Below are 57,671 nucleotides of genomic sequence, written 5' to 3'. Positions count from 1 at the left end.
TTACATCATGCTCATATAACGCATATAGTGCCGGACCAGAATAGCGATCACTGCCATTGCCACAACAGCTACAATCGCACCCATGGTCACATTTTTCGGCTTTTTCAGTTTGAAATTGGTGATAAACAGAATGCCGACCACCAGCATGACTACATGAAGCGCAAGCATAAATTCACAACCTAAAAATGGTTTTAATACAACCACAAGCGGAAGTGCGATTGCCATGGATGTGATCGGGAGCCCCTGATAACATTCTCTTTTCTCTGCTGTTTCTTCCTGACGCTGTTCTTCCATCACATTGAACCATGCAAGGCGGATCAGACCTGCAAGCACATAGAACATCAGGATTGCCACACCGATCACTCCACGCATTCCAAAGCAGTAACAAAGAACAGCCGGTGAAGCTCCGAAGCAGACGATATCACTTAAAGAATCAATCTGGATCCCAAAACGCTTTTCCACCTCTGTCCGGTTCTTTTTCGTCCGTGCGATCTTTCCATCGAACATATCACAAAGCCCGGAGATTGCAAGACACATGACACCCAGGTGCAGATGCCCGTTCACTGCAAACATCATTCCTCCGACCGATACCATCAAGCTGACATATGTAAGTACTACCGTATAATCATAAACCCCTAACATTCTATCTCCCTCTTTCTTCCAATTGTAAAGTTTGCTACGATCGTAAGCAGGGCGCTCAGCCCCAGTTCTGTATAATATCCAAGCCCACGGCTCAGGATCATTCCCGGCAAAAGAAGCCGTTTTCCGAATACCGGAATAAAAATCATGGTAAATAATTTTTCACTGATTCCCATACCTCCCGGCAGAGGAAGCATATCTACCGATACCGCAATGACCGCCTGCAGTGTAATGACTGCGACTGCTTTTGCACCACCAAGTCCAAATGCCTTATATACAAACCATGTAGCCGTAAACAGCGCAAACCGCTGGAACATGGTGATTGCAAATACATTCACGATTACCTGCTTGTGCTCCTTCAGAAAAACTGCTGTATCCCGGTACTGGTCCATTGATGCATTCAGCTTTTCAATACGCGCTTCCTTATGGCGTAGAAAGTGCAGCTTTTCAAGCAGTGCCATTCCTCTTACCAGGATTTCTCTTGCAAGCCGCGGATGAAACACCAGCACCAGCATCGCCGTCACGCAGAAAACGTTCAGAGCTGTCCCCAGATAAAAGATATGCCGGATACTCCAGAGATACTTATGGATAAATCCCTGTCCGAACAGTACCAGCCACAATCCGACAACCACCAGTACCAGTTTATAAGTGATCGTAACGATCATCAGCACCAGCGTTGAAACCGGTATTGGTATCTTTTCTTTTTTCATATAATAAATCTGTGCCGGCTGTCCTCCAGATGCCGAAGGTGTGATACAGCTGAAGAAGAATCCAACCGATGAAAACAAAAAACATGTCCATTTTTTCAGCCGGATTTTCAGTGTCCGCATCATATAATAGATAATGATCGATTCTCCCCAGATAAAAACCACAACACAGATCACTCCCGGAATCAGCCATAATACATTGACCTGCCCCAGGATCTTCACAATCTCACCAATATCTTCCCCATGAAATACGCCATACATTGTACCGGCAAATACCACCAGCAAAAATATGACATTGAAGATCGTCTTCTTTTTATTTTCCATCTCTCTTCATTCCTGTCCAGTTTCCAAGTTTATTTGCTATTTTTTCTGTCAGACGCCGATAGATCTGCCATCCATTTGTCCGTCTGCTGATCTGCCAGGTTACTTCTGCAAGAAGAATTCCTGCTACTGCATCCTGCCATACATGCTGCCTAAGCGCCAGTGTCGAAATCACAACCAGTACCGTCATCAGGACTGAAAAAGCTTTATACCAGTTGGGAATCTTCCGATTCTTCCTGACCGCAATATAGCTGAACCAGCTTGCCATGCAGTGAATGGACGGAAACAGGTTGATCGGCTTATCAACCGTATACAGAAACCGTACTGCCTGCGTCCAGATATCCGTCCCTGTCAGAACCGGTCTCGTATTCGTGGTCGGATAAAAAATAAAGCACAGCATACATACCAGCCGCGCATAAAAATCCGCAGTAAAAAACCGGTATTTCACTTTCTCCTCCCGCATCGATGCCATGAAATAGTTCACTACCCAGAAAAGATAACAGCCAAAATAAATAATAATAAACTGTGGCATAAAAGGAATCACTTCATCCGCCGGACCAGAAAGATTATGAGTCTTGATTCCCGTCCGTAATAGCGGCACTCCCCAGTATACCACAGCATTCATACAAAATGTAATAATAAGTGGAATTATAGTTTTTATTTTCTTCATACAATCTATACTATACATAAATAAAAAAATAGCAATAGTCTTTCACAATTCTTAAAGAAAAAAGTTCTGTCTCTTAAGAAAACAGAACTTTTTTCTTTTATATTTCTTTATTTTTACAGAACCTTTGACAGGAATTCCTTTAAACGCTCATCCTTAGGATTTGCAAAGAACTCTTCCGGAGTTCCCTGCTCTTTTACTCTTCCTTCATCCACAAACATGACACGGTCAGCAACCTCTCTTGCAAATCCCATTTCATGTGTAACAACAACCATGGTCATACCTTCCTGGGCAAGCTGTTTCATCAGCTCCAGAACCTCTCCAACCATCTCCGGATCCAGTGCGGATGTCGGTTCATCAAAGAGTATTACATCCGGGTTCATGGCAAGGGAACGCACGATCGCGATCCGCTGCTTCTGTCCACCGGAAAGCTGTGACGGATAAGAATCTGCCTTCTCTTCCAGTCCAACCCTCTTAAGAAGTACTCTTGCTTCTTTTTCTGCCTCTGCTTTATCCTTTTTCAGGAGCTTGATCGGAGCCAGTGTGATATTTTCAAGAATCGTCTTATGTGGGAAAAGATTAAAGTGCTGGAACACCATTCCCATCTTCTGACGATGTTTGTCGATATCTACCTTTGCATCTGTAATGTCCACACCTTCAAAATAAATATGGCCTCCGGTCGGCACCTCCAGAAGGTTCAGGGAACGGAGGAATGTAGATTTTCCGGATCCTGACGGCCCGATGATTACCACAACTTCTCCTTTGTGGATCTCTTCTGTAATTCCATTCAGTGCATGAAAATCGCCAAATACTTTCTGCAGATTTTCTACACGGATCAATACATCTCCATTAGTGGTCACTGTTCCTTAACCTCCTTTCCAGCATACTTACCAGTTTACTGAAGATCATAACCATAACCAGGTAAATGATCGCAACTGCCATCAGTGGCATAAGCGCATCGTAGGTTCTGCTTCGGATGATATCTCCGCCCTTTGTCAGATCCTGAAGGGCAATATATCCGGCAACAGAAGTCTCTTTTAAGAGAACGATAAATTCGTTTCCAAGTGCCGGAAGGACATTTTTAAACGCCTGTGGCATGATAATATAGATCATTGTCTGACGATAATTAAATCCAAGGCTTCGTCCTGCCTCAAACTGTCCGTTATCAACTGCCATAATACCGGAACGGAAAATCTCAGCAACATAAGCACTGGAGTTCATACCAAATGCCAGAATCGCTACGATCGTCTTACTGACATCCACACTTGCAAAAATTACAAAGTAAATGATAAGCAGCTGTACAACAACCGGTGTACCACGGATGACCGTGATGTAAATCTGGCAGATCAGATTCAGGAGCTTCATCTTGCCGGTCTTATCGTATGTAGAACGGACAATTGCCAGAAGGAATCCGAGAACTACACCGATCAGGACAGCACAAAAGGTTACAATTAACGTAACCTTAAGTCCGTCTGCAATGTAGTGCCATCTGTCATCTTTTATAAAATTCATTATAAATCTTGCTTTAAAATCACTCATAAGACACCACCAGTCTGTACCCGATTAGTCTGTAATATATTTTGCAACGATTTTATCAAATGTTCCATCTTCTTTTAACTCTTTGATCGCATCATTGACTTTCTTAACCAGATCATCATTACCTTTTTTGATTGCCAGTGCATAGTCTTCTTCTACATAAGAAGTCTCCAGGATCTTCAGACCTTCATTTTCTTCTACGAATGTCTTAGCCGGCTGGTTATCAATGATCACTGCATCGATCTTGCCCTGCTGCAGAGCCTGTACAGCTTCCATACCTTTGTTGAAACGCTCTACATTATCATCACCGAAATCATCTGTAGAATAAATATCCCCTGTTGTTCCCTGCTGAACACCAATCTTCTTTCCTTTCAGATCATCCGGTTCTGTAATATCACTGTCATCTGTTACAATGATAACCTGAACTCCTGTGTAATAGCTGTCAGAGAAATCAACCTGTGTAGCACGGTCTTCTGTTACAGTCATACCTGCTGCTCCGATATCTGCTTTCCCGCTCTGAACGGCCGGGATAATAGAATCAAATGCCATATCTTCGATCTTCAGATCCATTCCAAGTTTGTCAGCGATCGCTGCTGCGAATTCTGCATCGATTCCGACAACTTCATCTCCGTCATAGTATTCAAATGGTGGGAATTCTGCGTTTGTAGCCATAACAAGCTTTTCTTTCTTGTCTGATTTTGCAGAGTCACTCTTTGATGAATCACTCTTTGATCCACAAGCTGCAAAACTGAATACGCATGCACATGCAAGTACAACACTGATTACTTTTTTCATTTTCATAATACCAACCTCCAAATTTTATCCATTTCCCCTATTCTATCATGTTATAAAGAAAAAACAAAGTGGGTTTTTATACATTTTTTTGCATAAATTCCCACTTTTTTTCGTGATTATTCTCTTTTAGCCAAAGATCAGGAAATAAAGAAGTACCAGAACTCCAAGTACAATACGGTAATAACCGAATGCCTTAAAGTCATGCTTCTTGATATATCCCATCAAAAACTTGATTGCAAATACGGATACGAAGAACGCTACCAGGCATCCCACAAGCAGAATGACCACTTCGATTGCGGTATAATGGAATCCGAATTTGATAACCTTTAAGATACTTGCTCCGAACATAACCGGGATTGCAAGGTAGAAGGTAAATTCTGTTGCCACATAGCGGGAAGTTCCGATGAGCAGTGCTCCAAGGATGGTTGCTCCTGAACGTGAAGTACCCGGGATCAGTGCCAGGACCTGGAAGCCTCCGATGATCAGTGCCATCTGATAGGTAAGCTCTGTCAGCTTTGTAACCTGCGGTCTGGTGTGTTCATTCTTTTTCTCGATCAGAATGAAGAAGATACCATAAATGATCAGCATCAGTGCAACAACTACATAATTGTAAAGATACTTGTCAAGGATATCATCAAATAACAGCCCGATCACAGCTGCCGGAATACATGCCACAACGATCTTGCACCACAGGTTGATCGTATTTCTCATCTGCTTCGCTGATTTTCTCATTGAAAATGGATTCAGCTTATTGAAATACAGAACAACGACCGCCATGATCGCACCGAGCTGTATCACAACACGGAACATACTGTTGAATTCATGACTTGTACTCATATGTAAGAACTGCTCTACCAGGATCATATGCCCTGTACTACTGATTGGAAGCCATTCTGTGATACCTTCCACGATACCCAGAATGACAGCAATTAAAATATCTAACATTTTTCCCTCTTTCTATCCCCTCTCGGGATTCAATACAAATTTTTCAATGGCAGCCGCCACGCCATCCTCCTCATTGGACAATGTGATATAATCTGCCACCTCTTTTACTTCATCTGCTCCGTTTGCCATCGCAACACCAAATCCGACTTCTTTTAACATCATCAGGTCATTGTTGCCATCCCCGCATGCCATGATCTCTTCCCGTTCAATTCCAAGAAGCCTGCCGAGCTGGATCAGTCCCATGCCTTTGTTGACTCCCGGTGCATTGATCTCCAGGTTCGTTCCCATCGAATCACTAATGCTTAAATTCCCAAGCTCCATGATCCGCTGCTTTGCTTCCAGCCGTTCGTCCTGATTCTTAAAAAGTGCATGGATCTTATCCATCTCATGCCCATTCATCTCTTCCATCTTCTCCCAGAGACTCGTAATGCCTTTGCGGGTGGTTCGGATATAATCTGCCATCGCAGGATTCCGCAGATACTCTCCGACTTTCAGAAGTTCATCTGCCTGCACGAAACCTCTTCCATCAAAATAAATCTCCTTGAACGTATCATAATCTCCAAAAATCTTAAGGATCGCCGCGCCCATCTCATATGACAGCATGTTGGCATAAAGTATTTTATCTTCCTGCAGGTCCAGGATCCTTCCGCCGTTCGATGTCAGTGCGTACCGCATCCCCGGGAAATTCCGGAGCACTTCCGGGATCCCTGTCACCGGGCGTCCTGTTGCAACCAGTACTGTTACTCCCTGATCGATCGCACGTGTAAGTATTTCTCTTGTATGACTGGTCAGTTCTTTCTTATCATTCAGTAAAGTACCATCCAGATCAAGCCCTATCATTTTTATCTTTTTCATGAATAATTCCCTCATTTATGGTAAAGCTAAAAATACATTTCAAATCTTAGTATAACACGATTCCCCGTGCATGTATAACAAAATTTGCGGATTCAGGCATTTTGTAGTATACTGATAAAGGCTCAATTTTGAAGAAAGGAAGAATTATGAAGAAAAGGTTAAAAGCATTTTCAAGGACAACCATCGCACTCCTTACCGCTGCCCTGGTCTGTTCCCCGTTTACAAAAGCTTACGCCGATGACACTGTAGACTCTCTCGAAAAGCAGACAAACGGTCTTCAGAACCAGCTCGACTCTCTGAATCAGGACCTCACAAGTCTCAGCGCTGAGATCACAGATCTTGCATCAAAAATTGAGGATACGGATGCTTCCGTACAGAAAGCAGAACTGGATCTTGCCGCCGCAAAACTGGACGAGCAGTTACAGTATGATGCTATGAAGAAAAGAATCAAATATATGTACGAAACAGGAAATACGTCACTCTTACAGATCATCTTTTCTTCTGAAAGCATGGGAGATTTCTTAAACAAAGCAGAATTTGTCAAGAACATTACAGAATACGACAGAAATATGCTGGATGAATTACAGAAGGTTCACGAGCTTGTCGCTAAAAAGGACTCTGATCTGAAAGCAGAGCAGGCTTCTCTGGCAGAGATGAAAACAAATCTCGACCAACAGGAACAGGAACTGAATGATAAGATTTCCTCTACTTCCGGTGAACTTCAGGCTTCATCCGAAGCACTGGCAAAAGCAAAAGAAGCACAGGCAGCCGCTGCTGCCGCACTTAAGAAAAAGCAGGAAGAAGAAGCTGCAGAACAACAACGACAGGCAGAAGCTGCACAGACTGCTGCCAATAATACTTCAAGCAGCTCCGGGAACACGGATTCTGGTAGTTCCGGCGGCAATACGACGATTACAGTTCCGAATACTCCTGCCGAGACCACAGATCTGGTTCTCTTTGCTGCAATTCTGCAGTGTGAAGCCGGCGGTTACAATTATGACGGTATTCTTGCCGTTGCTACAGTCATCATGAACCGTGTAGAGAGTCCGCTGTATCCGAATACGATCAGCGGTGTCGTCTACCAGAGCGGTCAGTTTGCTCCAACCTGGGACGGAAGCTTAAGCCGCGTCTTGCAACGCGGACCTGTATCCTTATGCTATCAGGTCGCTCAGGAAGCGCTCGGCGGATCACGTCTTGCATCCGTAAGCGGATGTTACCAGTTCCGAAGCGCAAGTACCGGAATGTCCGGGATCAACGTTGGGGGAAATGTATTTTTCTAAATCCTGTCCCAGTGGATGTGCGTTCGATTCATTCACAGGACAGAATACAAAAAACGGTATTTACTCATCTTCACGAGTAAATACCGTTTTTTATTTTCTACGCATTATAGTTTGCAAGAAACTGTGCTATCAATTCCACACAACCTTCCACATCTTTTTCATCTGCTACCTCTGCAGGCATGTGCATATAACGAAGCGGGATTGATACCAATACCATCGGTACTCCCTGATTTGAAAAATGAATCTTATCTCCATCCGTATAACTAAGCCTGCTTGCAGCTTCTCTCTGAACTGGAATTCCTACTTTTTTTGCACATTCTTCCATTTTGGCATTTAAAGTTTTTACCACGATCGGACTGTTGCAAAGAACCGGTCCACCCCCCAGAAGAACCGTTCCCATCTCAGCCGGATTCATTCCACTACAGTCGCTTGTGTAAGTCACATCCACAACAATCGCAAGTGTCGGATTAATCCGTGTACTTGTCCAGAAAGCTCCGGTTTTCGTTGTCTCCTCTCCAGTTGTAGAAGCTCCATAGACACCAACTTTACATCCAAGCTCTTTCGCTCTCTTGATTGCTTCCATAATGATATAAACACCAAGTCTGTCATCCAATGCTCTGGCTGTAAATTTACCATTTTTCATCTTACGAATATGTGTATCCGGAACAATCGGATCTCCCAGACTTACATTCTTTAAAGCATCTTCTCTATCTTTCGCCCCAATATCGATCAGAAAATGTTTTGTTCCCAGATTTTCTTCTTTGAACAAATCACGATATGCTTCGACAACACCGTAAACCTCTCCGTTTTTTGTCTTGATACGCACCTGACGTCCCGGATAAGTTGCCGGAACAATTCCGCCTCGGTCAATCACCTGCAGTCTTCCATCTTCCCGGATGTTCGAAATCATAAGTCCGATTTCATCTGCATGTGCCGAAAGCATGATACGTACATCGTTTTCCGGATTCAGAATACATGTCAGATTTTGCATCTCATCACGGCGAATCTCATCTGTATATTCTTTCATTTCTTCTGTTACAATATCCTGCACCTGCTCCTCATAACCCGATACCGAAATACTGTTAAGAAGGTTATTTAAAAATTTTTCATTCATTCTAGTCATCTTCTTTCTTACTTAGCCGTAACTTTCAAAAGATCTGCAAATGCAGACAGATTATAGGTTCCAAGCCCGCTTGCAACTGCATCCCCGATAGCAGCACAATCCATTCCCCCTGCGATTGCTGCCTGCAGTCCTGCTTTTGCGTCTTCTACAACCAAACACTTATCAGCCTGTTCGTCTACATACTCTGCTGCTTTCACAAATACTTCCGGATCCGGCTTTGATTTTGAAATATTATTTCCGTCTGAAATTGCATCGAAATACTCTCCAAGTCCCAACTGACCGAGAATAAATCTTGCGTTTTTACTGGATGATCCAATCGCCAGTTTATGTCCATTCGCACGAAGATCATCCAATGTTTCCTTTACTTCTGCAGACAGATCTGCAGGACTCATATTTTTCAAAAGTTCTTTATAGATATCATTTTTCTTTGTTGTCCAGCATTCTTTCTCTTCTTCGCTCATTTCTCCTTCATAGCGTTCCAGAATAATTTCAAAACTTTCCATACGGCTCACCCCTCTGAGTCGGTTATTGATTTCTTCATCAAAATAGATTCCCAGTTCATCTGCAACTGCTTTCCATGCTTGATAATGATATTTATCTGTATGACAGATTACTCCATCCAAATCAAAAATTACTGCATTGTATTTCTTCATCTTTTGCTTCTCCTTCTGTTTCAGACAAGTTAGAAATGATGACAGCGGCCAGGATGATCGCACATCCGATCACCATGCGAAGTGTAATCACTTCATGCAGAATGATGATAGAAAAAATCGTTCCAAATACAGATTCCATTGAAAGTACAATCGCTGCTTTTGTCTCATCTACATACTTCTGGCATGCGGTCTGGAGCAGATAACATACAGTCGTACTGATTACTCCCAGATACAAAACACTTAACCATCCCTGTGTTGTAACCTGAAAATCGTTCTCTCCAAAAATCACAAGACTGACTGCCGATAATACAAATGCTGTGATCATCTGCACCATGTTCAGTACAGATGCCGGATATTTTTTCACAGATTCTCCTGTAAAAAAGATTTGGAACGCAAATCCTACCGCACAGAGAAGTGTAAGACCATCTCCCAGACTCAGTGTAAGATTTCCATTCAAAGAAAGCAGTGCTACTCCAATAACGGACATGATTGCTCCAATGATTCCTTTCATGCCTACTTTCTTCTTCAAAATTATAAATGCAATGAACGGCACTATAACTACATTCAGTGCTGTAAGGAATGCATTTTTGGAAGGTGTTGTATATTGCAGACCGATAATCTGAAATGCAAATCCTGCAAAAAGTGCAATTCCCATCAGAATACCTGCTTTTATTGCACCTGCACGATTCTCAAGTTTCCCTTCTTTTTTATGCTGTCCCATGCTGATCATCCCCATCAGCACAGATGCCAACAAAAATCTTACCATCATAATCTGGAAAGGCTTCATGCTTCCCAGTGCCATATCACTTGCGACAAAGCCGCCTCCCCATATGACCGTAACCAGTATAAGTCCTCCGATTGCCAGCCATTTTTTCATCATATATCCTCCCGTCTCTTTTTTAGATTGTTGTTACTTTTCCATTTATTTCAGCTTCTACAGGTTCTCCTGCAAGACGAATGACCTTTGCCTGATTACTTCCATCTGCCGTAATTTCAAGCCATGCCCCTCTATAATGCAGACGGAATGTTAATCCCTGCCATTCCTTTGGCATATTCGGATGAACTTTCAACATACCATCTTCTCTTTGCGCTACACCTGCAAACCCAAATACAATTGTCTGCCATACTCCACCAGTATTTGCCGCATGAATTCCTTCTCTTGTATTTCCCTGCATATTCAACAGGTCAATAAAGGCTGCGCGGCGAAGATACCGATATGCTTTTGAATCATCCCCTACTTTAAGCCCCATAACAGAGAAAATACTCGGACTCAATGAAGAACCATGAAGTGTACGCTTTTCGTAATAAGCGTAGTTTTCTTTAATCGTTTCTTCATCAAATTCATTTCCCATAAGGTGTAACAGCATAACAACATCTGCCTGCTTATTGATCTGTGTCTCTCTTGCTCTTTTTGTCTTAAGTGCATCCGGACGTACTGGCCAATCATTCTCATCATATTTTTCGATTGTTACATTATCAAGCTCGAAATATCCTTCAAACTGTTCCAGAAGTCTTGTGCCTTCTTTTCTTGGCAGATACATCTTTTCCTGCACTTCTTTCCAGTGTGCAGTTTCCGCCTCTGTAAGTCCTGTCTTTTCGATCAGGATATCATACGCTTTCTGATTCTCTTTCTTGATTGATGCAAGCAGTGAAAGAACATATCCGAGATTCCATCTCGCCAGATAATTGGTATAGAGGTTATTATTAACCGGTTCATGCCATTCATCCGGTCCCGTTACCTGATTGATTTCATAACGATCCTGCTCTTTGTTGTACTCACAGCGGCTTGCCCAAAATCTTGCTGTCTCTGTCAGAATCTCCGCTCCTTTGCTGTAAAGGAAATCCATATCCTGCGTGATCTTAACATAATTATAGATTCCATAAGCAACTGCTGCTGTTACATGATGCTCATATACCGCAACATAACATCTATAACAGGTTCCATCCGGCTCAATGGTCCAGTCCGGACACTGCTCTGTACCATCATCTGCTGACTCCCACGGATACTGTGCTCCTTTATATCCATTCTTATGTGCATTTGCACGCGCTGCATCCAGAAGATGGTATCTGTAATTTTCCAGATTCTGTGCAGTCTTCGGAAATACCCATGAGAAAAACGGAAGCATAAAAAGTTCGGTATCCCAGAAAGCATGTCCACCATATTCTTCTCCTGTTAAAAGCTTTGCCCCAACATTCACATGGTCATCATGTTCGTTTCCCGTACTCATCAGATGGAAGATGTTAAAACGGACTGCACGGTTCAATTCATCATCCCCTGTAATCTGAATATCTGCATTTTCCCACATATTCTTATAAACATCTTCATGCGCTTTCAGTTCCTGATCAAATCCCGTTTCAACAAATCCTTCAATTTCTTTTTCGATTGTTGTATGAAGAGCATAAGCCGGGCATTCTCTTTCTGTATACATCGAAACATATTTTACGATTTCTACTTCTTTTCCTTCTTCTACATGGATATCACCAAATTCCACACTCTGCTCACCAAATCTGCTTATCATTCTGTTTCCAAGAATCTGTTTTCCATCTGCATAAGCTTCGATACGGCATCCACAACCTACATGCAGATGATTTTCTCTGGTTGCAACTTCCACATAACATCCATCTGCTGCCAGCTTTTCATTCGCTGTCATATAAGTATGTTTTACCTTAAAGCGTGGTGCATCATAAAAATTAATGATCGTACCATCAATAATGCTTTCTACTTCAATGATTCCACTGTAGTTGAGCGGTGTCACATAAAGCCGGATTCCCATCCTGTGTACATTGTTTCTGCTCACAAACCGGATTCCTTCGATCAAAGTCTCTCTTCCTTTTGAGTCCTTCAGACGAACTCTCTTTCCAAGAAAAGCTCCTTTCATATCAAGCACTCTTGAAAATTCCAAAATTTCACAGTCTTCAATTCCAATCAACTCTTTTTCTACATAAAGTCTGATTCCAAGCCAGTTCGGAAGTGTGGAAAGTTCACGCATAAATGTCTCTGACTTGTCAAACACTCCATTGATATAAAGATATGGAAGTGTAATCTTTGTTCCTTCCTCATGACTTCCCCGGATTCCGAGGTAGCCATTGGAAAGAGCAAACAAACTCTCATATTTGAGATTCTCTTTTGCCTCATACTGATCCTGCCAGATGAGCCATTCATCGCTATGTAATCTGTTTCTCAGATTTTCTGAAAACATTTCTCTGCTCATATATGATTGTCTCCTTTATTCTTAATCGATGTACTGTTTTCTTGCTTCCCGGATTTCGGTTCCGCATTCTGCTGCCTGCACAGTAAATGCCATTGCAAAATCCTGAAGTTTTACTTTATTTTCTTCCAACTGTTCTTCTCCACAGCTGTTGCTTCCAAGTCCTGACTGGCGATAATCCAGATGGATAATCACATCATCCGCTTTTTCAATTTCAAATGGATGCTGTGCTTTTTCCAGACTTTCATCGGTATAATTAGCAAGGTTCAGACCAAGCTTCTCCTCCATCTTGCATAACAGACCATCTTTTCCATCTCCAATACGGAACCATTTCACCTGTTCATGATGTCCGTTTTCCTGTGGGAATACATAATCTGTCATCATTCCGTCAACTGTATTTTCGTAAATTCCCATAATAGATGCAGCCTTACTGTCTACATAACTCTCACCAGGTCCCATACCATACCACATCGCCTTCTGAAAGTTTTTATTTCCTTTCATAATGACTCCGATACGTGGTAAGAACGCTGGTTCCAGTTTTCCTCTCTGAACAGCTTTTCCCTGAATTTCCACCTTCATCTGTCCACAAGAATAAACCGTATAAGTGTAATCACATTCAAATCCCCAGGACTGGTTATAGCAACTGAAGAATGTTCCGATCTGGACGATCACCTTATCGTCTTCTTTCAAACAGCTGACATATTCTGTCTCTTCTACCGGTTTCTGAATAAAATATTTATTCATCCAGTCCTCTTTCTTGTACATATCGTTATCGATTGTTGCACGGTATACATTCATTCTCGGTCCTTCAGTCAGATACTCTTTTCCATCTTTTCCAAAAGAAATCAATTTTCCAAATACAGTACTGAATTTTGCTGTCACACGGCTGTTTTCTACAGTAAGAACCCCCTGTCCTTCTGTTACCTGAAGCTTATCAGCTGTTTCTCTTACCGAAAATCCATCTTTTCGGATCTGCATCGGAATCTGGACTTTCTTGATTTCATACCCTGCCGGTACATAGTTTCTTTCTTCTTTCTGACATACAGTCAGATTCAGATAATAGTCTGTATTTTCCTGTAATTCAAATGCTGTAATTGGTAAGGTAATGATCTTGCCTTCATGCGGAGCAACCGAAAGTCCTTCAACGATTCCGTCCTGTATCGTCTGATCTTCCGCTTTTACTTCCCAATAAAGTGTTGTCGTATCCAGATTCAGGAAATCATAATAATTCCGGATCTGAAGCTTGTTCATGCTTCCTTCAACAGCTGTAATTTCTACTGGTGCAATGATCTGTTTGTATTCTTCCATTCCCGGAGACGGTGTTCTGTCCGGCATCAGAATCCCATCGATGCAGAAGTTCCCGTTTGTTGGAAAATCTCCATAATTTCCACCATATTTATAATATTTCTTATCCTTTTCTTCAGTGTAAATTCCATGATCATACCACTCCCAGAGAAATCCACCCTGAAGACGTTTGTACTTGCGATACATATCCTGGTATGCCTTTAATCCTCCAGGACCATTTCCCATCGCATGTCCATATTCACACATTACGTGTGGCTTATCCCCTTTGATCTGATATTCTGCAATCTCTTTGAGACCTTTCAGTCTAGTATACATCGTAGAATATACGTCTGTCACTTCTGCCTCAAAATCTCCCTCGTAATGAACCAGTCTGGTATCATCCAACTCACGAATTGCTTCTGCTGCACTGCGGAAATTGCATCCGAATGCGGATTCATTTCCCATAGACCACATAATAATCGATGGATGATTTCTATCTCTCTTTACCATACGGACACTACGGTCTACGTAAGCATCTTTCCAGGTCTCATCATCTGTGATCCATGTGTAATTTTCTACCCATTCAAATCCATGGCATTCCAGGTCTGCTTCATTGATCACATAAAGTCCATATTCGTCACACAGATCATAAAAATATTCATTTGCCGGATAATGCGAGCAACGAACAGCATTGATATTGTACTGTTTCATCAGACGAATATCTGATTCCATCTGCTCTCTTGTCACTCTTCTTCCTTCTCTCGGATTATAATCATGATGATTGACTCCGTTCAGAAGGATTACCTGATTATTGACACGGAAGTTCTTATCTTTGATCTCGATTTTGCGGAATCCACATCTGACTGTTACTTCCTGATTTTCTGTCATTACTGTAAATTCATATAACTCAGGTGTCTCGGCTGTCCATGTATGAACTTCCGGGATCTCAGCCTCAATACATATATCTTTTCCTTCCGAAACAAGTTCACCTTCAAGAACAGTCTTTCCTTTATAAGAAAGCTTCCAGCCAAGATTTGTACCAGCCTGTTTCATTGTAATTCCAGCTGTAAAAAAACCATTTTTGTAGCTGTCATCCAGTGTTCCATTTACACGAAGATCCAGAACTGCATTCTTTTCCTCATTGATCAGTTCTACATCCCTGTAGATTCCTGATAACCACCACATATCCTGATCTTCCAGATAAGTACCGTCTGACCACTTGTATACACGAACGGTAATGTCATTTTCACCTGTTTTTACAAACCCGGTAATGTCAAATTCTGAAGGCAGTCTGCTGACTTTTCCAAATCCAACATGTTTTCCATTTACCCATACATCAAATGCACTGTCAACACCATGGAATTTCAGAACCGTGTCTTTTTCCATCCACTGTTCATCTAATACAACTGTCTTTTTATAAATTCCAGTTGGATTTTCATCTGGTACATGCGGTGGGTTTACCGGAAATGGATATAACACATCTGTGTAATGCATCTTGTCATACCCTCTAAGTTGCCATACGGACGGAACATCAATCTTATCCCATCCTTCACATGCCCCCGACTGTTCAAATCCTTCCGGCGATAATTCCGGTGCATCAACATATTTAAAATCCCATTCTCCATTTAAACTGATTTTCTTTTGCGAATCTTTATAAAAAGCCGTTCGTGCTTCTCTTCTCCCAATTCCGGTAATCCGATGGTCTTCCCATCTTTTTACTTTTTTTCTTGCCATAATTTTCTCCTCTCAAGTGGTATCCCATATAAGACAGCAACAGCGGTCAGACAGATACAGTCTGCCTGACCGCTCCATACGCCTGTCTATTTGATAGAACCACTGGTTCCTTCAACAATATATTTCTGCGCGATAATGAAAATAATGATCGGCGGAATAATCATAATAATCGTAATACAGAGCATCGGAATAATCTGTGTACTGTGAACTCCTTTAAATGAAGCAAGTCCAAGTGCCAATGTATATTTGCTTCTGTCCTGTAAGAAAATGAGTGGTCCAAGATAGTCATTCCATACAGTCAGCATATTAAGTACACCGACAAGAATCAATGAAGGTTTCATGATCGGCATGAAAATCTTCCAGTAAATCTGGAACTGATTTGCGCCGTCAATTCGTGCTGCTTCCTCAAAATCCTTCGGGATTCCCATGAGGAACTGTCTCATCAGGAATACATAATAGGCAGATCCGAACCATGCCGGCACAATCAGCGGCTTCAGTGTATTGATCCATCCGAATAAGTTGAATTCCATGTACTGCGGAATCATGGTAACATCCCATGGAATCATCATTGTTGAAAGCAGGATCATAAAGAGGATATTTTTTCCTTTAAAGTTAAATCTTGCAAATCCATAAGCAACCAGTGAACATGAAAGAACCTGTCCGACTGTTGTCAGAACTGTTACAAGAATTGAATTCCAAAGATATGTTCCAAACGGCTGTGATTTCCATGCATTAGTAAAGTTCTCAAAATGCCATTCTGCCGGCAGAAGTTTCGGCGGATATGCAATTGCTTCTCCTTCTGTCTTAAATGCAGAAAACAGCATGTAAATAAACGGTGCAAGAAAGTAAATGGCTACCAGTCCGAGTAATATGTAAATTACAATTTTTGATTTTTTAGACATCTTCATTACTTTCTACCCCCTTTTTTCTTTTTTGTTTTCTTTGCTCCGCTGTTTTTAGCTTCTGTCTCATAGAATACCCATGCGGATGATGACTTGAATACCACGGCAGTCAGCAGCAGAATGATGATAAACATTACCCATGCGTTTGCACTGGCATATCCAAGTTTGTGATGTTTGAATGCGTTATTGTATGTATACAGTCCATAGAAGTAGGTAGATTTAAGCGGTCCGCCTCCAGTAAGAAGCATAACCAATGTTACCTGTTGGAAAGAACTGATAATTGACGTAATCAGGTTAAATAAAATTGTAGGTGTAATAATCGGAAGTGTAATACTGAAAAATTTTCTTGCAGGACCTGCTCCATCAATAGATGCAGCTTCGTATACATCAACCGGAATATTTTTGATATCTGTGTAGAAGATAAGCATCATCGTTCCAACACCAAACGCACTTGCAATTATAACTGCAAGGAGTGCCCATGCCGGATCAACCAGCCACTTCGGTCCTTTGATTCCCAGAAGAGATAACAGATAATTCAGTACGCCATAATCTCCGTTGAGGATCCATCCCCAGATGATAGAAACCGCTACACCTGAGATAACTGCCGGAATATAGAAAATTGTACGGAATACTTTTACTCCTTTAATCGGCTGTGTAATCAGCATTGCAAGGAACAATGCAATAATCATGTTAAGCGGTACGAAAATTGCCGCATATTTCAAACTGATTATAAGGGATTTCCAGAACTGTTTGTCCTTTGTAAACATATCAATATAGTTTCCAAGTCCCCTGAATGTTGGCGCTGTGGTAAGCGGCCAGTCAAAAAAGCTCATGATCAAAGACAGAATCAGGGGACCGATTGTAAATACAAGGAACCCAATAATCCACGGCATAATAAACAAATACGGTGTGGCCGTCTTCAGGAATTTTCTCTGCTTCATTTTTCTTCTCTCCTATTTATCGGCGCCGGAATCACAAATTGTTCCGGCGCCGGTTTGTTTGTATGCTATTACTGTGCGTCTGCTGCTTCTTTTAAAACATCTTTTACATCCATGTATGAGCTTGGATTGAAAATCTGTTCAACTGATAAGCTGAGGTTTTCTGAAATTTCTGACCAGTCTTCAATCAGGAAGCTTGCCGGAGTATGTCCATCACTCTGCTCAAGCATCTCATAGAATGGTGCATATTCTGGTTCATCCATAATACCTTCAGATTCTACAACACTGTTAAGTACCGGAAGTTCCATACCGATTCTTGCTTTGTTGCATTCTTCGCCTGTCCAGTATTTTACAAATTCCCATGCAGCATCTTTATTCTTGCTGTCCTTTGAAATAGAAAGTCCTGAAGAGCTCAGAATACTTACAGAGGTCTTTCCGTCAAAAGAAGGAATTTTTGCCACACCATAATTCATTCCATCCTCATTAAGAGAAGCAATTGACCATGATCCATATACATACATTGCTGCTGTACCGGCACGGAATTCATCAGTTCCGTTCTTTTCTGTTGCAATTGCATATCCGTCTTTTTCCATATCCTGGAACATTTTAAATACTTCCTGAGATTCTTTTGAATCAATCTGACCTGCCATCTGTCCGTTTTCGTCACAATAAGCAGTTCCATTGCTCCACAGATACATTTCAAAATCATACGGATCTGGTTTCATCTGGAATGCAAAACCTTTCTGACCTGTCTTTTCTTCAATTGTCTTGGCAGCTGCCTGAAGATCCGACCATGTCCAGTCATCTGTAGGTTCTTCTACACCAGCCTGTGCAAAAAGATCTTTGTTATAGAAAAGTGAATGTGTTGTAAATCCCACTGGAATACCATATGTTGTTCCGTCTAATGAGTTGTAATTCCACAGTGTGCTGTAGAAATCATTCTTATAGTCATCGCCTTCTTTGTCGATATACTCATCCAGAGGTTCAAGACCATCTGCATATGCCGGGTAGTTCCACATATACATAACATCCGGTGTATCTCCAGATCCCATACCTGCACTGATCTTTGTATCAAAATCACTTCCGTATGCTTCCAGTGTTACTTCAATGTCATCATGTTCCTCATTAAATTTATCTACAAGTTTCTGCTGAGCATCTACATCATCAGCTACATCCCATGTTGCAAAACGTATTGCTGTCTTTCCGTCACTTGTCTTTCCATTATTACTGTCTTTCTTGTTTCCACAAGCAGTCAGCATCATTGTTCCTGTAAGTGCAAGTACGCACATTACTGCAATTTTCCTCTTCATAAATCATTTCCTCCTTTGATTCACTTATTTTATTTGATAAAACCACTATACTATTTTACTGGTTAAATGTAAATACTTTTTACCCTATAAATATTTTTTCTCTATTTTACCTATTATTTACACCATATTTTTATATACTTTTCACAATTTTTATCTTGGTAAAACTATATTTTTATTTTAAATAAAGTCGTCTGTTTTTACTTGATTGATTTTAACTCTTTATTTTTAGCTAAAAAATCATAACAAAACAATCTGTCATCACTCGATCTGTATACATAAAGAGACTATAGGACATTCTCCGTTCCATAGCCTCTTACTTTTTTACCTTATTAAAATTTTTTAACACTGTCACGTATATAAAGTTTAGTCGGGATTGAAACTTTTACACAAATCTCTCTTCCATGTATAATTCGCTCTTCCAGAAGTTTTACTGCATATTCTCCCATGAACTCCATGTACAATCTCACCGTAGTAAGTGGAGGAACCATGTATTTCGCAGTTGGGATATCATTAAAGCCAATAATACTGATATCATCCGGTATTTTAAGCCCAAGTTCATATGCAGCCCGATAACTTCCTGCTGCCATCGAATCATTCGCAACAAACAAGGCAGTCGGCAGATTCCCTTCCTCGTAAAACTCTTTCAGAAGTTTGTATCCATATTTTGCATAATAAGCACCAAACTTTGTATATTCCGGGTGATACAGTCCCCGTTTTTTCAAAGCGTTCTGAAAATGCTGTATTCTCGTATCCAGTACTTCATCCCCCTCCTTATCAACTTCTCGACAGCCGATCATCCCTATTTTCGTATGTCCACACCCTACCAGATAGGAAACAATCTCTTCTACTGCCCGTCTATAGTCTACCACAATTGAATCGAATCTCTTTGGGTTTGGATCTGCATCAATAAATATAACCGGGCATTCCCATATTTCTATTGCTTCTACCATTTTTTTTGTGAATGTACCGGTACAGATTACACCATCTAATCCGTTGATCATCTCCGGCGAATCATCCAGTTTCACAATCACCTTTGTATATCCTTCTTCTTCCAGTTTTTTTTCTATAGCAAGCCTGATACAAAGATAATAAGGATCCTGAAGTTCTTCTTCAGGAGAATAAGAATAAAATACACCTATCTTCAGTTTTCGCCTGCGTTTTTTCTGTGCGCGTACTTCGTATTCTAATTCCTCTGCAATTTCAAAAATTCTTTTTTTTGTCTCTTCCTGCGCATTCAAAGTTTCATCATGATTCAACACTCTGGATACTGTCGCTATGGAAACCCCCGCTTTTGCCGCAATGTCCTTAATCGTCGCCATGTCCTTCCCCCATTATTTCTCTTTCTTTTTATTTTCTTTCAATATTGCCTTAATGCATTTTCCCTTGATGACTTTCCTTTGCAATTTATTTAATTCATTATAGCACACATTTCGGAGAAATAAATAGCTTTAGTAAAATTTAACTTTTTTACTGCTCTGTTTTTCAACTTTTACCTAGAACTTTATACGTTGCAAAAAAACCAGGCAGTTCACTTTTAAATGTGATTCTGCCCGGTTGTTTATTTCTTAGAATTTATCTGCTGCCATTTATTTTCTATATGCAGCTTCATTCCATCTTAATTCATTTTTGAAATCTCTGATCTTTGTATCTTTATCGATATAAACAGCTTCGATTCCCATTTCTTCTGCCCAGTCACCCATCTGTTCCGGTGTCAGGTCATAAGAGAATGCTGTATGGTGAGCTCCACCTGCAAGGATCCAAGCTTCGGCACCTGTTCTGAGGTCTGGCTGTGGTGTCCAGAATGCAGTTGCAACCGGAAGCTTCGGCATCGGTTTTTCTGTCTTCTTGCAGTCTACGCTGTTGATGATCAGACGGAATCTGTCGCCAAGATCAACAAGCGATGTTGCAACAGCCGGTCCTTCTTTGGCTGTAAATACAAGACGTGTAGGATCTTCTCTGTCACCCATGCTAAGCGGCTGGCACTTGATGCTGATCGGTCCATCTGCGATTGTCGGGCAAACTTCCAGCATATGAGCTTCCAGGATACCTTCTTTTCCAGGTACAAGATTGTATGTGTAATCTTCCATGAAGGAAGTTCCCTTTGCATCTTTCTTACCCTGTGTCATGATCTTCATTACACGAACCATAGCTGCTGTCTTCCAGTCACCTTCCGCACCGAAACCATATCCTTTTTCCATCAGTCTCTGCATTGCAAGTCCCGGCAGCTGCTGAAGTGATCCGAGATCTCCGAAGTGTGTAACAATTGCCTGATAATTGTTCGCTTCAAGGAATCTTTCAAATCCAAGTTCGATCTGAGCCTGAACTGCTACATGTTTTCTGAATTCAGCTTCATCTCTTCCTTCCAGAAGGATCTGATATTTGTCATAGTATTCTTCAACAAGTGCATTTACATCACCCTGTCCAACCTGAGCTACTGCGTCAGCAACTTCATTTACCGGGTAAGCATCAACTTCCCATCCGAATTTGATCTGAGCCTCTACTTTGTCACCTTCTGTTACGGCAACGTTTCTCATGTTGTCAGCTACACGCATAACACGTACATGGCTGCTTTCGATGACACCAACTGCTGTACGCATCCAGTCACCGATTCTTTCCTGTGTTTCTTTGTCTTCCCAGTAACCCATGATGACTTTACGGTTCTTATGAAGGCGTGTGAAAATATGTCCGAATTCACGGTCGCCATGAGCTGCCTGGTTCTCATTCATGAAGTCCATATCGATGGTGTCGTATGGGATTTCACGGTTGAACTGTGTGTGAAGGTGAAGTAATGGTTTTCTCAGTTCCTTTAATCCGAGGATCCATGATTTTGCCGGTGAGAATGTATGACACCATGTAATAACACCTGCACAGTTTTCATCTGTATTTGCTTCGTTGAAGGTTCTTCTGATTACTTCATTCGTGATCAGAGTTGGTTTCCAGACTACTTCGTATGGAAGAATTCCTGATTCGTTGAGGGCTTTTACGATGATCTGTGAATGTTCTGCTACGTGTGCGAGGCATTCATCTCCGTATAAATCCTGTGATCCTGTGCAAAACCAAAATTTGTAATCTTTCTGTACTAACATGTTTTTATTCTCCTTTTTATTTGATTTCTTTGTTGATTGATTTACTACACTATGTGGCCCATCTCACGAGCACAGCTCGTTCGATGCTCATTAGCATTCGCATGAAACCCGTAAGATAGCTAACTGCCAGCAAGCTGACTGTGTTGTCTGATTGATTTACTCTATCTTCCCAACACAAGTTCGGTCTTACTAAGCTCGCAGTCGCATACGCTCCCGCTCGCTAAGTGCGCCGACAGGCAACGCACTAAATTCATGTGTCGCCTACGGCTCGCATTCATTAAGTGCTTTAGCCTTGTCCATAGTACGCGTCTTTACCGTGTTTTCTGTAGTAGTGTTTATCCTGTAATTCCTGTGGGGCAGGTTTTACGTCTGGATTGATCATTTCGCAGCGAGCTGCCATTTTGGCTACTTCTTCGAGTACAACTGCATTATGTACTGCATTATGCGGATCGGTTCCCCAGGTAAATGGTCCGTGGTTCTTGCAGAGTACTGCAGGCATTGCCATGTATTCTGTATCTTTGAAATGTTCCACAATGAGAACTCCTGTATTCTTCTCATATGCTTCGTCGATTTCTTCTTTTGTCAGATTGCGGACACATGGGATCTCACCGTACATATAGTCGGCATGTGTGGTTCCGTAGCAAGGGATTCCTCTTCCTGCCTGTGCCCAGCTGGTTGCCCATGGGGAATGTGTGTGGACGATACCACCCATATCCGGGAACGCTTTGTAGAGTTCCAGATGTGTTGCCGTATCAGAAGACGGATTTAAGTTGCCTTCCACGCGGTTTCCTTCCAGGTCTACAACAACCATGTCATCTGCTGTCATTTTGTCATAATCCACACCGCTCGGTTTGATCACAACAAGCCCGCTTTCGCGGTCGATTCCGCTGACATTGCCCCAGGTAAATGTGACAAGTCCATACTTAGGCAGAAGCATATTGGCTTCATAAACCTCTTTTTTTAGTTCTTCTAACATTGCTTTAGCCTCCTACTGTGTTTATGTAAAATATTTCGGGTTCTATTTCATAGTCTCTGTTGCAGCTTTCATGATCGGAAGCGTCTTCTTGAAGCGTTCGATAAATGTATTGTATCCTTCTACATCCTTCGGATCCGGATCCATCTTTGTACCCTTCTGTCCTGCAAATACTTTTGCATCCAGATAATCATCCAGGGCTTCGTCTTCTGCCTTGTTGTTCATGTAAGATGCAAGAAGTGCGATTCCCCATGCTCCGCCTTCTCCGGCTGTCTCCATAACAGATACCGGTGTGTCAAGTGCTGCTGCCAGGATGCTCTGTCCAACGCCTTTTGTCTTAAAGAGTCCACCGTGTCCGAGAATCTCATCAACGGCTACCTTCTCTTCTTTCAGAAGAATGTCCATTCCGACTTTCAGGACTTCCAGAGATGCATATAAATTTGCTCTCATGAAGTTTGCAAGATTGAATTTGCTGTCTGGCATACGAACAAATAACGGACGTCCTTCATCAAATTCAACAACCGGTTCTCCTGCGAAGAAGTTATAAGACATCAGACCGCCACAGTCTGCATCACCTTCCAGAGCTTTGTTGTAAAGAGTTCCAAACAGATCGTTCATATCGACTTTCATACCGAATGCTTCCGCAAATTCTTTGAAAATATTTACCCATGCATTCAGATCTGAAGTACAGTTGTTGCAGTGAACCATTGCCACAGCATCTCCTGCAGGTGTTGTTACCATATCGATCTCTTCATGTACTTTCTCAAGTGCTTTTTCAAGAACAACCATTGCAAATACACTGGTTCCTGCTGATACATTACCGGTGCGGACTCTGACGCTATTCGTAGCTGCCATACCGGTTCCTGCATCACCTTCCGGAGGGCATACCGGAATGCCTGCCTGAAGCTTTCCTGTTGGGTCCAGAAGCTTTGCACCTTCTTCGGTAAGTGTTCCTGCCTTTTCACCTGCAACCAGGACTTTTGGAAGGATATCTTCTACTTTCCAAGGATATCCTTTCGGTGCAACCAGTTCATCGAACTTGGCAAGCATCTCTTTATTCCAGTTACGTGTTGTGCTGTCGATCGGGAACATTCCGGATGCGTCACCAACGCCAAGGACTTTCTCTCCTGTCAGTTTCCAGTGTACATAACCTGCAAGCGTTGTAATAAAATCAATATCCTTTACATGTTCTTCTTTGTTCAGGATTGCCTGATACAGATGTGCTCCGCTCCATCTCTGTGGCATATTGAAACGGAATAATTCTGTCAGTTCTTTTGCTGCCTGCTCTGTCATTGTATTTCTCCATGTACGGAACGGTACAAGCTGTTCTCCTGCTTTGTCAAATACCATATATCCATGCATCATAGCACTGAATCCAAGTGCTCCGACAGTAGTAAGCTCTACGTCATACTGCTTCTTCACATCTACGGCAAGATCTCTGTAGCAGTCCTGAAGACCTGTCCAGATATCCTCTAATGTGTAAGTCCAGACACCGTTGTCAAGACGGTTCTCCCATTCATGGCTTCCCGAAGCAATCGGTGCATTATCTTCTCCTACCAGAACTGCTTTGATTCGTGTGGAACCAAACTCGATTCCAAGAGAAGTCTTTCCCGCTTCGATCATACTTTTTACATCACTCATTTTTTCTTTACCTTTCCTTTCATAAAATATATTTGATTTGATAAATATTTTTATTTGATGATTTTTACAGAACTCCGGTTGATAATCTCCGGTTTCAGTTCTACACTGTCCGGCACTTCTTTCTCCTGCATAAGATCAAGGATCTCTTCTGCTGCCTTCTTCGCTAGCTCCCGGATCGGATTCTTCACAGAAGCGAGCGGTACTTCGCAATAATTTGCCAGATCAGAATCATCGATTCCAATGATCGACATCTTGTCCGGCACTTTGATCTTCTGTTCCAGACATGTCGCCGCAAGGTTGCTCGCAACCTCATCGTTGTAGCATACACATGCCGTACATCCCTGAATCCTTCTTAAAATCCAGCTGCTCTCCTCACGCATATTGCGATTGCGCACATCTTCGGTATCAATCCAGACAATCCGTTTATCTTCGATCCTGATATCTGCTTCCATTAAAGCTTCGATATAACCGGCATACCTTCTGTGTCCCTGCCCGTCATCTGCCTTGAAAATCGCTGCGATCTCACGGTGTCCGCACTGGATCAGATATTTCGTCGCCATCTTCCCTGCCATCTTGTCATCAAGACTTACATGCGGCGCTTTCAGTTCCGGATAATAGCTGTTGATAAAGATCACCGGGATTCCCTGCTCCATGATCTGCCTGTACAGATCGAGATTTGGATTAGGAAGGCCACTCTTTGTCGGTTCCGCTATAATTCCATCCACTCTTTTCTTATCCAGAATGCTTTTCAATATAAAACGTTCTTTTTCTACAGAATTGTTGGTGATGGAAATCTGGATTCCATATCCGGCACGTGACATCTTGTTCTCGATTTCCTGAATAATACCAGAAAAAATATATTCCTGAACAAAAGTTGTCATCACTGCGATCTGCATCGTTTTTTTTCGTCTGACCCCGATGATACCACTTTCCTTTATATAAGTCCCACTTCCACGGCGTTTCTCGATCATACCTTCTTTTTCCAGAACAGCGATCGCATGTCTGACGGTCTGACGGCTTACCCCAAAACGGTCACAAAGCTGGTATTCCGACTCTATCCGCTCTCCCGGCTGCAGTTCTTCCGCTTCAATCTGTTCTCGGATCCATCTTACAATTCCTTCATATTTTGCTGATGTTTCTTTCACTTTTTTCTTCTTTTCCCCCTGATTTACGTACAAATCCCCTGCTCTCCTTACCTCTAATATACCTTAAGGAACACCTGATTTTCAACCCGTAATATGTTACAAATTATCGTACAACTTTTGTATGTTTTTGCTAAGTTGTATTTATTATATGTGTACAACTTGAATACATATTTGTTTTTCATCGAGGTCCTAACTTGTATTCTTCTTTTCGCATCTTTTGTGCACTTCTTATAAAACATCAAATAATATGGTATTGTTTTTTGACGCCACCAAAACAAGTATAACAAGCTTTTTTCGATTCACGTACTTCTGTAACCTCTTCCCTTCACCAAATGCAGAACCTTGTGCAGGCGCCAATCTGTACTTGGCTCACCGTATACACAACAAGAGCAGATAAAAGCTTTTTCATTGCCTTTATCCGCTCTTGTTGTTTTTCATCCACGCTATTGATTTTCTTCGATCGCCATAATCATATCTACACGATCCTGGTGACGTCCCCCAAGGAACTCTGCACCAAGAAATGTATCAAGGATCATCTTTGCCATCTCGATTCCAATTACTCTTGCACCGAACGCAATCACATTTGCATTATTATGTTCTCTTGCCATCTTTGCCGTATATGGTTCAGAACACACCGCTGCGCGGACACCGTGAACCTTATTGGCTGCCATGGAAATGCCAAGACCGGTTCCACAGATTGCAACTCCGAGATCCACTTCTCCGTCTGCAACTGCTTTTCCAATCTTTTCCCCATATTTCGGATAAGGACAGCTCTCATAAGAATCAGTTCCGTAATTGACAACTTCATATCCTTTTTCCACAAGATACTCTACCACCTGCTTTTTCATATCCACTGCAGAATGGTCATTCGCAATCCCTATTTTCATATCTCATCTTCCTCCTTCCCCTTTATACTCAATACTTACAAAAAGAACACCGGATGTACGATATGAACATCCGGTGTTTAAATCCTACTTTTTTATTATAGGCAATTAAAAAGTTTCCGTCAATACCCGTCGTTTTTTCTTTTCGCCTGTAATATTTCAAGTACTGTTCTTTCTTTAGTTTTTCTTCTTCAGGCTTGCAAATACAGACTGCAGAACGATGAAGAAGCAGAGGAGTGCGGAAAGTACGATTCGTACCCACCAGCTTGAAAGTGTTCCCTGTGTAGTGATCAGACTGGAAATCGTTCCTTTGATCAGTACACCGAACAGGGTTCCGAATGGAGTTCCGACACCACCACTAAGTAGTGTACCCCCGATAACGGCTGCTGAAATCGCATCCATCTCAAGACCTTTTGCCTGTTCTACGAATCCGGCACAGCTGTTCATACAGAAAAGGAATCCGCCGAGTCCTGCAAGAAAGCCGTCCAGAAGGTATGCAGCCATTTTTGTTCTCTTAACATTCAGTCCCATCATAAGTGCACTCTGTTCATTTCCACCGATCGCATATACAGAACGTCCGAATTTTGTATACTTCATAACGATCATGATTACGATCAGAACGATGATTGCAATGATAACTGTCGGATAAATATATGCCGGGAGGAATTTTCCCCTCTTACTGTAAGAACCAAACGGCATGTAAATTTTGTATTTAGCCCATGCCATGAAAGTTGCATTTTTGATAGAAATCATATCTGTACTGATGATTGATGTCATACCACGTCCAAAGAACATACCTGCCAGTGTTACAATGAATGGCTGGATCTCCAGATAAGATACCAGGAATCCCTGAACCAGACCAAAGAGAAGTCCGATCACCAGTGCCATAAGAAGTGCGGTATAAGCGCTTGCGCCATGATTTTCCATCTGGTTTGCAGCAACCATACATACAAGTGCTGTAACAGAACCAACTGAGATATCGATTCCGGCTGTGATCATAACGATCGTTTCGCCCATCGCGATAACCAGAAGACCTGCATTGGAAATGAACAGATTCAGGAACATCTGCGGTTTTGCAAAACCTTTGTCGTTAAATACGATCATACCTGCTGCGTACATTACAACAAACAGTAAAATTGTAATCATAAGGAGGAATGTCGTTCCGTTAATTTTCTTTTTTGTTCCGGATACTTTTGCTTTCATTAGTTAGCTCCTCCTTTCACTGCAGCCTTTGATGTTCTTTTTTCTTTCTGTACTGCAATAAATTTCTTGAATACCGGGCTCTGAAGGACAACGATAACTACAACAACGATTGCCTTGTAGACCGGAAGCTGATCGGCTGATACATTCAATCCGTAAAGAACGGTTGTAAGTGCCTGGATTGTATAAGCTCCGATCACAGATCCCATCAGGCTGAACTTACCACCACCAAGGGCATTTCCACCAAGGGCAACTGCAAGGATGGCATCCATTTCAAGGTTCAGACCAATGTTGTTGGCATCTGCTGAGTAGATACGGCTGGAAGCCACAAATCCTGCAACACCTGCAAGTACACCACAGATCAGGTAAGTAAGGAACTTGATCATGGTTGAATTAAGTCCGACCAGTCTGGATGCGGTTCCGTTAATACCAACGCTCTCGATATAAAGTCCAAGAGCTGTCTTTTTCAAAATAACATATGCAATGATAACTACGATAATTGCAATTACAACTGGCATCGGAATCGGGAATTTTCCGGCATAGCTTCCGAATACCTGATAAGATTTCACACGGATATATGTAATCTGTCCGTCTGTGATCAGCTGGGCGATACCACGTCCTGCTGTGTAAAGGATCAATGTCGCAACCATCGGCTGAATATTCAGCTTTGCAACCAGAAATCCGTTAAATGCACCGCAGATTCCTGAAGCAACCAGTGCTGCAAGAAATGCAACGATAATCGGTGCTGACAGAGAGTTTACAGATACTTCCCCACCGGAAAGGATCTGGCAGCATACGGCTCCTGCGACTGCCATAACAGCTCCGACACTGATGTCCTGTCCTCCGGAAGCTGCTGTAACAAGTGTCATACCAACTGACAAAATAACCAGCTCGGATGCACGGTTGATCACATCGACCGGATATCCGTATGGAACTCCATTCTTAAGAGACATGCTTAAGAAGCCCGGAATTGTAATTGTAGCTACGATAATGATTGCAAGCAGACACACCAGTGGCATGAAAAGCCTCATAGAGGTAAGCTTTTTCCATGTTGATTTATTTGTGCTCATTACTCTTCACCTCCTGCGATTGCTTTCATGATACCTTCCTGTGATAATTCATCACCGGAAATTTCTCCAACCTTCTTACCGTCTCGCATAACTGCCATACGTGAACAGGTACGGAGCATTTCTTCTACTTCTGAAGAAATAAATGCAACCGCCATTCCCTGATCTGCAAGATCAAGTACCAGTTTCTGGATCTCTGTCTTGGTTCCGATATCAATACCTCTTGTAGGTTCATCCAGGATCAGGAAATCCGGATTGGTAAGAAGCCATCTACCAATGATAACCTTCTGCTGGTTACCACCTGACAGACTCTTGATCGGAGTTTCACGGCTTGCTGTCTTAATCTGAAGCATCTTAATATATTTATCTGCTGCTTCATCCATTTCTTTTCTGCTCATTGGATGGAACATACCTTTTTTCGCCTGAAGTGCGATAATAATATTTTCACGGACAGACAGATCTGCGATGATACCATCTTTCTTTCTGTCTTCCGGAAGATATGCCATACCAAGCTTCATTGCATCGATCGGAGCATGAATCTTCACTTCTTTTCCGTTAACTTTCAGTTTACCGGAATCCGCTTTATCAGCTCCATAAATTGCACGGACAAGTTCCGAACGTCCGGATCCAAGAAGTCCTGTAAATCCGACAACCTCACCTTTGTTGATCGTCATATCAAACGGTTTGATCGTTCCTTTATGGCTAAGTCCTTCTGCCTCGATAACCGGGATGAATTCTTTGAGTTCTGCATGATCTCCCTTGATATCTGCAAGATCATCAAAGTCTTTACCCATCATCTTGGCAACAAGCATAACTCTTGGCAGATCTTTGACTTCGTATTCGCCAACCAGTTCCCCATTTCGTAAAACTGTGATTCTGTCACAGACCTCATATACCTGTTCCAGGAAGTGTGTTACGAAAATAATACCTACACCTTCATCTTTCAGTCTGTTCATCAGTTTGAACAGCTTTGCAACCTCATCATCGTCCAGAGATGAAGTTGGCTCATCAAGGATCAGAACCTTACATTTCATATCAACTGCACGTGCGATTGCGATCATCTGCTGTCTTGCCAGAGAAACCTCTTCCAGCTTCTGGGTAGCTGAAGCATCAATTTCAAGACTCTTAAGCAATTCTGTTGCACGTTTGTTCATTGTACGCCAGTCAATAAATCCTGCTTTTCTTGGTTCGCGTCCAATAAACAGATTTTCTGCCACCGTCAGGTTCGGACAAAGGTTAACTTCCTGATATACAGTACTGATACCATTGTTCTGTGCGTCCTGAGGTGATTTATTAATAATCGGACCGTCTTTTCCATCCAGACGGATCTCGCCATTTTCAAATTCATGTACACCGGTAAGAACCTTGATCAGTGTAGATTTACCTGCACCGTTCTCACCCATCAGAGCGTGAATTTCGCCCTTGCGAAGTGTAAAATCAACATGCTGCAATGCTTTTACACCGGGAAATGTCTTGGAAATATCCCGCATTGTAAGTACAACATTACCCTCCATACTCTTCCACCTGCTTTCCTTTTTTCAATAAAGAGGGCGTAGTATAAATATCCGGCACATTCCGATTATTATCTACCACGCCTCTCTATTCATCCACCCTTATGTGTCTGTCAAATTATATATCCGACTTTCCTAATGCATTTTAGTATGCACGTTTGTCAAGAATATCCTGTGTAAGTGGTGTTACATCAAAATCTTTTTCTTCGTCTAAGCTGTTTGTAGCTTTTACAGATTTAACTGTGTCATCATGAGCAAAGATTTCTTCATCTACATAGTTCAGTTTATCAACGTCTTCGCCAGCTTCAAGTTTTTTGATAAGTTCTTCAGCACGTGGTCCGTGAAGTGGGTTACACTCTACATCGCATTCGATCTTTCCATCAAGAACATCCTGAAGTCCTGCATGTGTTGTATCGAAAGAAATTACCATGATTTCGCCGTTAGCGATATCAGATCCAACTGTCTTACCTGCTGCTTCGATTGCATCGATTGCTCCGAATGCTTCGTTATCGTTCTCGCAGTATACTACGTTGATGTTGTCATACTGTTTCAGCATAGACTCCATAACTTCCTGACCTTTAGCCTGTGTAAATTCACCTGTCTGCTGAGCTACAAGATCCCATCCGTATTTGTCAACGCCTTCTTCAAGACCTTTTGTACGTCCGATCTGAGCTGTAGATCCGATTGTTCCCTGGATATCAGCGATATGGATATCAGATGCTGCGATTCCTTTTGCTTCTGCAAATCCGTTCAGCCATTCAGCTGCTTTACGACCTTCACAAAGAGCATCGGTTCCGATCCATGTTGTGTAAAGGCTGTCATCAGATACATCAACCATACGGTCAACGATGATTACCGGGATGTCTGCATCTTTTGCTTCCTGAAGAACTGTATCCCATCCTGTCTCTGTAACAGGTGCAAGAAGAATGTAATCAACCTCCTGCTGGATGAAGTTACGGATTGCTGTGATCTGGTTTTCCTGTTTCTGCTGAGCATCATCAAAGATCAGGTCATATCCGTTTTCTTTGCTGAATGTGTCTTTCATTGACTGAGAGTTTGCTGTACGCCAGTCAGATTCTGCACCTACCTGTGAGAAGCCTACTGTGATCACATCATCGGATGAGCTTGATGAATCACTGCTCTTGTCGCTGCTGTCAGATCCTTTGCTTCCACCGCATCCAACTGCTAAAGCTGCTGTCATCGCTGCACATAACAATACTGCTAACACTTTTCTTTTTTTCATTTTACATGTTCCTCCTTCATTGGGTTTTCTTAACCTCTTGATGTACTTATAATAATAAAATTTTCATACTTTTAAAACGGAAAATCTTCCTCTTTTGGTAGAATATTTTCTGCTTTTCCGTGAAAAAGTTAGTTTTTTTATGATAGAAGTTGAATATTTTTAGCCGCTATGATAATCGTCGCATTTGTGCCTTCATTTTCCTTGCTTTCAAAAAACACTCCGTATTCTTCCCCGTAATAATACTTGATTCTCTGGTTCACATTCGATACACCAAAGCCCTTCGCTTCATCTCCTGTATCCGTCCCTGCCATCTTTTTCCGGAGACTGTTCAGTTCTTCCTCTGTCATACCTTTCCCATTGTCAATGACCTGGAAAATGATTTTATCTCCCTGCTTTTTACCGGTAATCAGGATTTTACCTTTCCCCCGCTTATTCTTAATTCCATGATAAAGCGCATTTTCGACAAGAGGCTGCAGTGTAAGCTTCGGTATAATGTAGCCGTAGATCTCCTCATCCATCTGGATCTCATAGTCCAGGATATCCTGATAGCGGAACTGCTGGATCTCCAGATAGCTCTCAATATGCGTCCGCTCTTCTTTCACTGTAATATAATCATGTCCTTTGCTTAAGGTTGTGCGGAAAAAATCAGAGAGCGAGGTTACCATTTTCACAACCTCTGCACTTTTATTTTCCTCAGCAAGCCAGACAATGGCATCAAGAGTATTGTAAAGGAAATGTGGATTGATCTGTTCCTGCAGAAGTCGGTTCTCAATAATTCTGAGATTTTCCTGTTTTTTCCGGATATCATCTACCAGAATCCCGATTTCCTCTGTCATATCGTTAAAGCTCCGCGTGAGCACCGCAATCTCGTCCCCTGCTTCGACCTGTGTTTTTACAGAGAAATCACCACCGGCAACCTTCTCTGTCAGATCACACAGATCACGGATCGGTCTTGTCACACTTCGTGCTGCTCGTCCACTGAGCAGCAGGGAAATACTCATCGCAACAATGGCTACTCCGACCGCCAAAATGGTCGAATTACGGTTATTCCGGTTCAGTTCCGTCTGTACAGTCACAAAATTGGAAGTTTCCAGATAGACATAGTCCTGGATTCCGGTCTGTACCAGTGTCGTCAGATCTTTGACATTACTGTTAAAATATTCCATTCTCTCATCATAAGAAGTCCGTTCTTTAATCTGTTTATCCAGATCCTGTACACAAAAACGGAGTGAAGACAGTGAATTTTTAATACGTCCCGCCTGTGACTGGGTGAGCGGAACCGTCGCATTTTGCGTCATCTTATCACACGCCTCTTCCATCTCCGTAATATAGTCGTATGGATTCACCGTCACTACTCCATTTACCGTTGTAACTCCATCTCCGACCTCCTTAAGCTGCTTATTACTTACCACAGCAAGATACACACTATAGTCCAGCCGACTTTTAAAGTCTTTCACATAACGGTTGGCATAGGCAATACTTTTTGTAATCTCAGAATAAGCTGATGCCGCATTATTTAAAGACACGATCAAATAGGCAGCCAGAATTACCATTGGCAGAAATGCTGACAGCGAAATGGAAAGCAGTTTCTTATTGATCGACCAGTTCTTATATTTCACCTTCATATTCTATCCCCTTCCTCTTGAACGGAATTCCTTCGGCGAACATCCCTGTGTCTTTTTGAATATATAGCTGAAATAATGGGAATCTTTGTATCCCACCTCATATCCGATGTCCGATGTCCTCTTATCCGAACACATCAGAAGCTCTTTTGCTTTTTCCATACGAACACCCGTCAGATATTCTACAAAGGTTGAGCCAACCTCCTGACTAAACAAAGAACTGAAATAGCTCGGACTGATGTTGACGCTCGAAGCCACTAGGTTCAGTGAAATATTCTCTGACATATAATTTTGTCCGATATAATCTCTCGCTTTTTCAATAATTTCTGAATAGCGTCTGCCCGATGCCTGCTCTCTTAACCGGATCATTCGTCTGACTATATTTTCCAGGTACTTCCTCGTTGCCTCCAGTTCCTGCACATACTGCGATACCTCCTGCACATCGCCAAGCTCTCTTTCAATATCTTCTTTTTCAATGTTCAGACTGTCTCCCAGACTTTGGACGCTGATAAAAGTATCCATTACAATATACTGTCTCAACATCATCGACTGCAGGTTCTGCTCACCAATTGCATCAAAATATGCATCCATAAAGCTTTTTACTTCATTTTCCGTTCCTGTCTTCAGGAAACGCTCCAGCATTTTCCGGTTCTCCGCCATGGTTCCGAGTCTGTGCATCTCAACGTCATTCTGAACTCCCATTTGATGAACCTCTGAATAACTCACAAACTGTCTCAAACTTCTTGAAAAACGCTCTGCAAAGGCTCTGTTTGCATCATTGTAGGATCTTTTAATCTCACTGAACCTCCCCACCTGACTTCCAATTCCTCCAAAATATTCCAGATTTTTATATTTTTCCAGAACTTTTTCCAGATCTTCCCTAAATGTCTGAGCTCTCGCAGTCAGTTCTTCACCAACAGCTCCCTGTGCAATAAATCCCCATCCTTCTACACCTCTCCGGAACCACAGGAGCTTTTCTGTCTGCTCACTCAGATTTTCTATATCTTCAGTTGCACTTACAATATCCTCGTTATAATCCATCGGATGATCGATCATAATGATCTTAAAGAGGATCACACAATATCCCTCTGCACTGATTTCAATTCCCAGTTGCTTTCCCTGCTCCAGGCATTCTCCAAATGGCATACTTCCTGCAAACACCTGATTGAAAAACTGAAACTTTTCACTTTCTTTGTTTTCCTGCATTTCACGGGCATATTGATTCATCTGCTCTTTTTCGCTTTGCTCTTTCCGGATTTCTTCTGCTACTTTGTTAACTGCATCCAACAATTTCTCTGAAGAAATTGGTTTCAGAAGGTAATCGGTTACACCGATCTTAATCGCCATCTTTGCATAATCAAACTCATTATATCCACTCAGAATCATGATTTTCGTCGCCGGAAGTACTTTTTTAACCTGCTCACTGAGTTCCAGTCCATCCATAAAAGGCATCTTAATATCCGTGATCAGGATGTCTGGTTTCTTTTCAAGAATCATCGGTAACGCAAGTTCTCCATCACTTGCCTCTCCGACAAAGTCATATCCATGCATTTCCCAATTAATACTGTTCTTGATCCCATTTCTGATAATAATTTCATCTTCAACCAAAAATACTTTTATCATTCTTCTTCCTGCCTTTAATATGTTCTGTTTTCTATAATTTCATCCAAATCCATAGTTCCATCAAAATATGTTTCTTCCACGTATTGTTTCTTATCAATGGAAATATCCGATTCCAGTCTCTGGATCAGTTCTGCCGCTTTCGGTCCCTGGTCGGGACTGCATTCAAAGGTTACATTCAATTTACCTTCTTTTACAGCTTCGATCCCCGCTTTGCTTCCACCAAATGAAATCACAATAATATCTCCATCCTCTCCACAGGTCTTTCCGGCTTCCCCGATCGCATCGATGACTCCCAGTGCCATCTCGTCACTCTCTGCAAACACTACCCGTAAATCCGGTTCCTGCTCAAGAAACAGTTTCATGACTTTCTGTGCCTCTTCTCTGGAATTGTCACCGGTCTGCTGTGCCACCATCTCCCAGTCCGAATACTTCTCCAACATAGTCTGATATCCCTGCGCTCTCGTCAGCTGCTCTTCCGAGCCGATGGATTCCTGAATCGCAGCGATCTTGATGGTAATGTCTTCTTCTGTCTGCTCCTCCTCTGTAGAATCCGTCTCATCCTTCGCCGTTGAACTGCTTTTCATAATTTTATCAAAAATGGATGCACTGCTATCTGTCGCTTTTGAACTGCCTGTATTTACTTCCGTATCTTCACTGTCCGTCTGTTCCGATTCTTCCTGAGTCGGTGCCTCAGAAGCCGCCTTTTTTTTCTCGTCCTCTTCTTTCAGATATTCATCCAACCATTTTCCTGCCTTTTTCATCTGTTTTCCGTAATCACTTCCAAGCATGCACGAATACAGACTGCTGTCATCCGTATCAACACCGTTATTCACAAGGATTACAGGAATATGTGCCTTTTTTGCATCTTCCAGCACATCATCCCAGCCAATTTCAGAAATCGGATTCAGAATGATATAGTCCACACCCTGTTTTATAAATCCTTCCACATCTTCAATCTGTTTTTCCTGATCGCTACCTGCATCTGCATACACCGCTTCATAGCCGTTTGATTTGACAAATGTATCCATAAAAGACGCTGTATTTGCATCCTTCCATGAGCTTTCTTCTCCACTCTGTGAAATTCCCACTGTGATCAGATAATCGAACTCGCTTTGCAGATTATCCCCATTTCTTGTCTCTCCTGTAAATAAAGAAAGTGCAAATGTACCAGCCGATATAATCAATATCAATACTGCCGCAACCTTTAAAATAAATCGCCCTACACGTCCCATGTCGTTCCTCCTTCACGTCTGCTAAAGGACATTCTTTTCAGATGTTTTCTATTATACACTGACTTTTATCAGAAAGAAAGGCAGAAATCGAGCAGACCGGCTCACTATATATACAAAAAACCACAGGCATAAATGCCTGTGGCTTTCGATCTCATTTGATTATACAAGCTCAAGAATAACTTCCATTGCAGCGTCACCTTTACGCTGTCCAATTTTGATGATTCTTGTGTATCCGCCGTTGCGGTCTGCATACTTCGGAGCGATCTCTGTAAACAGTTTGTCTACCAGATCAACTTCTTTTGTATTTTTCTTCTTTCCAGCTGCAGCAGTCGGAACTTCTGTTACAGAGTAAAGTACTTTCAGCATCTGACGTCTTGCATGAAGTCTTGACGGGTTGTCTTTTTTGATTGTCTTTTCAACTTCTTCGTATACAGTAACTTTCTTACCATCTACTACTTCTTTAACTCTCTTGCCTTCTGCATCTTTCTTAGCAACTTTAGCTTTGATTGTAACTTCTTCGAAGTTATCTTTTTCTTTTACAGCTGAAGCGATAAGACCTTCTGCGATCTTACGGATTTCTTTAGCTTTAGCTTCTGTTGTTCTAATTTTTCCGTGCTGAAGAAGCATTGTTACCTGATTTCTCAGTAATGCTTTTCTCTGACTTGCTGTTCTTCCAAGTTTTCTATACTTTGCCATTTTTTAATCCTCCATTATTCGGGACATACCGGCATGCACTTTCGGTCTTACTGCGGATATGCCATCTGGTTATGCTTTCATCGGGCTTACTAGCCAGATCGTGTGTCAGTGTTTCTGCCTGTATTCACATGCGAAACGGGAACTCCTTATTCGTCTCCCTGGCTGAGTTCAAGACCAAGTTCTTTTAATTTAGCAAGAACTTCTTCAAGAGATTTACGTCCAAGGTTACGAACTTTCATCATATCTTCTGATGTTCTGTTTGTAAGTTCTTCTACAGTATTGATTCCTGCTCTCTTCAGACAGTTGTATGAACGAACAGAAAGTTCAAGTTCATCAATACTCATTTCAAGAACTTTTTCTTTTTCATCGTCTTCCTTTTCAATCATAACTTCCGCTGACTGAGCAACTTCAGAAAGATCAATAAAGAGCTTGAGATGTTCATTTAATACTTTTGCAGCAAGGCTGACTGCTTCATCCGGTGCAAGAGTACCATTTGTATAAACATCAAGTGTGAGTTTATCATAATCGGTAATCTGTCCGACACGAGTATTCTGAACTGTAAGATTTACACGCTCAACCGGTGTATAGATAGAGTCGATCGGAATCACACCAATCGGCATATCTTCTGTCTTATTCTTATCAGAACCTACATATCCTCTTCCCTTTGTGATAGTCAGTTCCATATAAAGCTTGCTGTCTGCACCGCCGTTAAGTGTAGCGATTACAGTTTCCGGATTCATGATTTCAATATCAGAATCTGCCTGAATATCAGCAGCTGTAACTACGCCCTCTCCCTCAAATTCGATGTAAGCTGTTTTCGGCTCATCTGTCTCGGAAGAATTCTTAATTGCGAGTGTTTTTAAGTTCATGATAATTTCAGTTACGTCTTCCTTTACGCCCGGAATAGAACTGAACTCATGCAATACTCCGTCGATTTTAATCTGGCTGATTGCAGCTCCCGGCAGAGAAGAAAGCATAATTCTTCTCAGAGAGTTTCCAAGTGTTGTACCATATCCTCTTTCAAGTGGTTCTACAACAAATCTGCCATACTTCTTATCATCTGAAATTTCTGCAATTTCAATATTAGGTTTATTAAAATCAAACACTATTTTGGTCCCTCCTTATGGGTTTTTGTATGTTGAGGGTGTCAGTTTTTGTCCTGTTTTCGATAAAAAACAGGATATTTCCTAACAGAACCTTAACGAACCCAGAAATCAGGTTCGTTAAGTATTGCATTTTATATGAATGCGTTCTATTTAGAATATAACTCGACGATCATCATTTCGTCAACTGGAACATCGATTGCTTCACGAGTAGGAAGTTCTTTAACTGTTCCTTTCAGGTTTTCGATATCTGATTCAAGCCATTCCGGAACAAGACGTCCACCTGTAACTTCTACGATATCTTTGTATCTCTGTGAAGATTTTTTACCTTCTTTAATCTCGATCACATCACCTGCTTTAATGAGGTAAGAAGGGATGTTAACCTGTTTTCCGTTAACAAGAACCTGTTTGTGATCAACGATCTGTCTTGCTTCACGTCTTGTTCTTGCAAATCCAAGACGGAATACTACGTTATCCAGTCTTGATTCAAGAAGAACCATCAGGTTTTCACCTGTCATTCCGCTCATCTGATCTGCTTTCTTGAAGTAGTTCAGGAACGGTTTTTCTAATACACCATAGATGAATTTAGCTTTCTGTTTTTCACGCAACTGAAGACCATACTCGCTCATTTTTCTATTGGATCTCTTTAACTGTCTGTTAGACTTTTTATCAATTCCAAGATATACCGGATCCATTCCAAGGGAACGGCATCTTTTAAGAACCGGGACTCTATTTACTGCCATGTTCGTATCCTCCTATAATAATTCGACTAGACTCTTCTTCTCTTCGGCGGGCGGCATCCATTGTGTGGTACCGGTGTTACGTCTCTGATGCTTGTTACATCAATTCCGCATGCCTGAAGAGCACGGATTGCTGCTTCTCTTCCTGAACCTGGTCCTTTTACGAATACGTCTACTGATTTAAGACCATGCGGCAGAGCTGCTTTAGCTGCTGTTTCAGCTGCCATCTGAGCTGCGTATGGAGTAGATTTTCTTGAACCTCTAAAACCAAGACCACCGGCACTTGCCCATGATAAAGCATTTCCCTGTGCATCTGTCAAAGTAACGATTGTATTATTGAAAGATGACTGGATATGTGCCTGTCCGCGTTCAACGTTTTTCTTGACACGTTTTTTTGTCACTTTTTTTGTAACTTTCTTAGCCATTTAAACTAACCTACACTTTCCTTTTTATTATTTGTCGAAATTATTTCTTCTTGTTTGCTACTGTTCTCTTAGGACCTTTTCTTGTTCTTGCATTGGTCTTTGTCTTCTGACCACGAACCGGAAGTCCTTTTCTGTGACGGATTCCTCTATAGCATCCGATTTCCTGAAGTCTCTTGATGTTAAGAGCGATCTCTCTTCTAAGATCACCTTCAACTGTCTGAGTTTCATCGATCACTGCACTGATCTTTTTAACTTCGTCATCTGTAAGATCTCTGCAGCGAGTATCAGGATTAACTCCTGCTTCTGCGAGAATACGGGTTGCACTTGTTCTTCCGATTCCATAGATATAAGTCAATCCGATTTCTACACGTTTGTCTCTTGGTAAATCTACACCTGCAATACGAGCCATTTGTGATTTCCTCCATTTTCTTTCTTTTTTTGGTTTCACATTGTCCTATAATGAGGCTGCGGGCATCCCGTTATCAAAAAGAGCCCTACCGGACTTTTCAAAATGTATCCAATGCCTCAGACACGTCCGATATCCCAGCCCAGATGCGGTTCGGTATCCGCATCCTTTCCGGCAACCGATCTCTCGGCTAATGACCGCCGGTTTTTAAGCAATATACTAGAAACCACTTGCTCGTGGTGTTCATGTATATTAAATAGTGGATAACGCTCTACACACACCCTGGCGTATCCTCTATCAGCCGCCTAATTAAGTTTACATAAATCTGTCTTTCGCTGCTCCGTGCGCCTAAGTTCCTCTGTCGCCTACGGCTCGTCGTCACTAAGGCTTGGGAGCGGTCTTCTCACTAAATTCAAGCTGCGCCTGTGGCTTGCTTTCATTAAGTGTTCAGAGCCTATCCCTGACGCTGTTTATGTTTCGGATTCTCGCAGATAATTCTGACGCTTCCTTTTCTCTTGATAACTTTGCATTTTTCGCAAATCGGTTTTACTGATGATCTAACCTTCACGTCAAATCCTCCTTTCATACCTTGCCTGGTCTGCATTTTCCCCCTGTGCGCAGAAAAAGTCCTTCGCACAGTTCGCATAAAATTATATCACCTGGTTTTTGGTTTTGTCAAGTAATATTTTATTTATCTCTCCAGATAATTCTTCCTTTAGATAAATCGTATGGTGACAGTTCCAGAGTAACTTTGTCACCCGGTAAAATTTTGATAAAGTTCATACGCAGCTTTCCGCTGATATGTGCAAGTACCTGATGTCCATTTTCCAGTTCTACCTGAAACATGGCATTCGGAAGTTTTTCTACTACTGTTCCTTCGATTTCAATTACATCTGCTTTAGACATTTATTTGTCCTCCTTCTTTTCTGACATCTTATATTCTTTTAATATCCGTTTCAGCTTTACATCATCCGCTTCGGAAATCTCATGCTGTTCTCTAATGAGCTGTACATGTTTCTTTTTCTTTTTCTTTGGACTCTGAAGCGTTTTCCTCTCCCCGTCTGCAAGATATGTATACTGTTCATCCAGTCCGACGATCACGTATACCTTATCTTTATCATGACCGGCCAGAGATTTCGCAAGCATTCCTGTTTCCCATCTATCCATTTTCTGTTCCTCTGTTCTGTTATACATTTCCATCTGCAATCGACAGGATCTTCGGTTCGTCTTTTGTGATCAGAATTGTATTTTCATAATGTGCTGATTCTTTTCTGTCTGCCGTCACCACCGTCCAGTTATCACTCATCCAGCGAATCCGCTCTGTTCCGAGATTGACCATCGGCTCAATTGCCAGTGTCATTCCGGCTTTCAGCTTCGGTCCTCTTCTTCGCATCTGGAAATTCGGAATCTCCGGTGATTCATGAAGACTGGTCCCGATTCCATGTCCGCACAGTTCCCTGACAACACCATATCCAAAGCTTTCCGCATAATCACCGATTGCTCGGGATATATCATATAGATGATTGCCTTCTTTTGCGAACTTTATTCCTTCGAAGAAGCTTTCCCTCGTTACATCGATCAGTTTCTGAAGATCCGGTCTGATCTCACCGACAGCATGTGTCCTTGCAGCATCGGAATGATAACCTTTGTAGATCACTCCTGCGTCCAGGCTCACAATATCACCTTCTTTTATGAGGTGCTTTGCTGACGGAATCCCATGAACGATTTCATCATTTACAGAAACACAGATAGACGCCGGATATCCATTGTAATTCAGAAAAGAAGGTTCGCAGCCATAGCTGCGAATAACTTCTTCACCTAATGCATCGATATCCAGTGTACTCATTCCTGGTTTTAATGCCTTCTCCAGTTCCTTATGTACGATCCCCAGAATCCTTCCGGCTTCTGTCATCAGTTCAATTTCTCTTTCTGATTTAATCGTAATCGGCATCTGTTACTCTCCTAATATAGAAACAATGGCTCCGAATACATCTTCCATATCCACTGTTCCATCAACGCTTTTCAGAATTCCCGCTTTTGTATAATAATCGATCAGCGGCTGTGTCTGATCATGATATACATGCAGCCTCTTTTCAACTGTCTCCGGTTTGTCATCATCACGAAGGATCAGCTCTCCTCCGCAGACATCACAGATTCCGTCTTTCTTCGGTGCAGCATATACAAGATGGTAAGTTGCGCCACATCCTACGCATGCGCGTCTTCCACCCATACGCTTTACAATATTTTCGTCCGGAACATCTACATCGATTGCATAGTCCATCTTCTGTCCCTTCGCTTCCAGTGCCTTATCAAGCGCCTCAGCCTGTGGAATTGTACGTGGGAAACCGTCCAGTACATATCCCTTCGTACAGTCATCCTGACTCACACGGTCTACAACAAGATCTACAACCAGTTCATCCGGAACAAGAAGTCCCTGATCCATATAAGTCTTCGCTTTCTTTCCAAGTTCAGTTCCGTTCTTAATATTTGCGCGGAAAATATCTCCTGTTGAAATATGAGGAATTCCGTACTTAGCGGCAATTTTTTTTGCCTGTGTACCTTTTCCTGCACCAGGAGCACCTAACATAATGATTTTCATTTTACTATTCCTCCTTCAAATGTCATAATGGCAAAAGAGCCCGTTGTCTTTGATTATACTCTAAAAGACAACGGGCTACAATTGTTTTAATATCCAAGAAAACTATTTTTCATAGATTTTCCTTTGACATTCAAAAATCCTGTGTAATTACGAACGAGCATCTGAGACTCAATCTGTTTGAGTGTCTCAAGAACAACACCGATGATAATGATCAGAGAAGTTCCACCGAATGATACATTCGCTCCAAACACACCATTGAACACAAACGGAATTACCTGTACAATTACAAGTCCGCATGCACCAATAAAGATAATATAATTCAATATCTTATTTAAGTAGTCCACAGTAGGTTTTCCAGGTCTGATACCTGGGATAAATCCACCGCTTTTTTTCATATTATTTGCAATTTCCAACGGGTTAAAAGTAATGCTCGTATAGAAATATGCAAAGAAAATCGTAAGTACGATATATACTATAAGTCCCCAGGAATAGTAAATCTTATTCGGATTACACCAGTTTCCTGAACTTAAGCCTCTGAGGATTTCACTTCCGATGCCTTTTCCGTTGCCCTTGCCCATAAATGAAGCAATTACAACCGGGAACTGCATAATAGATGAAGCGAAAATAACCGGAATTACTCCGGCGGTATTAACCTTCAGCGGAATGTTCGTTGACTGTCCACCTACTGATTTTCTCCCCTGTACTTTCTGCGAATACTGAACCGGAATTCGTCTCTCCGCATCCTGAAGTATTACCGTAAATACTACAAGTACGAGAATGATTGCAATGATGATGATTGCTGCAAGTCCTCCACTGGCAAGACCTTTGCCGCTGATGAACTTCTCATACAGTGAGGTCATATCACTTGGAATGCGTGATAAAATGTTAATGAGCAGGACGATAGAAATACCATTTCCCACTCCTTTTTCTGTAATTCGTTCCCCGATCCACATAAGGAATGCAGATCCTGCAGTTAATGTAAGAACTACAATTGCAGCATTTACAAAATTGAACTTTTCCAGAAGTCCCTGACGTCCAAATCCAACAGCCATAGCTGTAGATTCAATCAGAGCAAGCACAACTGTCACATAACGAGTTAATGCGGTAAGCTTCTTTCTTCCATCTTCCCCTTCTTTCTGCATTTCCTCAAGCTTTGGAATTGCAATTGTAAGAAGCTGGATGATAATGGAAGATGTGATATACGGGGTAATACTCAATGCAAAGATGGACATCGTCTCAAACGAACCGCCGGTGAAAGCGTTAAAAAAGTTAAACGAATCACCGGTCTGGTTCGCAAAGAAATTCTGAATATAGGTCGGATCAACTCCCGGTGTCGGAAGCTGAGATCCGAGTCTTACTACAAACAGCATTGCAAGGGTATACAATATTTTTCTCCGTATGTCTTCAATCTGAAATGCTTTACGGAATGTTTGTAGCATTAGATCACCTCTGCTTTTCCACCAACAGCTTCAATCTTTTCTACAGCACCTGCGCTGAATGCATTTGCCTGAACAGTAAGCTTTTTGGTTAACTCTCCATTTCCAAGAATTTTAACACCATCTCTGGCATGTTTTACGATTCCTGCTTCAATCAGAGTTTCAACAGAAACTACTGCATCGTTGTCAAATACTTCAAGAGCACTGACATTGATTCCAACGATTTCCTTAGAGTTTCTGCAAGTGAAACCTCTCTTAGGAATACGTCTGTATAATGGCATCTGTCCACCTTCGAAACCTGGTCTCGGAGCTCCGGAACGAGCTTTCTGACCTTTGTGTCCCTTACCAGCAGTCTTACCATTTCCTGAGCCGTGTCCACGACCTCTTCTGAAATTATCGCTATGTTTTGATCCGTCAGCCGGTCTTAAATTAGATAAGTCCATTGTGACACCTCCTATCTAAGATTTATGCTTCTTCTTCTACTTTTACCAGATGTCTTACCTGCTGAACCATTCCTCTGGTTGCAGCGTTATCCGGAAGGACAACTGTCTTATTAACCTTCTTAAGGCCTAATGCTTCTACTGTTCTTCTGTGTTTCGGAACAGCACCGATTGTTGATTTTACTAATGTGATTTTTAAATTTGCCATTGTAATCTCCTCCCTAGCCTAAGATCTCTTCTACAGTTTTACCGCGAAGTTTAGCTACGTCTTCTGGAGCTTTCAGCTGACTTAAACCTTCGATAGTAGCAAGTACTACGTTCTGTTTGTTGTTAGATCCGAGAGATTTTGTACGGATGTTCTTGATACCTGCAAGTTCGATTACGGCACGAGCCGGTCCACCTGCGATAACACCAGTACCTTCCGGAGCTTTTTTCAGAAGTACAGAAGCACTTCCGAATTTTCCAATATAATCATGTGTAATACTGTCGTTTTCATCTAAAGTAACTTTGATAAGTTTCTTCATAGCATCTTCTTTTCCTTTGCGGATTGCTTCCGGAATTTCAGCTGCTTTTCCTAAACCTGCACCAACATGGCCGTTTCCGTCGCCAACAACTACTAAAGCTGTGAATCTCATGTTACGACCACCCTTAACAACTTTGGTAACACGTTTGATTGATACTACTTTTTCGGTAAGTTCTAACTGATTAGCATCAATACGTTCCTGTTTCATGTGTCCGTCCTCCTTCTAGAAATTCAAACCAGCTTCTCTTGCTGCGTCTGCTAATGCTTTGATTTTTCCGTGATAGATAAATCCTCCTCTGTCAAATACAACAGAAGTGATACCTTTCTCGATTGCTTTTTTTGCAATTACTGTTCCAAGGTATGCTGCTGCTTCAACGTTGTTGGTTTTTTCCAGTTCTGCTTTCACATCTTTCTGAAGAGTGGAAGCGGAAACCAGAGTGTTTCCAACTGTATCGTCAATAATCTGAGCATACATATGATTATTACTTCTAAACACAGCGAGACGCGGTCTTTCAGCTGTACCACTGAAACGGTTACGCAGTTTTCTATGTTTATTTACACGAACTTCGCTTCTTGATTTCTTACTAACCATTTGTTCACACTCTCCTTACTTATTTTTTACCAGTTTTACCAACTTTACGTCTGATAACTTCATCAGCATATTTGATTCCCTTGCCCTTATAAGGTTCCGGTCTTCTCTTATCTCTGATTTCAGCTGCGTACTGGCCAACTTTTTCTTTACTGATTCCCTTAACGATGATTTTGTTCTGTCCGTCAAGAACAGTTTCGATTCCTTCCGGATCTTCCATCTCAACCGGGTGAGAGTATCCCAAATTCAATGTTAATTTGTTTCCTGATTTGGAAGCTCTGTAACCTACACCGTTTACTTCAAGAACTTTTTCATATCCTTCAGTAACACCGATTACCATGTTGTTGATCAGTGTTCTTGTAAGACCATGAAGAGATTTCATCTTCTTGAGATCGTTCGGTCTTGTTACGATAACTTCTTCGCCTTCTTTTTTGATTTCCATTTCAACTGGAAGTTCTCTTACGAGAGTTCCCTTAGGACCTTTAACAGTCACTACATTCTTCTCTGCGATTTCAACAGTTACGCCTGCCGGGATCGCTACTGGATGTCTTCCGATACGTGACATACCTTTTACCTCCTACACTTACATTTTCGGAACAGCACCTTATGGCTGCTCTGTTTTCAGTTGCAATTTATTGAGTATCGAATGAAATCACAGGAAATATGATTTCATTCGTTTTCTCCATTTTATCTGGTTATTACCATACGAAGCAAAGAACTTCTCCGCCTACGCCGAGCTTTCTGGCTTCTTTGTCTGTAATCACGCCCTGGTTTGTAGAGATGATTGCAGTTCCAAGTCCTCCAAGTACTCTCGGAAGTTCGTCTTTACCAGCGTAAACACGAAGACCTGGTTTAGAAATCTTTTTGATTCCAGAAATAACTTTTTCGTTCTTATCTGCACCATATTTTAATGTGATGCGGATTGTGTTGAAGTTTCCTTCTTCTACGATGTCATATTTTGTGATGTATCCTTCGTTAACGAGAATGTCAGCGATAGCGATCTTCATCTTTGAAGCCGGAACATCTACTGTATCATGTTTTGCAGTGTTTGCATTACGGATTCTTGTAAGCATATCTGCAATTGGATCACTCATAGTCATTGTGGATTATCCTCCTTTTCTACCAACTTGCTTTCTTTACACCCGGAATTTCACCTTTGTATGCCAGTTCACGGAAGCATACACGGCAGATTCCATATTTTCTTAAATATGCATGTGGACGTCCACAGATTCTGCAACGATTATATTCTCTTGTAGAGAATTTCTGTTTGCGCTGCTGTTTCAGTTTCATTGCTGTCTTTGCCATGAAAATTTCCTCCTTATTTTGTGAATGGCATGTTGAACTGTGTTAACAATTCACGTGCTTCTTCGTCTGTATTAGCAGTTGTTACGAAGATAACATCCATACCTCTAACCTTATCTACTTTATCATATTCGATTTCTGGGAAGATAAGCTGCTCCTTGATACCAAGAGCGTAGTTACCTCTTCCGTCGAATGCGTTCGGATTAACTCCTCTAAAGTCACGTACACGAGGCAGTGCAAGGTTGATGAGACGATCAACGAACTCATACATCTTTTCTCCTCTTAAAGTAACTTTGCATCCGATAGCCATTCCTTCACGGATTTTGAAGTTAGCTACTGAATTTTTAGCTCTGGTCAGAACTGCTTTCTGTCCAGTGATCTTTTCCATATCAGCTACAGCTGAGTCTAATGCTTTTGCATTGTCTTTTGCTTCGCCAACGCCCATGTTGATAACAACCTTGTCGAGCTTCGGCACTTCCATAATATTCTTATAACCAAATTTTTTGATCATTGCGTCAATGATCTCGTTCTGGTACTGTTCTTTAAGTCTACTCAAAGCCTTTGACCTCCTTCCTAGAACTAATCAATTACTTCGCCTGTTGATTTTGCAACACGTACTTTTTTGTCTCCATCAAGTTTGAAGCCTACTCTTGTAGCTTTTCCCTTGTGAACATACATTACGTTAGATGCATCGATCGGTCCTTCCTGATGAAGGATTCCGCCTTCCGGATTAGAAGCGCTTGGTTTAGCATGTTTTGTTCTCATGTTAACGCCTTCTACCAGGACTGTACCGTTTTTCTGATCTACTGCGATTACTTTGCCTTCTTTGTCTTTATCTTTTCCAGCGATAACTTTAACGGTATCGCCTTTTTTGATCTTCATTGTTGACATACTCGAACCTCCTTACAGTACTTCCGGAGCCAGTGAAACAATTTTCATAAACTGTTTCTCACGAAGTTCTCTGGCTACAGGTCCAAAAATACGAGTTCCTTTTGGGTTTTTGTCATCTTTAATAATAACAGCAGCATTTTCATCGAATCTGATGTATGATCCATCTTTACGACGAGTGCTGTTTACAGTACGAACAACTACAGCTTTAACGACATCACCTTTTTTAACAACGCCGCCTGGTGTTGCATCTTTAACCGAAGCAACGATTACATCACCGATAGCTGCATATCTTCTTGTAGAACCGCCTAATACACGGATACAGAGTAATTCTTTAGCACCTGTATTATCTGCTACTTTTAATCTGCTTTCTTGCTGTATCATGCAGGTAAACCTCCTTATACTTTTATCAAAGTCAAACTATTTAACTTTTTCTACGATTTCAACAAGTCTCCATCTCTTATCTTTAGATAACGGTCTTGTCTCCATAACTTTTACTCTATCACCAATATTGCATTCATTATTTTCATCATGCGCTTTCAGTTTGTAAGTTCTTTTTACGATCTTATTGTAAAGCGGATGTTTTACATGGTCTTCTACTGCAACGACGATTGTCTTGTCCATCTTGTTGCTTACAACCTTACCAACTCTCGTTTTTCTCAGGTTTCTTTCCACGGTTATACTCCTTTCTGAATATCACCTAATTAAGCATTCTGGCTTTTTTCTGTGATCACTGTCTGGATTCTTGCGATATTCTTTCTTACTTCTTTGATTCTGCTTGTATTATCTAACTGATTTGTTGCGTTCTGGAATCTCAGATTGAAGAGTTCCTTTTTAGCAGCTACTAATTCTTCATTTAATTCTGCAACAGATTTTGCTTTTAAATCTTCTACAAATGTCTTAATTTTCACTGTTATCACCGCCTTCTAAGTCTGCACGAGAAACGATTTTACATTTACATGGTAATTTGTGCATAGCAAGACGTAATGCTTCTTTCGCAACTTCTTCAGGTACTCCTGCAAGTTCGAACATTACACGTCCTGGCTTAACTACAGCTACCCAGTATTCAAGAGTTCCTTTTCCAGAACCCATACGTGTCTCAGCCGGTTTCGTTGTTACTGGTTTATCAGGGAAGATCTTGATCCAAACTTTACCACCACGTTTGATGTAACGTGTCATAGCGATACGGGCAGCTTCAATCTGGTTAGATCTGATCCAACATGGTTCCATTGCTACAAGACCATATTCACCGTTCGTGATCTTGTTTCCTCTTAATGCTTTACCTTTCATGGAGCCACGGAACTGTTTTCTACGTTTTACTCTTTTTGGCATTAACATTATTTATCGCTCCCTTCCTTACCTGCCTTTGTTGGAAGTACTTCGCCTTTGTAAATCCATACCTTAACACCAACTTTTCCGTAAGTTGTGTCTGCTTCTGCGAAGCCATAGTCAATGTCTGCTCTCAGTGTCTGAAGCGGAATAGTTCCTTCGCTGTAGAACTCTGTACGAGCCATATCAGCTCCGCCGAGACGTCCGGATACGGATGTTTTAACACCAAGTGCTCCTGATTTCATAGTTCTTGACATGCAAGATTTCATTGCACGACGGAAGGAAATACGATTTTCCAGCTGCTGTGCGATGTTTTCAGCAACGAGCTGAGCATCTTTGTCAGGTCTTTTTACTTCTTTGATGTCAACGATAACTTTCTTATCTGTCATTTTCTGAAGTTCAGCTTTTACTTTTTCGATCTCAGAACCGCCTTTACCGATTACAACACCCGGTTTAGCAGTATAAACGATGATCTTAACACGATCAGAAGCTCTTTCGATTTCAATCTTAGAAACTCCTGCGCTGTATAATTTATTCTTCAGAAATTTTCTGATTTTATGATCTTCTACTAAATAGTCAGCAAAATCTTTTTCTGCATACCATTTAGAGTCCCAGTCTTTGATAACACCGACTCTTAAGCCATGAGGATTAACTTTCTGTCCCATTATTGCCCTCCTTATCTTTCATTAAGCACAAGTGTAATATGACTCATTCTCTTTTCGATTCTGTAAGCTCTGCCCTGTGCTCTCGGTCTGATTCTCTTCATTGTTGGTCCTTTATTTGCGTAGCATTCCTCAATATAAAGGTTTTCAACACTCATACCGTTGTTATTCTCAGCATTTGCGATAGCTGATTCCAATAATTTCTTTATAATGCTTGAAGCGTATCTTGGATTGTATGTTAAAATACCAAGCGCTGTTGTTACATCCTTACCTCTGATGGCATCTAATACGAAGCATGCTTTCTGAACAGAAACTCTGGCGTAAGATAACTTAGCTGAAGGTCTGGTGTCCTTGTTTGCATTTCTTTCTCTCTTAATTTGACTTCTATGTCCTTTTGCCATGGGATGAAACCTCCTTTCAATACGTTAAATATTATCTAACTTTCGATTTCTTTTCGTCTTTTCCATGTCCTCTGTATGTTCTGGTTGCTACGAACTCTCCGAGTTTATGTCCAACCATATCTTCTGTTACATATACCGGAACATGTTTTCTTCCATCATGAACTGCGATTGTATGTCCAACCATAATCGGGAAGATTGTAGAACGACGAGACCATGTTTTGATAACACCCTTGTCTCCTGATGCGTTCATTGCTTCCACTTTCTTAAGCAGGCTTGCGTCTGCGAATGGTCCTTTTTTAAGTGAACGAGCCATAGGTTCTAACCTCCTTGAAAATTAACTATTTGATTCCTCTACCGTCTTTTCTTCTGATGATCAGCTTGTTAGACTGTTTGTTTTTCTTACGAGTCTTAAGACCAAGTGCCGGTTTACCCCAAGGAGTGCACGGACCCGGACGACCGATTCCAGTCTTACCTTCACCACCACCATGCGGATGATCATTCGGGTTCATAACGGAACCACGAACTGTAGGTCTGATACCCATGTGACGTTTACGTCCTGCTTTACCAATGTTTACAAGGTTGTGATCGCCATTTCCAACAACACCAACTGATGCGCGGCATTCGATCGGAACCATTCTCATTTCTCCTGAAGGAAGACGAAGTGTTGCATACTTTCCTTCTTTAGCCATGAGCTGCGCGCTGTTTCCTGCTGAACGAACCATCTGTCCGCCTTTTCCAGGATGAAGCTCAATGTTATGAACCTGTGTACCAACCGGGATAGCTGAAAGCGGCAGGCAGTTTCCTACTCTTACTTCTGCTTCTGGTCCGTTCATAACTTTCATTCCGTCTGTAAGTCCTTCTGGTGCGATGATGTAAGCTTTTTCTCCATCAGCGTAGCAGATAAGTGCAATGTTAGCACTTCTGTTCGGATCGTATTCGATTCCGATTACAGTTGCCGGAATTCCGTCTTTTTTACGTTTGAAGTCGATTACTCTATATTTTCTCTTAACTCCGCCTCCGCGGTGTCTAACAGTGATTTTACCCTGATTGTTACGTCCGGCAGTCTTGCTCAGAGAAACTACTAAAGATTTCTCCGGTGTTGTTTTTGTGATTTCTGAGAAATCAGAGCCGGTCATATGTCTTCTGGAAGGTGTATATGGGCGGTATGTTTTAATTCCCATTACTCTATCTCCTTTCGCATTTTGCTAGTTATTTTTGTCACGGATTTGCACCGTTTAGGTTCCAGTTTCTTACAGTCCCTGGAAGATTTCGATCTCTGCTGATTCTTCTGTCAGCTGAACGATTGCTTTCTTTGTCTTAGCTGTCTTTCCGAATGTCATGGTTCCGCGAACTCGTTTGTTCTTTCCGTCCATGTTGATTGTGTTAACGCCAGCAACTTTTGTTCCTGGGAACATTTTTTCTACAGCTTCTTTGATCTGAGTCTTATTAGCTTCTGTGTGTACAAGGAATGTGTATTTCTTGTCAGCCATAAGAGCCATTGTCTTTTCGGTTACTACCGGTTTAAGGATTACATCATAATACTGAATGTTTGCCATTATGCGTACACCTCCTCGATTGCCTGTACAGCAGCCTTAGTTGCGATTACTGTATTGTATTTCAGGATGTCATACACATTGATTGTGTTTGTCTTAGCAGTTTTAACATCAGCAATGTTTCTAGCTGAAAGTTCTGCATTCTTGTTTCCGTCTTCCAGAACTACGAGAGCTTTGGATACTGACAGGTTATTAAGAACATCCTGGAATTTCTTTGTCTTGATTTCATCAAAGTTGATTTCATCAACAACGATAAATTTCTTTTCTTCTACTCTTGATGTCAGAGCGGATTTGAGAGCTGCTCTTCTTTCTTTCTTGTTAAGTTTGAAAGAGTAATCTCTCGGTGTCGGAGCGAATACTACTCCACCGCCTGTCCACTGCGGAGCTCTTGTAGATCCCTGTCTTGCATGACCGGTACCTTTCTGTCTCCATGGTTTTCTTCCGCCGCCAGAAACTTCTGAACGAGTTTTCGCTTTCTGTGTTCCCTGACGTTTATTTGCAAGCTGGCTTACAACTGCCATGTGTACAAGGTGTTCGTTTACTTCTACACCGAATACAGCATCGTTTAAGTCGATTGTTCCAACTTCTTTACCTTCGATATTGTAAACAGATACGTTTGCCATCTGTATGTTCCTCCTTTCCTAGTGCCAATCTTAGATAGATTTTACAGATTCTTTAATCGTTACAAGAGATTTCTTTGGTCCCGGAACTGCGCCCTTAACCAGAAGAAGGTTGTTTTCAACGTCTACTCTTACGATTTCAAGGTTCTGAATTGTAATCTTCTTTGCTCCCATGTGTCCTGGCATCTTTTTGCCCTTGAATACTTTACTCGGGTCAGATGCAGCACCGTTGGAACCAGCATGACGATGGAACTTAGAGCCGTGAGCCATAGGTCCTCTGTGCTGGTTGTGTCTCTTGATAGCACCCTGGAATCCTTTACCTTTGGAAATTGCTGTTGCGTCTACTTTGTCGCCAGCTTCAAAGATATCTGCTTTAATTTCCTGAGCTAACTGATATTCATCAGCGTTCTCGAATTTGAATTCTCTTACAAATCTTTTTCCTGTTACTCCAGCTTTGTCAAAGTGTCCTTTTTCAGCCTTTGTAACTCCGTGTCTGTGCACGATTTCTTTCTTTCCGTTCTTGTCAACGTTAACAATTTTGTCTTTCTTGTCAACGAATCCAACCTGAACTGCGCTGTATCCGTCATTTTCAACGGTTTTGATCTGTGTTACAACACATGGTCCAGCCTGAAGAACAGTTACCGGAGTAAGTACTCCATCTTCGTTGAAGATTTGAGTCATTCCGACTTTGGTAGCTAAGATAGCTTTCTTCATTTTATTTTACCTCCTGTGATTTACAGCGGAACGCCCTTATGGGTGTTCATCCTAAATATTAGGAACTACTGTGTTTTAATTTATTAGAACTTATTTGTTCTTCATTTTGATATCGATGTATACACCAGCTGGCATTTCCAGTCTTGACAGAGCATCTACAGTCTTCTGTGTCGGTGCAATGATATCGATCAGTCTCTTATGAGTTCTCTGTTCGAACTGTTCTCTGGAATCTTTGTATTTGTGAACCGCTCTTAAGATTGTTACAACTTCCTTCTTTGTCGGAAGCGGTACCGGTCCGCTAACCTTTGCTCCATTTTTCTTTACAGTTTCGATAATTTTCTTGGCAGATGCATCTACAAGCTGATGATCATATGCCTTCAATGTGATTCTCATTACTTGACTTGCCATAAAAAAAGTCGCCTCCTTTTCGTACTTAAACCTCAGTACGACAAGCGGTGACTGTACACTTCCCCGTGTGTGTCGTGAGAAACTCACACGTTGTTACTGCATCTCAGCAGCTGTTATGATTTCGTACAGTGACTTGTCGCCAGTTTCCTAACTTGACATTCGCTCCACGGAAAACCTGCCATTCTTCTCGGCAGCAACCTCGCGCTTCTTTGCTATCATGTCACAGCTTTTTTAGTATACCCGATGTTTCTGCATTTTGCAAGCATTTTATTTTATTTTTTGTACTTTTTTTCATACAAAATTTTCTTGAAAAATCTTCTCCTTTTGTGCTATTTTTCTTATTCCCTTTTTGCGATATAATATTCTCATATTCAGCGGGGTACCAGATTCATAGGCTTTTTCGCTAAATGCAGCCTGTCTCACATGAAGTGATTGAGAAAATCGTAGAAGCAAGTGCCTACGCTCCATCCTGGAAGAATACGCAGACAGCAAGATATATTATAATAGAAGAAACAGCTCTCAAAGACAGGATTGCCAGAGAAGCTGTTATGGGATTTGAATGGAATACAGGCATCATTCTTGGTGCACCGGTACTGGTTGTTCTCGCTTCCGTTCCGGGGAAAAGCGGTTACGAAAAGGACGGAGCTTATTCCACCTCAAAAAAGGATAAATGGGAAATGTTTGATGCCGGTATCGCTGCGCAGACCTTCCAACTCGCTGCTCATGAATGCGGAATCGGTTCGGTTGTCATGGGTATTTTCGATGAGGTAAAGGTAAAAGAACTACTCTGTCTTGACGATACTCTGAATGTATCTGCCCTGATTGCGATCGGTCATCCAGCCATCCAACCGACCGCACCAGCACGTAAACCTGTCCAGGAGCTGCTCCAATACCGTTAATCTCTCACCGGCGTACAGTTGACCGTGTTGTACACATTTTAATACACAAATTATCTAGAAATTTACCAGTTTCTTGTTGACACTACTGTGATAAAGTGATATAGTGTAACCAACTTAATCAGAGAGCTAAACCAAAGGCGGTTTCCAACACAAGGATACCGCTATTTTAAAAAAACTTGATTAAGCTACAACATTGGTTGTTATTGCAGTTATATTGTTGCCGGTCGTTTCCCCCAAGAATGGTCTTGCAACGATAAAACTCCAATTTATATATACATCCTCTTTGTAGGAGCATTCCCCAGCTTTGTATATAAGGCAAACTGCAATGCAACGAGGAAAAACCTCTCAATGACATACCAAAAAGAAAAGACATGACCTCGAGGGGTCATGTTTTTTCTATCCAAATGTAAAGGAGACATGAAAATATGAGTAGTTCAAGACCGATAGATAACCCGAAAGATCCCCGTACAGACGAGAAACCCGTATTTTCAAAAGAACTGGTGCAGGAAGATCTGAAAGATGAATTCAAAGCAGGCTCTAACTCCAAATGGGCCACTGATTCTCAGGATGAGCTCGAAGACTGGATCGAGGAGCAGGGGATTCAACTGAGATATTAATTCCATTCACAGGAATATTTTCAAAGAGCGGCTGGAAAATCGATTATATGATTTCCCAGCCGCTCTTTATTATACTTTATTTTTCACTCACGAAAATAAACTTCACGCTTCCATCCATTCCATCTGCAATTCCAGAGAAGTTCTTATATTCTTTAGATGCATCAAGAAGTTCATTTGCTTTATTAAGAAGTTCATCAATATCGCCATCAAATACGCTTACAAGCTTTTTAATTCCTTCTTCATTAAACTGAATCATACCACTGTTTAATTCGGCTGCGCCAGAATCAAGTTTCTCAACACCGGAAATCAATGGTGCTATGTTGCTCTGAAGAGTGTTAAGACCTGTCGAAAGTGCGACAGCTCCGCTGTCAAGTTTAAGTGCACCTGCTGCAAGCTGACCAGATCCATTTGCAACAGTCTGTGCTCCGGCATTTGCTGTCTTCATATTCGTATTTAAAGTAGCACTTCCCGCACTTACTTGTGAAGCTCCGGCACTTAATGTTCCGAGTCCCGAATTCAGATCTTGTGTTCCTGCAAGTAAATTTCCACTTCCATCTAAGAGCTGTTTTGTTCCAGCTGTAAGCTGAGTCTTCATACTTCCAACACCGCCTTGAAGCTCTGTTGCTCCAGCTCCCAGAAGTTCCAGTGCCTCTTCTAACGAGCCGGCTCCTCCTTGTATATTTTGTAATCCTGCAACAACCTGACTTGCTCCGGATCCGATGCTTCCGAGGTTATCAGATAAATTTTTCGCACCTGCTGCAAGTTCATTCGCACCTGCTGATGCCTGGGTAATTCCGCTGTTCACAGCTTGCTGCTGTGTTTGAAGTCCACTTATAACATTATTCAGTACAGCCTGCTGCTCCGGTGTTGCTGACTCAAAAAGACTTGTCAGTGCTGCAATCATTGCTGAATTATCATTCCCTGCCGCAATCTGATCAAGTGAACTTTTAAGATTTGCCGCTCCGTCCGCAAGTCCGCTGGCTCCTGTCTGTGCCTGTGTAATTCCACCACTTACACTTTGCGCACCTTCTGCAGCACTTGCAGCTCCATTTTTCAGATTTTCTGCTCCGGCTTTAGCCTGTTTAATTCCACCATTCAGTTGTTCTGCACCACTGCTCAAAGAATCCACACCTGCACCAACCTGGTTTTGCATTTGTGCAATTCCATTATTCAGATCTTTTGCTCCGCTTTCAAGTTTAGCTGCTCCCGCACTGGCATTTTGTGCTCCTGCCTCAACCTGTGCTGCCCCTGTTTTCAAACTTTCTGTACCATCTGCCAGTTGACTCGTTCCTTTTGCAAGACTCTTACTTCCATCGGCCAATGTGTTTGCCCCACTGACCAGACTTCCTGTTCCACTTGCCAGTTCCTTTCCGCCGCTTGCCAGCTGATCAATTCCGCTTACCAGTGTTCCTGATGAAGAAAGCAGTGTATCCAGTCCGTCTTTCAGTTCTCCGGAGCCGCTGACAAGTTTGTTCGATGCATCTTGAAGTTCTGTCATAGAATCCTTCAGTTCATCCAGGCTGTCAAATTTATCGGTACCTACTTCATTGAACACTTCGTTTGTTGCAACTGTAACGGCTTCTACTTTTTCGTAATCTGTCACATCTGCTTCTACTGTAAAGGAATCCGGGATATCCAGATCATCCACCTTGCTACTAACTGATGTAAGCTGTTCTTTCAACTGTGGAAGTCCCATTCCGATCACGATATCTCTGTCACCATCTGAGATTACTTTTCCATTATCAACGGTTACATTTGAAAACTTCTCTCCATCCATCAGAAGTCCGGTTGCCATCAAAAATGGTGTGTATTTCCCGCTGTCAGCACTTGTATTCTGATATTCATAATGAATCTTTAAGTGTCCACTCTTTCCTTCCAGATCATCTGCGCTGACTTTCTTTCCGTCAAGTTCATAAGTAACCTTCATTCCTACAGGAATCTTCTTTGTGGTTGTTCCCTGATAACAGATATCTTTCTTATCTCCCTGCCATACCAGTTTACCGTTATTTTCAGAAAAGGTTTCATCACCTTTTACATTCTTGATATCTTTCAGATCTGATACATCATCGATTGTTCCAAGACTCGAAATATTTTTCAGCTGATCCGATACCGTAACATCTTTCTGGTTTCCTGCGTCATCTACTTTTACATATACAGTCTCATCTTTTACAGGTGTTGCGCTGCTGCTTGTTTTTGTTTCGCTTGTTTTCTTTGTCTCTGTACTTTTATCTTTATTATCTGCCGCCTGTACATTTACAGATGTTCCTGCAATATTTCCAACTACAAGTGATGCCATAAGTGCAAGTGTAACTAATACTCTGTATTCCCTGTTCTTCATGTTTAAAAACCTCCTGTAAGCCTCTACTGACTTTCCTGTCGGTATGCCTTCTTCTTTTTTGACTACTGGTCATTTTCTAGCTCGCACTTACTATAACTCAAAAATGACCACAAGTCAATATTTTTCTACAAAAAAGTTGACGCTAAGTCATTTTGATTTTATAATAAAGATAATTCAAAGGAAAAGAGGAATGAATCATGGGAAAAGTAGATGAAAACAAGCATCAGAAAATGGATGCTCTCTTTCAAAGCGCATACGATTTATTTCTGAATCAGGGAATCGAGAAAACATCAATCAGCGATATAGCAAAAAAGGCCGGAGTTGCGAAAGGAACGTTCTATTTATATTTTGCAGACAAATACGAGATACGCGACCGGCTGATCGCACGGACAGCCAGCCGACTTTTCCAGAGAGCACACAAAGCTCTGGAGACAGCCGACATCCCCGAATTCGAAGATAAGATTATTTTTATTGTAGATTACGTTTTAAATGCCATGCAGAAAAATAAACTGATTCTGAGATTTATCTCTAAGAATCTCAGCTGGGGCATTTTCAGACAGGCTATCACCAATAATACGCAGGATGATGAGGGTGAAATTCTTGCATATTTTAGTAATATCCTTCTGGATCATCCGACAATCAAACTTCGTGCACCGGAAACTATGCTGTTTCTGATCATAGAACTTGCAAGTTCTACTTCATACAGCACGATCCTGGACAACGATCCGATGTCGTTTGAAGAATTGAAGCCATATCTTAACGAAAGTATCCGCGCGATCATCCGTAACCATATTATCGAAGATACCGCAGAAAATTAAATCGAGTAGGAGGCGGTGACTAACCGCCGTCCTCTCACAC

Annotated in this window: 66 protein-coding genes; 4 read left to right on the top strand and 62 right to left on the bottom strand. The window is 41.7% G+C overall.

Annotation, left to right across the window (positions count from 1 at the left end):
• The 8 genes from PG766_RS09780 to PG766_RS09745 all read right to left on the bottom strand — a co-directional run bounded on the left by PG766_RS09780 (position 1) and on the right by PG766_RS09745 (position 6,465).
• Positions 1-642: a CDP-alcohol phosphatidyltransferase family protein gene (locus PG766_RS09780; protein WP_270590757.1), complete on the bottom strand. Its 642-nt coding sequence runs from the start codon at positions 640-642 to the stop codon at positions 1-3.
• Positions 636-1,670 (bottom strand): lysylphosphatidylglycerol synthase transmembrane domain-containing protein, encoded by a 1,035-nt coding sequence (locus tag PG766_RS09775; protein WP_055261693.1) that lies wholly within the window; start codon positions 1,668-1,670, stop codon positions 636-638. Before PG766_RS09775 ends, PG766_RS09780 begins: the two co-directional genes overlap by 7 nt.
• Positions 1,660-2,199: a phosphatase PAP2 family protein gene (locus PG766_RS09770; protein ID WP_242856280.1), complete on the bottom strand. Its 540-nt coding sequence runs from the start codon at positions 2,197-2,199 to the stop codon at positions 1,660-1,662. The genes PG766_RS09775 and PG766_RS09770 overlap by 11 nt, the downstream gene beginning before the upstream one ends.
• Before the next feature lie 251 nt (positions 2,200-2,450).
• Positions 2,451-3,194 carry an amino acid ABC transporter ATP-binding protein gene (locus PG766_RS09765; protein ID WP_118198934.1) on the bottom strand — a complete coding sequence of 248 codons (744 nt, stop codon included), beginning with the start codon at positions 3,192-3,194 and terminating at the stop codon, positions 2,451-2,453.
• On the bottom strand, positions 3,184-3,873 hold the full coding sequence (locus PG766_RS09760; protein WP_118198933.1) for an amino acid ABC transporter permease: 690 nt from the start codon (positions 3,871-3,873) through the stop codon (positions 3,184-3,186). Before PG766_RS09760 ends, PG766_RS09765 begins: the two co-directional genes overlap by 11 nt.
• A 24-nt stretch (positions 3,874-3,897) precedes the next feature.
• The gene (locus PG766_RS09755) at positions 3,898-4,671 is read right to left on the bottom strand and encodes a basic amino acid ABC transporter substrate-binding protein (RefSeq protein ID WP_008372628.1); all 774 of its coding nucleotides are present in this window, start codon (positions 4,669-4,671) and stop codon (positions 3,898-3,900) included.
• Positions 4,672-4,791: 120 nt separating this feature from the next.
• Positions 4,792-5,610 carry an undecaprenyl-diphosphate phosphatase gene (locus PG766_RS09750; RefSeq protein ID WP_118198932.1) on the bottom strand — a complete coding sequence of 273 codons (819 nt, stop codon included), beginning with the start codon at positions 5,608-5,610 and terminating at the stop codon, positions 4,792-4,794.
• Positions 5,611-5,622: 12 nt separating this feature from the next.
• A complete protein-coding gene (locus PG766_RS09745) occupies positions 5,623-6,465 on the bottom strand; it encodes a Cof-type HAD-IIB family hydrolase (RefSeq protein ID WP_243014421.1) in 843 nt (280 codons plus the stop codon).
• A 146-nt stretch (positions 6,466-6,611) separates the two neighbouring features.
• Here PG766_RS09745 and PG766_RS09740 point away from each other — a divergent pair, with 146 nt between their 5' ends.
• Positions 6,612-7,745, top strand: a complete 1,134-nt coding sequence (locus tag PG766_RS09740; RefSeq protein ID WP_118198930.1) for a cell wall hydrolase — start codon at positions 6,612-6,614, stop codon at positions 7,743-7,745.
• 97 nt (positions 7,746-7,842) lie between these two features.
• On the opposite strand, the gene PG766_RS09735 is transcribed toward PG766_RS09740, so the two are convergent.
• The 53 genes from PG766_RS09735 to rpsJ form a co-directional block, all read right to left on the bottom strand.
• Positions 7,843-8,859 (bottom strand): M20/M25/M40 family metallo-hydrolase, encoded by a 1,017-nt coding sequence (locus PG766_RS09735; protein ID WP_117558549.1) that lies wholly within the window; start codon positions 8,857-8,859, stop codon positions 7,843-7,845.
• Positions 8,860-8,876: 17 nt separating this feature from the next.
• Positions 8,877-9,521 carry a beta-phosphoglucomutase gene (pgmB, locus tag PG766_RS09730; protein ID WP_022220168.1) on the bottom strand — a complete coding sequence of 215 codons (645 nt, stop codon included), beginning with the start codon at positions 9,519-9,521 and terminating at the stop codon, positions 8,877-8,879.
• Complete coding sequence (locus tag PG766_RS09725; protein WP_118198929.1) at positions 9,493-10,398, bottom strand: DMT family transporter; 906 nt, start codon at positions 10,396-10,398, stop codon at positions 9,493-9,495. The genes pgmB and PG766_RS09725 overlap by 29 nt, the downstream gene beginning before the upstream one ends.
• Before the next feature lie 22 nt (positions 10,399-10,420).
• On the bottom strand, positions 10,421-12,733 hold the full coding sequence (locus tag PG766_RS09720) for a glycoside hydrolase family 65 protein (RefSeq protein ID WP_118198928.1): 2,313 nt from the start codon (positions 12,731-12,733) through the stop codon (positions 10,421-10,423).
• Between the two features lie 21 nt (positions 12,734-12,754).
• A complete protein-coding gene (locus PG766_RS09715; RefSeq protein WP_270590756.1) occupies positions 12,755-15,748 on the bottom strand; it encodes a glycoside hydrolase family 2 TIM barrel-domain containing protein in 2,994 nt (997 codons plus the stop codon).
• 86 nt (positions 15,749-15,834) lie between these two features.
• The gene (locus tag PG766_RS09710; RefSeq protein ID WP_118198926.1) at positions 15,835-16,656 is read right to left on the bottom strand and encodes a carbohydrate ABC transporter permease; all 822 of its coding nucleotides are present in this window, start codon (positions 16,654-16,656) and stop codon (positions 15,835-15,837) included.
• Positions 16,656-17,591, bottom strand: a complete 936-nt coding sequence (locus PG766_RS09705; RefSeq protein WP_118198925.1) for a carbohydrate ABC transporter permease — start codon at positions 17,589-17,591, stop codon at positions 16,656-16,658. Before PG766_RS09705 ends, PG766_RS09710 begins: the two co-directional genes overlap by 1 nt.
• Before the next feature lie 68 nt (positions 17,592-17,659).
• The gene (locus PG766_RS09700; protein ID WP_118198924.1) at positions 17,660-18,898 is read right to left on the bottom strand and encodes an ABC transporter substrate-binding protein; all 1,239 of its coding nucleotides are present in this window, start codon (positions 18,896-18,898) and stop codon (positions 17,660-17,662) included.
• A gap of 329 nt (positions 18,899-19,227) precedes the next feature.
• Positions 19,228-20,217: a LacI family DNA-binding transcriptional regulator gene (locus PG766_RS09695; protein ID WP_008372602.1), complete on the bottom strand. Its 990-nt coding sequence runs from the start codon at positions 20,215-20,217 to the stop codon at positions 19,228-19,230.
• Positions 20,218-20,484: 267 nt separating this feature from the next.
• Positions 20,485-21,984, bottom strand: coding sequence for an L-arabinose isomerase (gene araA, locus PG766_RS09690; protein ID WP_022220176.1), 1,500 nt, complete (start codon positions 21,982-21,984; stop codon positions 20,485-20,487).
• Between the two features lie 286 nt (positions 21,985-22,270).
• Positions 22,271-22,960, bottom strand: a complete 690-nt coding sequence (araD, locus tag PG766_RS09685) for an L-ribulose-5-phosphate 4-epimerase (RefSeq protein WP_117834869.1) — start codon at positions 22,958-22,960, stop codon at positions 22,271-22,273.
• Between the two features lie 42 nt (positions 22,961-23,002).
• Positions 23,003-24,598 carry a xylulokinase gene (locus tag PG766_RS09680; protein ID WP_270590755.1) on the bottom strand — a complete coding sequence of 532 codons (1,596 nt, stop codon included), beginning with the start codon at positions 24,596-24,598 and terminating at the stop codon, positions 23,003-23,005.
• Positions 24,599-24,648: 50 nt separating this feature from the next.
• Positions 24,649-25,776: a GntR family transcriptional regulator gene (locus PG766_RS09675; protein WP_243002841.1), complete on the bottom strand. Its 1,128-nt coding sequence runs from the start codon at positions 25,774-25,776 to the stop codon at positions 24,649-24,651.
• Positions 25,777-26,186: 410 nt separating this feature from the next.
• Complete coding sequence (rpiB, locus tag PG766_RS09670; RefSeq protein WP_022220180.1) at positions 26,187-26,630, bottom strand: ribose 5-phosphate isomerase B; 444 nt, start codon at positions 26,628-26,630, stop codon at positions 26,187-26,189.
• Positions 26,631-26,804: 174 nt separating this feature from the next.
• Positions 26,805-27,830 carry an ABC transporter permease subunit gene (locus PG766_RS09665; protein ID WP_117823728.1) on the bottom strand — a complete coding sequence of 342 codons (1,026 nt, stop codon included), beginning with the start codon at positions 27,828-27,830 and terminating at the stop codon, positions 26,805-26,807.
• Positions 27,830-28,897 (bottom strand): ABC transporter permease, encoded by a 1,068-nt coding sequence (locus PG766_RS09660; RefSeq protein WP_117823727.1) that lies wholly within the window; start codon positions 28,895-28,897, stop codon positions 27,830-27,832. Before PG766_RS09660 ends, PG766_RS09665 begins: the two co-directional genes overlap by 1 nt.
• Positions 28,897-30,408, bottom strand: a complete 1,512-nt coding sequence (locus PG766_RS09655) for a sugar ABC transporter ATP-binding protein (protein WP_117823726.1) — start codon at positions 30,406-30,408, stop codon at positions 28,897-28,899. The genes PG766_RS09660 and PG766_RS09655 overlap by 1 nt, the downstream gene beginning before the upstream one ends.
• 142 nt (positions 30,409-30,550) lie before the next feature.
• Entirely contained in the window at positions 30,551-31,648 is a 1,098-nt protein-coding gene (locus PG766_RS09650) for an ABC transporter substrate-binding protein (RefSeq protein WP_117834863.1), read from the bottom strand.
• Positions 31,649-31,785: 137 nt separating this feature from the next.
• Complete coding sequence (locus PG766_RS09645) at positions 31,786-33,273, bottom strand: sensor histidine kinase (RefSeq protein WP_243014420.1); 1,488 nt, start codon at positions 33,271-33,273, stop codon at positions 31,786-31,788.
• A 3-nt stretch (positions 33,274-33,276) separates the two neighbouring features.
• Positions 33,277-34,893, bottom strand: coding sequence for a response regulator (locus tag PG766_RS09640; protein ID WP_270541565.1), 1,617 nt, complete (start codon positions 34,891-34,893; stop codon positions 33,277-33,279).
• Between the two features lie 14 nt (positions 34,894-34,907).
• Positions 34,908-36,125 carry an ABC transporter substrate-binding protein gene (locus tag PG766_RS09635; protein WP_118217623.1) on the bottom strand — a complete coding sequence of 406 codons (1,218 nt, stop codon included), beginning with the start codon at positions 36,123-36,125 and terminating at the stop codon, positions 34,908-34,910.
• Positions 36,126-36,284: 159 nt separating this feature from the next.
• Positions 36,285-36,821 (bottom strand): bL17 family ribosomal protein, encoded by a 537-nt coding sequence (locus PG766_RS09630; protein WP_117558532.1) that lies wholly within the window; start codon positions 36,819-36,821, stop codon positions 36,285-36,287.
• 146 nt (positions 36,822-36,967) lie between these two features.
• Positions 36,968-37,927, bottom strand: a complete 960-nt coding sequence (locus tag PG766_RS09625) for a DNA-directed RNA polymerase subunit alpha (protein WP_008372575.1) — start codon at positions 37,925-37,927, stop codon at positions 36,968-36,970.
• Positions 37,928-38,073: 146 nt separating this feature from the next.
• Entirely contained in the window at positions 38,074-38,667 is a 594-nt protein-coding gene (rpsD, locus tag PG766_RS09620) for a 30S ribosomal protein S4 (RefSeq protein ID WP_022220185.1), read from the bottom strand.
• A gap of 26 nt (positions 38,668-38,693) precedes the next feature.
• Entirely contained in the window at positions 38,694-39,089 is a 396-nt protein-coding gene (rpsK, locus tag PG766_RS09615) for a 30S ribosomal protein S11 (RefSeq protein WP_008372572.1), read from the bottom strand.
• 40 nt (positions 39,090-39,129) lie between these two features.
• A complete protein-coding gene (gene rpsM, locus PG766_RS09610) occupies positions 39,130-39,498 on the bottom strand; it encodes a 30S ribosomal protein S13 (protein WP_022220186.1) in 369 nt (122 codons plus the stop codon).
• Positions 39,499-39,949: 451 nt separating this feature from the next.
• Positions 39,950-40,063, bottom strand: a complete 114-nt coding sequence (gene rpmJ, locus PG766_RS09605; protein ID WP_005339020.1) for a 50S ribosomal protein L36 — start codon at positions 40,061-40,063, stop codon at positions 39,950-39,952.
• Positions 40,064-40,182: 119 nt separating this feature from the next.
• Positions 40,183-40,401 (bottom strand): translation initiation factor IF-1, encoded by a 219-nt coding sequence (gene infA / locus PG766_RS09600; protein WP_004607275.1) that lies wholly within the window; start codon positions 40,399-40,401, stop codon positions 40,183-40,185.
• The gene (locus PG766_RS09595; protein WP_118198961.1) at positions 40,402-40,662 is read right to left on the bottom strand and encodes a KOW domain-containing RNA-binding protein; all 261 of its coding nucleotides are present in this window, start codon (positions 40,660-40,662) and stop codon (positions 40,402-40,404) included. It lies immediately after the preceding gene.
• A 19-nt stretch (positions 40,663-40,681) separates the two neighbouring features.
• Entirely contained in the window at positions 40,682-41,446 is a 765-nt protein-coding gene (gene map, locus PG766_RS09590) for a type I methionyl aminopeptidase (protein WP_055157793.1), read from the bottom strand.
• Between the two features lie 3 nt (positions 41,447-41,449).
• Positions 41,450-42,094, bottom strand: coding sequence for an adenylate kinase (locus tag PG766_RS09585; protein ID WP_022220188.1), 645 nt, complete (start codon positions 42,092-42,094; stop codon positions 41,450-41,452).
• Between the two features lie 86 nt (positions 42,095-42,180).
• Positions 42,181-43,533 (bottom strand): preprotein translocase subunit SecY, encoded by a 1,353-nt coding sequence (secY, locus tag PG766_RS09580; RefSeq protein ID WP_055157798.1) that lies wholly within the window; start codon positions 43,531-43,533, stop codon positions 42,181-42,183.
• Entirely contained in the window at positions 43,533-43,973 is a 441-nt protein-coding gene (gene rplO, locus PG766_RS09575; RefSeq protein ID WP_008372558.1) for a 50S ribosomal protein L15, read from the bottom strand. The genes secY and rplO overlap by 1 nt, the downstream gene beginning before the upstream one ends.
• A 22-nt stretch (positions 43,974-43,995) precedes the next feature.
• Positions 43,996-44,178, bottom strand: coding sequence for a 50S ribosomal protein L30 (rpmD, locus tag PG766_RS09570; RefSeq protein ID WP_008372557.1), 183 nt, complete (start codon positions 44,176-44,178; stop codon positions 43,996-43,998).
• Between the two features lie 13 nt (positions 44,179-44,191).
• Positions 44,192-44,701 (bottom strand): 30S ribosomal protein S5, encoded by a 510-nt coding sequence (rpsE, locus tag PG766_RS09565; RefSeq protein WP_008372554.1) that lies wholly within the window; start codon positions 44,699-44,701, stop codon positions 44,192-44,194.
• A 15-nt stretch (positions 44,702-44,716) separates the two neighbouring features.
• Positions 44,717-45,085 (bottom strand): 50S ribosomal protein L18, encoded by a 369-nt coding sequence (gene rplR / locus PG766_RS09560; RefSeq protein WP_008372552.1) that lies wholly within the window; start codon positions 45,083-45,085, stop codon positions 44,717-44,719.
• 19 nt (positions 45,086-45,104) lie between these two features.
• On the bottom strand, positions 45,105-45,647 hold the full coding sequence (gene rplF, locus PG766_RS09555; RefSeq protein ID WP_008372550.1) for a 50S ribosomal protein L6: 543 nt from the start codon (positions 45,645-45,647) through the stop codon (positions 45,105-45,107).
• Between the two features lie 133 nt (positions 45,648-45,780).
• Entirely contained in the window at positions 45,781-46,182 is a 402-nt protein-coding gene (rpsH, locus tag PG766_RS09550; protein ID WP_008372548.1) for a 30S ribosomal protein S8, read from the bottom strand.
• A gap of 19 nt (positions 46,183-46,201) precedes the next feature.
• Positions 46,202-46,387, bottom strand: coding sequence for a type Z 30S ribosomal protein S14 (locus PG766_RS09545; RefSeq protein WP_008372546.1), 186 nt, complete (start codon positions 46,385-46,387; stop codon positions 46,202-46,204).
• A gap of 13 nt (positions 46,388-46,400) precedes the next feature.
• Positions 46,401-46,940 (bottom strand): 50S ribosomal protein L5, encoded by a 540-nt coding sequence (gene rplE / locus PG766_RS09540; protein WP_008372545.1) that lies wholly within the window; start codon positions 46,938-46,940, stop codon positions 46,401-46,403.
• Between the two features lie 23 nt (positions 46,941-46,963).
• Entirely contained in the window at positions 46,964-47,275 is a 312-nt protein-coding gene (gene rplX, locus PG766_RS09535; RefSeq protein WP_022220190.1) for a 50S ribosomal protein L24, read from the bottom strand.
• Between the two features lie 12 nt (positions 47,276-47,287).
• The gene (rplN, locus tag PG766_RS09530; RefSeq protein WP_008372541.1) at positions 47,288-47,656 is read right to left on the bottom strand and encodes a 50S ribosomal protein L14; all 369 of its coding nucleotides are present in this window, start codon (positions 47,654-47,656) and stop codon (positions 47,288-47,290) included.
• Positions 47,657-47,692: 36 nt separating this feature from the next.
• Positions 47,693-47,947, bottom strand: a complete 255-nt coding sequence (gene rpsQ, locus PG766_RS09525) for a 30S ribosomal protein S17 (protein WP_022220191.1) — start codon at positions 47,945-47,947, stop codon at positions 47,693-47,695.
• A gap of 29 nt (positions 47,948-47,976) precedes the next feature.
• On the bottom strand, positions 47,977-48,183 hold the full coding sequence (gene rpmC / locus PG766_RS09520; RefSeq protein WP_008372537.1) for a 50S ribosomal protein L29: 207 nt from the start codon (positions 48,181-48,183) through the stop codon (positions 47,977-47,979).
• Complete coding sequence (gene rplP, locus PG766_RS09515) at positions 48,173-48,610, bottom strand: 50S ribosomal protein L16 (protein ID WP_008372535.1); 438 nt, start codon at positions 48,608-48,610, stop codon at positions 48,173-48,175. Before rplP ends, rpmC begins: the two co-directional genes overlap by 11 nt.
• The gene (rpsC, locus tag PG766_RS09510) at positions 48,610-49,266 is read right to left on the bottom strand and encodes a 30S ribosomal protein S3 (protein WP_008372532.1); all 657 of its coding nucleotides are present in this window, start codon (positions 49,264-49,266) and stop codon (positions 48,610-48,612) included. The genes rplP and rpsC overlap by 1 nt, the downstream gene beginning before the upstream one ends.
• An 11-nt stretch (positions 49,267-49,277) precedes the next feature.
• A complete protein-coding gene (gene rplV / locus PG766_RS09505) occupies positions 49,278-49,664 on the bottom strand; it encodes a 50S ribosomal protein L22 (RefSeq protein WP_008372530.1) in 387 nt (128 codons plus the stop codon).
• A 31-nt stretch (positions 49,665-49,695) separates the two neighbouring features.
• Positions 49,696-49,977 (bottom strand): 30S ribosomal protein S19, encoded by a 282-nt coding sequence (rpsS, locus tag PG766_RS09500; RefSeq protein WP_008372528.1) that lies wholly within the window; start codon positions 49,975-49,977, stop codon positions 49,696-49,698.
• Positions 49,978-50,002: 25 nt separating this feature from the next.
• Positions 50,003-50,845, bottom strand: a complete 843-nt coding sequence (gene rplB / locus PG766_RS09495) for a 50S ribosomal protein L2 (RefSeq protein ID WP_055261675.1) — start codon at positions 50,843-50,845, stop codon at positions 50,003-50,005.
• A gap of 69 nt (positions 50,846-50,914) precedes the next feature.
• The gene (gene rplW / locus PG766_RS09490; RefSeq protein ID WP_008372525.1) at positions 50,915-51,220 is read right to left on the bottom strand and encodes a 50S ribosomal protein L23; all 306 of its coding nucleotides are present in this window, start codon (positions 51,218-51,220) and stop codon (positions 50,915-50,917) included.
• Complete coding sequence (rplD, locus tag PG766_RS09485) at positions 51,220-51,840, bottom strand: 50S ribosomal protein L4 (RefSeq protein ID WP_008372524.1); 621 nt, start codon at positions 51,838-51,840, stop codon at positions 51,220-51,222. The genes rplW and rplD overlap by 1 nt, the downstream gene beginning before the upstream one ends.
• A 30-nt stretch (positions 51,841-51,870) precedes the next feature.
• Positions 51,871-52,551 (bottom strand): 50S ribosomal protein L3, encoded by a 681-nt coding sequence (gene rplC / locus PG766_RS09480; RefSeq protein WP_055297549.1) that lies wholly within the window; start codon positions 52,549-52,551, stop codon positions 51,871-51,873.
• A gap of 90 nt (positions 52,552-52,641) precedes the next feature.
• Entirely contained in the window at positions 52,642-52,959 is a 318-nt protein-coding gene (gene rpsJ, locus PG766_RS09475) for a 30S ribosomal protein S10 (RefSeq protein WP_008372521.1), read from the bottom strand.
• A gap of 407 nt (positions 52,960-53,366) precedes the next feature.
• Here rpsJ and PG766_RS09470 point away from each other — a divergent pair, with 407 nt between their 5' ends.
• Together PG766_RS09470 and PG766_RS09465 are read left to right on the top strand one after the other, a co-directional pair.
• Positions 53,367-53,858 carry a nitroreductase family protein gene (locus PG766_RS09470; RefSeq protein ID WP_270590754.1) on the top strand — a complete coding sequence of 164 codons (492 nt, stop codon included), beginning with the start codon at positions 53,367-53,369 and terminating at the stop codon, positions 53,856-53,858.
• 425 nt (positions 53,859-54,283) lie between these two features.
• Positions 54,284-54,475, top strand: a complete 192-nt coding sequence (locus PG766_RS09465) for a hypothetical protein (RefSeq protein ID WP_117558520.1) — start codon at positions 54,284-54,286, stop codon at positions 54,473-54,475.
• 76 nt (positions 54,476-54,551) lie between these two features.
• On the opposite strand, the gene PG766_RS09460 is transcribed toward PG766_RS09465, so the two are convergent.
• Positions 54,552-56,813: a hypothetical protein gene (locus tag PG766_RS09460; protein WP_118217621.1), complete on the bottom strand. Its 2,262-nt coding sequence runs from the start codon at positions 56,811-56,813 to the stop codon at positions 54,552-54,554.
• Between the two features lie 197 nt (positions 56,814-57,010).
• Between PG766_RS09460 and PG766_RS09455 the strand changes: the two genes are divergently transcribed.
• A complete protein-coding gene (locus PG766_RS09455; RefSeq protein ID WP_117558517.1) occupies positions 57,011-57,631 on the top strand; it encodes a TetR/AcrR family transcriptional regulator in 621 nt (206 codons plus the stop codon).
• Positions 57,632-57,671: the final 40 nt, after the last annotated feature.

The sequence above is a fragment of the Coprococcus sp. LG101-27 genome, assembly GCF_027695515.1.
Taxonomy (GTDB): Bacteria; Bacillota; Clostridia; order Lachnospirales; family Lachnospiraceae; genus Allocoprococcus; species Allocoprococcus comes.
The sequence above is the reverse complement of the archived record's forward strand: the minus strand, read 5'-3'. Positions and strand labels throughout refer to the sequence as shown.

Bases quoted from the DNA above. Each gene is read 5' to 3' on its own strand.
- PG766_RS09645 (WP_243014420.1), bottom strand. From the start codon at position 33,273: ATGAAGGTGAAATATAAGAACTGGTCGATCAATAAGAAACTGCTTTCC.
- PG766_RS09745 (WP_243014421.1), bottom strand. From the start codon at position 6,465: ATGAAAAAGATAAAAATGATAGGGCTTGATCTGGATGGTACTTTACTG.
- araA (WP_022220176.1), bottom strand. From the start codon at position 21,984: ATGTTAGTACAGAAAGATTACAAATTTTGGTTTTGCACAGGATCACAG.
- PG766_RS09545 (WP_008372546.1), bottom strand. From the start codon at position 46,387: ATGGCAAAGACAGCAATGAAACTGAAACAGCAGCGCAAACAGAAATTC.
- PG766_RS09720 (WP_118198928.1), bottom strand. From the start codon at position 12,733: ATGAGCAGAGAAATGTTTTCAGAAAATCTGAGAAACAGATTACATAGC.
- rpsM (WP_022220186.1), bottom strand. From the start codon at position 39,498: ATGGCTCGTATTGCAGGTGTAGATTTACCAAGAGACAAACGTGTAGAA.
- PG766_RS09665 (WP_117823728.1), bottom strand. From the start codon at position 27,830: ATGAAAGCAAAAGTATCCGGAACAAAAAAGAAAATTAACGGAACGACA.
- rplV (WP_008372530.1), bottom strand. From the start codon at position 49,664: ATGGCAAAAGGACATAGAAGTCAAATTAAGAGAGAAAGAAATGCAAAC.
- rpsS (WP_008372528.1), bottom strand. From the start codon at position 49,977: ATGGCTCGTTCACTTAAAAAAGGACCATTCGCAGACGCAAGCCTGCTT.
- araD (WP_117834869.1), bottom strand. From the start codon at position 22,960: ATGTTAGAAGAACTAAAAAAAGAGGTTTATGAAGCCAATATGCTTCTG.
- PG766_RS09585 (WP_022220188.1), bottom strand. From the start codon at position 42,094: ATGAAAATCATTATGTTAGGTGCTCCTGGTGCAGGAAAAGGTACACAG.
- PG766_RS09770 (WP_242856280.1), bottom strand. From the start codon at position 2,199: ATGCCACAGTTTATTATTATTTATTTTGGCTGTTATCTTTTCTGGGTA.
- PG766_RS09455 (WP_117558517.1), top strand. From the start codon at position 57,011: ATGGGAAAAGTAGATGAAAACAAGCATCAGAAAATGGATGCTCTCTTT.
- PG766_RS09705 (WP_118198925.1), bottom strand. From the start codon at position 17,591: ATGAAGCAGAGAAAATTCCTGAAGACGGCCACACCGTATTTGTTTATT.
- PG766_RS09660 (WP_117823727.1), bottom strand. From the start codon at position 28,897: ATGAGCACAAATAAATCAACATGGAAAAAGCTTACCTCTATGAGGCTT.
- pgmB (WP_022220168.1), bottom strand. From the start codon at position 9,521: ATGAAGAAATACAATGCAGTAATTTTTGATTTGGATGGAGTAATCTGT.
- rpsJ (WP_008372521.1), bottom strand. From the start codon at position 52,959: ATGGCAAGTCAAGTAATGAGAATCACATTGAAGGCATATGATCATCAG.
- PG766_RS09715 (WP_270590756.1), bottom strand. From the start codon at position 15,748: ATGGCAAGAAAAAAAGTAAAAAGATGGGAAGACCATCGGATTACCGGA.
- PG766_RS09710 (WP_118198926.1), bottom strand. From the start codon at position 16,656: ATGAAGATGTCTAAAAAATCAAAAATTGTAATTTACATATTACTCGGA.
- rplN (WP_008372541.1), bottom strand. From the start codon at position 47,656: ATGATACAGCAAGAAAGCAGATTAAAAGTAGCAGATAATACAGGTGCT.
- PG766_RS09630 (WP_117558532.1), bottom strand. From the start codon at position 36,821: ATGGCAAAGTATAGAAAACTTGGAAGAACAGCAAGTCAGAGAAAAGCA.
- PG766_RS09725 (WP_118198929.1), bottom strand. From the start codon at position 10,398: ATGAAAAAATGGCTGGCAATCGGAGGACTTATACTGGTTACGGTCATA.
- rpiB (WP_022220180.1), bottom strand. From the start codon at position 26,630: ATGAAAATAGGGATTGCGAATGACCATTCTGCAGTGGATATGAAAAAG.
- rplP (WP_008372535.1), bottom strand. From the start codon at position 48,610: ATGTTAATGCCAAAAAGAGTAAAACGTAGAAAACAGTTCCGTGGCTCC.
- PG766_RS09460 (WP_118217621.1), bottom strand. From the start codon at position 56,813: ATGAAGAACAGGGAATACAGAGTATTAGTTACACTTGCACTTATGGCA.
- PG766_RS09635 (WP_118217623.1), bottom strand. From the start codon at position 36,125: ATGGGACGTGTAGGGCGATTTATTTTAAAGGTTGCGGCAGTATTGATA.
- PG766_RS09760 (WP_118198933.1), bottom strand. From the start codon at position 3,873: ATGAGTGATTTTAAAGCAAGATTTATAATGAATTTTATAAAAGATGAC.
- rplW (WP_008372525.1), bottom strand. From the start codon at position 51,220: ATGGCAAACATTCAGTATTATGATGTAATCCTTAAACCGGTAGTAACC.
- PG766_RS09465 (WP_117558520.1), top strand. From the start codon at position 54,284: ATGAGTAGTTCAAGACCGATAGATAACCCGAAAGATCCCCGTACAGAC.
- rpsD (WP_022220185.1), bottom strand. From the start codon at position 38,667: ATGGCAGTAAATAGAGTCCCGGTTCTTAAAAGATGCCGTTCCCTTGGA.
- rplO (WP_008372558.1), bottom strand. From the start codon at position 43,973: ATGGACTTATCTAATTTAAGACCGGCTGACGGATCAAAACATAGCGAT.
- PG766_RS09735 (WP_117558549.1), bottom strand. From the start codon at position 8,859: ATGAATGAAAAATTTTTAAATAACCTTCTTAACAGTATTTCGGTATCG.
- PG766_RS09695 (WP_008372602.1), bottom strand. From the start codon at position 20,217: ATGGCGACGATTAAGGACATTGCGGCAAAAGCGGGGGTTTCCATAGCG.
- PG766_RS09750 (WP_118198932.1), bottom strand. From the start codon at position 5,610: ATGTTAGATATTTTAATTGCTGTCATTCTGGGTATCGTGGAAGGTATC.
- rplR (WP_008372552.1), bottom strand. From the start codon at position 45,085: ATGGTTAGTAAGAAATCAAGAAGCGAAGTTCGTGTAAATAAACATAGA.
- PG766_RS09655 (WP_117823726.1), bottom strand. From the start codon at position 30,408: ATGGAGGGTAATGTTGTACTTACAATGCGGGATATTTCCAAGACATTT.
- rplD (WP_008372524.1), bottom strand. From the start codon at position 51,840: ATGGCAAACGTATCTGTTTACAATATCGAAGGTAAAGAAGTTGGAACA.
- rpsC (WP_008372532.1), bottom strand. From the start codon at position 49,266: ATGGGACAGAAAGTTAATCCTCATGGCTTAAGAGTCGGTGTTATCAAA.
- PG766_RS09740 (WP_118198930.1), top strand. From the start codon at position 6,612: ATGAAGAAAAGGTTAAAAGCATTTTCAAGGACAACCATCGCACTCCTT.
- PG766_RS09755 (WP_008372628.1), bottom strand. From the start codon at position 4,671: ATGAAAATGAAAAAAGTAATCAGTGTTGTACTTGCATGTGCATGCGTA.
- rplX (WP_022220190.1), bottom strand. From the start codon at position 47,275: ATGTCAACAATGAAGATCAAAAAAGGCGATACCGTTAAAGTTATCGCT.
- infA (WP_004607275.1), bottom strand. From the start codon at position 40,401: ATGTCTAAAGCAGATGTAATTGAAATCGAAGGAACAGTAGTAGAAAAA.
- PG766_RS09680 (WP_270590755.1), bottom strand. From the start codon at position 24,598: ATGAGTGATGTAAAAAGTATGATCGAAGCGGGAAAGACTTCTCTTGGA.
- PG766_RS09775 (WP_055261693.1), bottom strand. From the start codon at position 1,670: ATGGAAAATAAAAAGAAGACGATCTTCAATGTCATATTTTTGCTGGTG.
- rpsH (WP_008372548.1), bottom strand. From the start codon at position 46,182: ATGACTATGAGTGATCCAATTGCAGATATGCTTACAAGAATCCGTAAT.
- rpmD (WP_008372557.1), bottom strand. From the start codon at position 44,178: ATGGCAAATTTAAAAATCACATTAGTAAAATCAACAATCGGTGCTGTT.
- rpsE (WP_008372554.1), bottom strand. From the start codon at position 44,701: ATGAAACAGGAACGTATTGATGCTAATCAGTTAGAACTTACCGAAAAA.
- rplC (WP_055297549.1), bottom strand. From the start codon at position 52,551: ATGAAGAAAGCTATCTTAGCTACCAAAGTCGGAATGACTCAAATCTTC.
- rpsK (WP_008372572.1), bottom strand. From the start codon at position 39,089: ATGGCTAAGAAAGTTACAAAAAAAGTGACAAAAAAACGTGTCAAGAAA.
- PG766_RS09650 (WP_117834863.1), bottom strand. From the start codon at position 31,648: ATGAAAAAAAGAAAAGTGTTAGCAGTATTGTTATGTGCAGCGATGACA.
- PG766_RS09780 (WP_270590757.1), bottom strand. From the start codon at position 642: ATGTTAGGGGTTTATGATTATACGGTAGTACTTACATATGTCAGCTTG.
- PG766_RS09640 (WP_270541565.1), bottom strand. From the start codon at position 34,893: ATGATAAAAGTATTTTTGGTTGAAGATGAAATTATTATCAGAAATGGG.
- map (WP_055157793.1), bottom strand. From the start codon at position 41,446: ATGCCGATTACGATTAAATCAGAAAGAGAAATTGAACTGATGACAGAA.
- PG766_RS09700 (WP_118198924.1), bottom strand. From the start codon at position 18,898: ATGAAGAGGAAAATTGCAGTAATGTGCGTACTTGCACTTACAGGAACA.
- rplF (WP_008372550.1), bottom strand. From the start codon at position 45,647: ATGTCACGTATCGGAAGACATCCAGTAGCGATCCCGGCAGGCGTAACT.
- secY (WP_055157798.1), bottom strand. From the start codon at position 43,533: ATGCTACAAACATTCCGTAAAGCATTTCAGATTGAAGACATACGGAGA.
- PG766_RS09470 (WP_270590754.1), top strand. From the start codon at position 53,367: ATGCAGCCTGTCTCACATGAAGTGATTGAGAAAATCGTAGAAGCAAGT.
- rplB (WP_055261675.1), bottom strand. From the start codon at position 50,845: ATGGGAATTAAAACATACCGCCCATATACACCTTCCAGAAGACATATG.
- PG766_RS09595 (WP_118198961.1), bottom strand. From the start codon at position 40,662: ATGGATAGATGGGAAACAGGAATGCTTGCGAAATCTCTGGCCGGTCAT.